The 57,671-nt window shown below is 51.1% G+C and carries 47 protein-coding genes, 2 pseudogenes and 1 CRISPR repeat array (2 of these 50 running past the window's edge); of the genes and pseudogenes, 17 read left to right on the top strand and 32 right to left on the bottom strand.

The genetic code is table 11. From position 1 onward, the window contains the following. Window positions 1-556 carry the 3' end of an ABC transporter permease gene (locus tag NHAL_RS05915; RefSeq protein WP_013032253.1) on the top strand. The gene continues 611 nt to the left of window position 1, outside the view, so 556 of the gene's 1,167 nt are visible here — the last part of the coding sequence; its start codon lies beyond the left edge, outside the window; it ends in the stop codon at window positions 554-556. Window positions 557-769: 213 nt separating this feature from the next. After that, window positions 770-2,661: direct repeats of the CRISPR family, unit length 28 nt; unit sequence TTTCTAAACCGCCTACGCGGCGGCGAAC. 133 nt (window positions 2,662-2,794) lie between these two features. Here the strand turns inward: NHAL_RS05915 and cas6f are convergent. Genes cas6f through NHAL_RS05895 form a run of 4 tightly spaced genes read right to left on the bottom strand, consistent with a single transcriptional unit; the run spans window position 2,795 to window position 6,774 of the window. Beyond that, window positions 2,795-3,394: a type I-F CRISPR-associated endoribonuclease Cas6/Csy4 gene (gene cas6f / locus NHAL_RS05910; RefSeq protein WP_013032252.1), complete on the bottom strand. Its 600-nt coding sequence runs from the start codon at window positions 3,392-3,394 to the stop codon at window positions 2,795-2,797. A 14-nt stretch (window positions 3,395-3,408) separates the two neighbouring features. Further along, a complete protein-coding gene (gene csy3 / locus NHAL_RS05905) occupies window positions 3,409-4,467 on the bottom strand; it encodes a type I-F CRISPR-associated protein Csy3 (protein WP_013032251.1) in 1,059 nt (352 codons plus the stop codon). A gap of 22 nt (window positions 4,468-4,489) precedes the next feature. Then, the gene (locus NHAL_RS05900) at window positions 4,490-5,419 is read right to left on the bottom strand and encodes a type I-F CRISPR-associated protein Csy2 (protein ID WP_013032250.1); all 930 of its coding nucleotides are present in this window, start codon (window positions 5,417-5,419) and stop codon (window positions 4,490-4,492) included. Further along, window positions 5,416-6,774: a type I-F CRISPR-associated protein Csy1 gene (locus NHAL_RS05895; protein WP_013032249.1), complete on the bottom strand. Its 1,359-nt coding sequence runs from the start codon at window positions 6,772-6,774 to the stop codon at window positions 5,416-5,418. The genes NHAL_RS05900 and NHAL_RS05895 overlap by 4 nt, the downstream gene beginning before the upstream one ends. Before the next feature lie 320 nt (window positions 6,775-7,094). Here NHAL_RS05895 and cas1f point away from each other — a divergent pair, with 320 nt between their 5' ends. Beyond that, a complete protein-coding gene (gene cas1f, locus NHAL_RS05890; RefSeq protein WP_013032248.1) occupies window positions 7,095-7,982 on the top strand; it encodes a type I-F CRISPR-associated endonuclease Cas1f in 888 nt (295 codons plus the stop codon). Next, window positions 7,979-11,461, top strand: a complete 3,483-nt coding sequence (locus NHAL_RS05885) for a P-loop NTPase family protein (RefSeq protein WP_013032247.1) — start codon at window positions 7,979-7,981, stop codon at window positions 11,459-11,461. Before cas1f ends, NHAL_RS05885 begins: the two co-directional genes overlap by 4 nt. Before the next feature lie 72 nt (window positions 11,462-11,533). On the opposite strand, the gene NHAL_RS05880 is transcribed toward NHAL_RS05885, so the two are convergent. After that, window positions 11,534-12,385 (bottom strand): DUF4743 domain-containing protein, encoded by an 852-nt coding sequence (locus tag NHAL_RS05880; RefSeq protein ID WP_013032246.1) that lies wholly within the window; start codon window positions 12,383-12,385, stop codon window positions 11,534-11,536. A 100-nt stretch (window positions 12,386-12,485) separates the two neighbouring features. Here NHAL_RS05880 and NHAL_RS05875 point away from each other — a divergent pair, with 100 nt between their 5' ends. The 3 genes from NHAL_RS05875 (at window position 12,486) to NHAL_RS21795 (ending at window position 17,014) form a co-directional block, all read left to right on the top strand. Continuing rightward, on the top strand, window positions 12,486-13,400 hold the full coding sequence (locus tag NHAL_RS05875) for a DmsE family decaheme c-type cytochrome (protein ID WP_238985501.1): 915 nt from the start codon (window positions 12,486-12,488) through the stop codon (window positions 13,398-13,400). Next, a complete protein-coding gene (locus tag NHAL_RS05870; protein ID WP_083761366.1) occupies window positions 13,348-15,888 on the top strand; it encodes an MtrB/PioB family decaheme-associated outer membrane protein in 2,541 nt (846 codons plus the stop codon). The genes NHAL_RS05875 and NHAL_RS05870 overlap by 53 nt, the downstream gene beginning before the upstream one ends. 238 nt (window positions 15,889-16,126) lie before the next feature. Continuing rightward, window positions 16,127-17,014, top strand: a complete 888-nt coding sequence (locus tag NHAL_RS21795; RefSeq protein WP_013032243.1) for a hypothetical protein — start codon at window positions 16,127-16,129, stop codon at window positions 17,012-17,014. A gap of 239 nt (window positions 17,015-17,253) precedes the next feature. Here the strand turns inward: NHAL_RS21795 and NHAL_RS05860 are convergent, their stop codons facing one another. The 3 genes from NHAL_RS05860 to NHAL_RS05850 all read right to left on the bottom strand — a co-directional run bounded on the left by NHAL_RS05860 (window position 17,254) and on the right by NHAL_RS05850 (window position 21,440). Further along, the gene (locus NHAL_RS05860) at window positions 17,254-20,433 is read right to left on the bottom strand and encodes a calcium-translocating P-type ATPase, PMCA-type (protein WP_041354679.1); all 3,180 of its coding nucleotides are present in this window, start codon (window positions 20,431-20,433) and stop codon (window positions 17,254-17,256) included. A 101-nt stretch (window positions 20,434-20,534) separates the two neighbouring features. Then, a complete protein-coding gene (locus NHAL_RS05855) occupies window positions 20,535-21,119 on the bottom strand; it encodes a VIT1/CCC1 transporter family protein (RefSeq protein WP_013032241.1) in 585 nt (194 codons plus the stop codon). A gap of 54 nt (window positions 21,120-21,173) precedes the next feature. Further along, window positions 21,174-21,440 (bottom strand): DUF211 domain-containing protein, encoded by a 267-nt coding sequence (locus NHAL_RS05850; protein ID WP_013032240.1) that lies wholly within the window; start codon window positions 21,438-21,440, stop codon window positions 21,174-21,176. A gap of 462 nt (window positions 21,441-21,902) precedes the next feature. On the opposite strand from NHAL_RS05850, the gene NHAL_RS05845 reads away from it, so the two are divergent. Next, window positions 21,903-22,775 (top strand): RibD family protein, encoded by an 873-nt coding sequence (locus NHAL_RS05845; RefSeq protein ID WP_013032238.1) that lies wholly within the window; start codon window positions 21,903-21,905, stop codon window positions 22,773-22,775. A 6-nt stretch (window positions 22,776-22,781) separates the two neighbouring features. Here NHAL_RS05845 and NHAL_RS05840 read toward each other — a convergent pair whose 3' ends face one another. Together NHAL_RS05840 and NHAL_RS05835 are read right to left on the bottom strand one after the other, a co-directional pair. Continuing rightward, the gene (locus NHAL_RS05840) at window positions 22,782-23,462 is read right to left on the bottom strand and encodes an endonuclease/exonuclease/phosphatase family protein (RefSeq protein WP_013032237.1); all 681 of its coding nucleotides are present in this window, start codon (window positions 23,460-23,462) and stop codon (window positions 22,782-22,784) included. A 9-nt stretch (window positions 23,463-23,471) separates the two neighbouring features. Further along, window positions 23,472-24,110, bottom strand: coding sequence for a TVP38/TMEM64 family protein (locus NHAL_RS05835; RefSeq protein WP_157862487.1), 639 nt, complete (start codon window positions 24,108-24,110; stop codon window positions 23,472-23,474). A gap of 221 nt (window positions 24,111-24,331) precedes the next feature. On the opposite strand from NHAL_RS05835, the gene NHAL_RS05830 reads away from it, so the two are divergent. After that, window positions 24,332-24,652 carry a hypothetical protein gene (locus tag NHAL_RS05830; RefSeq protein ID WP_013032235.1) on the top strand — a complete coding sequence of 107 codons (321 nt, stop codon included), beginning with the start codon at window positions 24,332-24,334 and terminating at the stop codon, window positions 24,650-24,652. A 42-nt stretch (window positions 24,653-24,694) separates the two neighbouring features. Here the strand turns inward: NHAL_RS05830 and NHAL_RS05825 are convergent, their stop codons facing one another. Further along, the gene (locus tag NHAL_RS05825; protein WP_013032234.1) at window positions 24,695-25,870 is read right to left on the bottom strand and encodes an RNA-guided endonuclease InsQ/TnpB family protein; all 1,176 of its coding nucleotides are present in this window, start codon (window positions 25,868-25,870) and stop codon (window positions 24,695-24,697) included. A 56-nt stretch (window positions 25,871-25,926) separates the two neighbouring features. Here NHAL_RS05825 and tnpA point away from each other — a divergent pair, with 56 nt between their 5' ends. Both tnpA and NHAL_RS05815 read left to right on the top strand, forming a co-directional pair. After that, window positions 25,927-26,340: an IS200/IS605 family transposase gene (gene tnpA / locus NHAL_RS05820; protein ID WP_013032233.1), complete on the top strand. Its 414-nt coding sequence runs from the start codon at window positions 25,927-25,929 to the stop codon at window positions 26,338-26,340. A gap of 254 nt (window positions 26,341-26,594) precedes the next feature. Further along, the gene (locus NHAL_RS05815) at window positions 26,595-27,131 is read left to right on the top strand and encodes a phosphatase PAP2 family protein (protein WP_013032232.1); all 537 of its coding nucleotides are present in this window, start codon (window positions 26,595-26,597) and stop codon (window positions 27,129-27,131) included. Window positions 27,132-27,211: 80 nt separating this feature from the next. Here NHAL_RS05815 and NHAL_RS05810 read toward each other — a convergent pair whose 3' ends face one another. From NHAL_RS05810 to NHAL_RS05800, 3 genes are read right to left on the bottom strand one after another with little or no spacing between them, the layout of a single operon-like run. Then, window positions 27,212-28,564 (bottom strand): Na+/H+ antiporter NhaC family protein, encoded by a 1,353-nt coding sequence (locus NHAL_RS05810; protein WP_013032231.1) that lies wholly within the window; start codon window positions 28,562-28,564, stop codon window positions 27,212-27,214. Between the two features lie 48 nt (window positions 28,565-28,612). After that, window positions 28,613-29,242, bottom strand: a complete 630-nt coding sequence (locus NHAL_RS05805) for a hypothetical protein (protein WP_013032230.1) — start codon at window positions 29,240-29,242, stop codon at window positions 28,613-28,615. Between the two features lie 34 nt (window positions 29,243-29,276). Beyond that, window positions 29,277-31,187, bottom strand: a complete 1,911-nt coding sequence (locus tag NHAL_RS05800) for a DCC1-like thiol-disulfide oxidoreductase family protein (RefSeq protein WP_013032229.1) — start codon at window positions 31,185-31,187, stop codon at window positions 29,277-29,279. Between the two features lie 230 nt (window positions 31,188-31,417). Here NHAL_RS05800 and NHAL_RS05795 point away from each other — a divergent pair, with 230 nt between their 5' ends. Then, window positions 31,418-32,506, top strand: coding sequence for a DUF2333 family protein (locus NHAL_RS05795; protein WP_041354674.1), 1,089 nt, complete (start codon window positions 31,418-31,420; stop codon window positions 32,504-32,506). 371 nt (window positions 32,507-32,877) lie between these two features. On the opposite strand, the gene sixA is transcribed toward NHAL_RS05795, so the two are convergent. From sixA to NHAL_RS05775, 4 genes are all read right to left on the bottom strand, one after another. Further along, a complete protein-coding gene (gene sixA / locus NHAL_RS05790; protein ID WP_013032227.1) occupies window positions 32,878-33,342 on the bottom strand; it encodes a phosphohistidine phosphatase SixA in 465 nt (154 codons plus the stop codon). Window positions 33,343-33,379: 37 nt separating this feature from the next. Next, the gene (locus NHAL_RS05785) at window positions 33,380-33,658 is read right to left on the bottom strand and encodes an MTH1187 family thiamine-binding protein (protein ID WP_013032226.1); all 279 of its coding nucleotides are present in this window, start codon (window positions 33,656-33,658) and stop codon (window positions 33,380-33,382) included. Further along, complete coding sequence (locus NHAL_RS05780; protein ID WP_013032225.1) at window positions 33,655-34,161, bottom strand: DJ-1/PfpI/YhbO family deglycase/protease; 507 nt, start codon at window positions 34,159-34,161, stop codon at window positions 33,655-33,657. Before NHAL_RS05780 ends, NHAL_RS05785 begins: the two co-directional genes overlap by 4 nt. A gap of 153 nt (window positions 34,162-34,314) precedes the next feature. After that, the gene (locus tag NHAL_RS05775; protein WP_013032224.1) at window positions 34,315-36,177 is read right to left on the bottom strand and encodes a DEAD/DEAH box helicase; all 1,863 of its coding nucleotides are present in this window, start codon (window positions 36,175-36,177) and stop codon (window positions 34,315-34,317) included. A gap of 691 nt (window positions 36,178-36,868) precedes the next feature. Between NHAL_RS05775 and NHAL_RS20945 the strand changes: the two genes are divergently transcribed. After that, window positions 36,869-37,027 (top strand): hypothetical protein, encoded by a 159-nt coding sequence (locus NHAL_RS20945; RefSeq protein ID WP_157862486.1) that lies wholly within the window; start codon window positions 36,869-36,871, stop codon window positions 37,025-37,027. A 362-nt stretch (window positions 37,028-37,389) separates the two neighbouring features. Here the strand turns inward: NHAL_RS20945 and NHAL_RS05770 are convergent, their stop codons facing one another. Further along, window positions 37,390-38,082: a hypothetical protein gene (locus tag NHAL_RS05770; RefSeq protein ID WP_013032222.1), complete on the bottom strand. Its 693-nt coding sequence runs from the start codon at window positions 38,080-38,082 to the stop codon at window positions 37,390-37,392. A gap of 76 nt (window positions 38,083-38,158) precedes the next feature. Between NHAL_RS05770 and NHAL_RS21790 the strand changes: the two are divergent. Continuing rightward, a pseudogene (locus NHAL_RS21790) lies at window positions 38,159-38,695 on the top strand (2'-5' RNA ligase family protein). Here the strand turns inward: NHAL_RS21790 and iscB are convergent. From iscB to NHAL_RS05700, 13 genes and pseudogenes are all read right to left on the bottom strand, one after another. Then, a complete protein-coding gene (gene iscB, locus NHAL_RS05760; protein ID WP_238985450.1) occupies window positions 38,617-39,264 on the bottom strand; it encodes an RNA-guided endonuclease IscB in 648 nt (215 codons plus the stop codon). The pseudogene NHAL_RS21790 and the gene iscB sit on opposite strands and share 79 nt — an antisense overlap. A 17-nt stretch (window positions 39,265-39,281) precedes the next feature. Beyond that, window positions 39,282-40,432, bottom strand: a pseudogene (locus NHAL_RS05755) (IS4 family transposase). Between the two features lie 182 nt (window positions 40,433-40,614). Next, window positions 40,615-40,884: an RRXRR domain-containing protein gene (locus tag NHAL_RS20175; protein ID WP_275261114.1), complete on the bottom strand. Its 270-nt coding sequence runs from the start codon at window positions 40,882-40,884 to the stop codon at window positions 40,615-40,617. A gap of 27 nt (window positions 40,885-40,911) precedes the next feature. Next, the gene (locus tag NHAL_RS05750; RefSeq protein WP_013032221.1) at window positions 40,912-41,718 is read right to left on the bottom strand and encodes a reverse transcriptase family protein; all 807 of its coding nucleotides are present in this window, start codon (window positions 41,716-41,718) and stop codon (window positions 40,912-40,914) included. A gap of 72 nt (window positions 41,719-41,790) precedes the next feature. Then, window positions 41,791-42,096: a helix-turn-helix transcriptional regulator gene (locus tag NHAL_RS05745; protein WP_013032220.1), complete on the bottom strand. Its 306-nt coding sequence runs from the start codon at window positions 42,094-42,096 to the stop codon at window positions 41,791-41,793. 848 nt (window positions 42,097-42,944) lie between these two features. Continuing rightward, window positions 42,945-44,393 (bottom strand): DegQ family serine endoprotease, encoded by a 1,449-nt coding sequence (locus NHAL_RS05735; protein ID WP_013032217.1) that lies wholly within the window; start codon window positions 44,391-44,393, stop codon window positions 42,945-42,947. Between the two features lie 702 nt (window positions 44,394-45,095). Then, window positions 45,096-46,727, bottom strand: coding sequence for a chaperonin GroEL (groL, locus tag NHAL_RS05730; protein ID WP_013032215.1), 1,632 nt, complete (start codon window positions 46,725-46,727; stop codon window positions 45,096-45,098). A gap of 185 nt (window positions 46,728-46,912) precedes the next feature. Further along, the gene (locus NHAL_RS05725) at window positions 46,913-47,458 is read right to left on the bottom strand and encodes an RNA-guided endonuclease InsQ/TnpB family protein (RefSeq protein WP_013032214.1); all 546 of its coding nucleotides are present in this window, start codon (window positions 47,456-47,458) and stop codon (window positions 46,913-46,915) included. 91 nt (window positions 47,459-47,549) lie between these two features. Then, window positions 47,550-48,548 (bottom strand): DUF4340 domain-containing protein, encoded by a 999-nt coding sequence (locus NHAL_RS05720; protein ID WP_013032213.1) that lies wholly within the window; start codon window positions 48,546-48,548, stop codon window positions 47,550-47,552. Window positions 48,549-48,560: 12 nt separating this feature from the next. Continuing rightward, on the bottom strand, window positions 48,561-51,485 hold the full coding sequence (locus tag NHAL_RS05715; protein WP_013032212.1) for a Gldg family protein: 2,925 nt from the start codon (window positions 51,483-51,485) through the stop codon (window positions 48,561-48,563). Window positions 51,486-51,490: 5 nt separating this feature from the next. Next, window positions 51,491-52,426, bottom strand: coding sequence for an ABC transporter ATP-binding protein (locus NHAL_RS05710; RefSeq protein ID WP_013032211.1), 936 nt, complete (start codon window positions 52,424-52,426; stop codon window positions 51,491-51,493). 313 nt (window positions 52,427-52,739) lie between these two features. Next, window positions 52,740-53,135: an Hsp20/alpha crystallin family protein gene (locus NHAL_RS05705; RefSeq protein ID WP_013032210.1), complete on the bottom strand. Its 396-nt coding sequence runs from the start codon at window positions 53,133-53,135 to the stop codon at window positions 52,740-52,742. 18 nt (window positions 53,136-53,153) lie between these two features. Beyond that, window positions 53,154-53,597, bottom strand: coding sequence for an Hsp20/alpha crystallin family protein (locus tag NHAL_RS05700; protein WP_013032209.1), 444 nt, complete (start codon window positions 53,595-53,597; stop codon window positions 53,154-53,156). A gap of 68 nt (window positions 53,598-53,665) precedes the next feature. Between NHAL_RS05700 and NHAL_RS05695 the strand changes: the two genes are divergently transcribed. From NHAL_RS05695 to NHAL_RS05680, 4 genes are all read left to right on the top strand, one after another. After that, window positions 53,666-54,040 (top strand): hypothetical protein, encoded by a 375-nt coding sequence (locus NHAL_RS05695; protein ID WP_013032208.1) that lies wholly within the window; start codon window positions 53,666-53,668, stop codon window positions 54,038-54,040. After that, entirely contained in the window at window positions 54,022-54,507 is a 486-nt protein-coding gene (locus NHAL_RS05690) for a septal ring lytic transglycosylase RlpA family protein (protein ID WP_203434364.1), read from the top strand. Before NHAL_RS05695 ends, NHAL_RS05690 begins: the two co-directional genes overlap by 19 nt. Before the next feature lie 238 nt (window positions 54,508-54,745). Further along, the gene (locus NHAL_RS05685; RefSeq protein ID WP_013032206.1) at window positions 54,746-57,256 is read left to right on the top strand and encodes an EAL domain-containing protein; all 2,511 of its coding nucleotides are present in this window, start codon (window positions 54,746-54,748) and stop codon (window positions 57,254-57,256) included. A 210-nt stretch (window positions 57,257-57,466) separates the two neighbouring features. Further along, window positions 57,467-57,671, top strand: partial view of an IS256 family transposase gene (locus tag NHAL_RS05680; RefSeq protein WP_013031487.1) — the 5' portion only. The gene runs 1,019 nt beyond the window's last position; 205 of the gene's 1,224 nt are visible here — the first part of the coding sequence; its start codon is at window positions 57,467-57,469; its stop codon lies beyond the right edge, outside the window.

Here is a 57,671-nt window from a genome sequence, read left to right as displayed (position 1 = left end):
TGCTTATTCCTCCATCCTCTTCAAGCTGGTAGATCCCACCAACTTTGAGCAAACCCAATTCCGGATAGAAAATGATCAGCGGCTGACGGTAGAGGCTAAACGGGAAAGTCAATTCTATGCTGAACAATCAGAAATGATGTCCCGGTTTCTTGAAATCTTAGGGCTATCCTTAAGCGCAATTTTTTCTATCGGGGCAGTAATTGGCGCCATGATTACCATGTATGCTTCAGTGGCAAACCGTACCGCCGAAATCGGCACATTACGCGCTATCGGTTTCCCCCAACAAAGCATTTTACAAGCTTTCCTTTTGGAATCCCTCGCCCTGAGTTTTATGGGGGGTATCGTCGGCCTCGCCATCGCCTCGTTGACGCAGTTACTAACCATTTCCACCATGAATTGGCAAACCTTCTCCGAGCTGGCTTTTACCTTCACTTTAACCAAGGAGATTGCATGGCAATCGGTATTGTTTTCCCTATTGATGGGCCTGGTGGGAGGCTTTTTACCAGCTATTCGCGCCGCCCGGATGAATATTGTCGACGCCCTACGGACGGCTTAGTCATGCTTATATCACAAAATAGCGTACCCTATACCAATTCGCAAAAAACCCACTGCAATCTTACTGACTGTTGCCACACTTTGGTTGGCACAAGAAATGAAAGGGGTTAAATGCAAATTGGTATTCTTTACTCTTTCCCACTGCATGGGGAAAGTGTTGTTAAGGAGAACTGGAGTAACGAAAGACCTTGCTATAAGTAACGCTTTCGTGTTTTTTCTAAACCGCCTACGCGGCGGCGAACCTGCATGGGATAAATGCGTCAATCCGCTGTCATTTCTAAACCGCCTACGCGGCGGCGAACGGAAATTCAAATAGATATCTTTTGATACCCCTTTTCTAAACCGCCTACGCGGCGGCGAACGATCTGAAAAATTAGAAATAATGAATTCAGGAGTTTCTAAACCGCCTACGCGGCGGCGAACCTAGAGATGGAATAGTTATTGGCAATCTTTTATTTCTAAACCGCCTACGCGGCGGCGAACATTAGACAGCTCTTGCTCCCAAATATACGCAATTTCTAAACCGCCTACGCGGCGGCGAACGCGGCACCGGAACACCTATTTTCATCGCTAAATTTCTAAACCGCCTACGCGGCGGCGAACTATATATTGATTCTTATAGGGTTAGACCCCTGTTTTCTAAACCGCCTACGCGGCGGCGAACTCCATCCGGCCTGAGATCGTCGTGTTCGGTATTTTCTAAACCGCCTACGCGGCGGCGAACACGGAGAAGCGGTTACTTAGAGATTTGTGGAATTTCTAAACCGCCTACGCGGCGGCGAACAAGCCAAGATGGGACTTATTGCCGTGGCAGGATTTCTAAACCGCCTACGCGGCGGCGAACTTAACGCTATCACGCTGACTTCCGCAATTTCGTTTCTAAACCGCCTACGCGGCGGCGAACGGAATTGAATCGCAGTGGTGTGTTATTCATAGTTTCTAAACCGCCTACGCGGCGGCGAACGACCGCATACGATGAAGCGGCGAGGGTCGGGTTTTCTAAACCGCCTACGCGGCGGCGAACCTTAAACTATCTCATCCCCATAAATATCTTCATTTCTAAACCGCCTACGCGGCGGCGAACTAGTTAGTAGGACTCCCGTGTCCTATCCGATATTTCTAAACCGCCTACGCGGCGGCGAACGGAATTGAATCGCAGTGGTGTGTTATTCATAGTTTCTAAACCGCCTACGCGGCGGCGAACGACCGCATACGATGAAGCGGCGAGGGTCGGGTTTTCTAAACCGCCTACGCGGCGGCGAACCCCACTACGAACTACGGGGTTATTAAACACGTTTTCTAAACCGCCTACGCGGCGGCGAACCCCTAGGCACTGCCCTCCTTCGGACCGCATCATTTCTAAACCGCCTACGCGGCGGCGAACGGAATTGAATCGCAGTGGTGTGTTATTCATAGTTTCTAAACCGCCTACGCGGCGGCGAACGACCGCATACGATGAAGCGGCGAGGGTCGGGTTTTCTAAACCGCCTACGCGGCGGCGAACAACTTATGATCTGTGTCTATGAATAGATCTTTTTTCTAAACCGCCTACGCGGCGGCGAACTCGCTTGGTCAGCCATAACGCCCGGTCTTTGTTTTCTAAACCGCCTACGCGGCGGCGAACGGAATTACCGGGAAGCACTTTTCCACCCGAGTTTTCTAAACCGCCTACGCGGCGGCGAACAGGAAAATGTCTGAGGGGATGCTTAAACTTTTTTTCTAAACCGCCTACGCGGCGGCGAACGTAAGCATGGCCGCTACGAAACCCAGGAGGATTTTCTAAACCGCCTACGCGGCGGCGAACAGCAAGACTCCACCTACCTATCATTTTTTGTATTTCTAAACCGCCTACGCGGCGGCGAACGGCATCAGTTTCTCCTCTACCGCAACGACGATTTTCTAAACCGCCTACGCGGCGGCGAACTTGCGGGGTACGTGGATCTTCCTTTTCCAGCATTTTCTAAACCGCCTACGCGGCGGCGAACATTAGGAGATGTACATTCAAAGTTTGTAAGTATTTTCTAAACCGCCTACGCGGCGGCGAACACGGCTGTTAAGAGATTTATGGAAAGCCTGGATTTCTAAACCGCCTACGCGGCGGCGAACAGTAACTTAAAGCTAAAAAAACACAATAACCACAGAGACTTACGTTGAGCATTAGCCTAAAACCTTCCATTTTCTTAAACTAAGCTAACTATTTGTTATTATTTATTTTTTTATCCTATGTAATAAAGCAAGGTCAGAACATGGGTACGGCTGAGTACTTACTCTCAACTTTTCTAGCCAACCCGTAGCTGCTAAATTGGCAAATATCAGTATCAATCTGAAGATTTACAGTGCTGATATGAATAGGTAACCGCCGACCATCACGTTCTAACAATAAATAAGGTGGCCGCTTCGTCTCCTCGTTATCCTGTAGCCTATCCTCCGACTTGAAATCCATTCCTAGCTGCTTTTGGGTGCAGTCGGCGCGCCGGATTCGGCGGCGCATTTGCCGTTGTCTAAACCCTGCTAGATGCTTCTCTGCATTACGATCACGCCGATAAGCGATTGCTGTTGCATTAGAAGGCACGGCCATTATGGGCCTGATTGAAATCATCCCGCGCCCTTCAAGATGGGTAATACCGCTGTTGCAACGCAACTGATCCAGCTCCTGGAGCGTTCCAAAACAACGCACAATACTCCCAGGGGAACGTGGGCTAAGCTCAGGAAATCCAAGGCCGATATTTAACGACTCGGATTTCAACACGCCATGTATGCGAGTGAAAAGCTTACTTAAAATAAAATGGGTGTCTTCAGGTAGCCCTATTGACTGGATTTCAAAATAATCTGAAAACATAGGTAATATTTCCCCTACTTAGTTTTCTTCTCTCCGCTAAACACCCCCCCGCGTATCAATACCGCCATAAAATAATGAGCATGCCCTGGTATGGCTTTGGCGTCCAGCGCACGCTCAACCCCCTCTTTCAGATCGAACAAATTTTTCAAAAGACTATAGAAGTCCGATTTTTCACGATCTGGCAACCGCACAGTACGAGCCTGGCGCTTATCGACGGTAAAGGGATCAACCGCGAGCGGACGATCAGCGCTGGCGTCCGGATACCAATTATCAATGGTACGAATGGCATTACCGATTTTTTGGCTATGCATAGCGGCCACCTGTTGATCAGCGACTTGCACAGAAAAGAGAGTCTTAGATTTCTTACCTTGTCCCCGCGACCCACTATCGACAAACTCCTGGCTGGGATACACTTCTTGCCCAAGGCCGATAGTTACTTTAGCGCTGACTTCTATAAGAAAAAACGGAACTTCACCGCTTAGCGCACCGGCAATATGATCAATCCAAGGCTTGAACTTATCCATCCGCTCTTGAGGCAGGGCGGGTTCCGGATGGTCAGTAACTTCGAAGGTTGCTTCGAGATTGTTATAGGGCGCGCGCAGGGTGATTTGACGCTGGGTGCCGTAGCGATTGCGCCATAAAAACCGTCCATTTAGGAGATTAGCCAGATAACGCTCGGCCAGTATGGTAAAACCGCCTTTTTCAGCATACGCTTGCGCTATGTCTTCTAAGTCTTCCCGAAACGCGGGATCGTCGCAGGCTTCAGGAGCCTTGGCATTATCTAAAAACTTAAGCGTAAAACGAAATTCAAAAGTATCCGCATCGGCAGGCAGATGGCAGCTATCGACTCGCTGAATATTGTTAGCTCCCGCCATCATTTCCTTATTAATGGCCTCTTCATCGCGCTGCTTATCTTTTTTGTAGACCGAGCTGTAATTGGCGATGGTACCTAATACGGTTTTATCCTGGATAAGCAATGGCCGGTTAGCCTCATTGGATACCCAGAAGGTGCCTTCGCTGGGAATGATGCTGCGGGTATAGTTGAGCAAGGGGGGAATCTGAACGGACGCCATTATGGAAACTCCTTAATAGTGTTTAAAGCGCTTTAGTTGAAAGATAAACCGTGCGGCTAGGAGCGTTGGTATCCCAGCGCCACAGTAACTTATTCTTCGTGAGCCAGTTGTCGACCGTGGAATCATTCTGGAGCCGTAGCACCCCTCGCGTCCAAAGCAGCTTGGCCAGGCTGTGAACAGGTTCGGCGTAAGCATGATTCGTGGAAGAATCGGCATCTGAAGAAGCATGGCTGCGGTTACGGCGCGGCTGGGGCGATTCCAAGAGCTGATAACCAACGCAGGTGGCATAGAGCCAATGACCAGGATGCTGGCGCCGCCTGAATGGGGAAGATTGAGCAGACATATTTTGTGATTCTTTATCCTCCGCCGGAAACCAAGCCACGGCATTGATTAGCGCAGCAAAGTGATCAGGCTCATGGGCAATAAGATCAGCGCCATTACTAATAAACCAGCCAGGCGGCAACCGCCCCATTTCTCTGGCTAGATCGGATCTTTTGATGTAAATTTTTGGCTGACCTATTCCAATAATATCCCCCCCTGCTAAACGGCGGGTCTGTAAAAATGCCGTTGAGCGGGTTTTCAGCCACTCATCCAAGGCGGATTTGTTTTCCAGCTCCAAGGCCACCACTAAGCTAAGGGACATGGAACCCTTGACCTCTGGAATGAGAGGCGGGTTAAGCAAATCGTCCTGGGTCTGACTGAGCCCATTGCCCTTGCACAAGGCAAGGGGATTTTTGCTCAAGCCTTCATGGATTTGCCCGTCATGGAGACAGACCACAAACCCTTCCAAACCGGCACCGGCATCCGCCGCGTTATCGGCAAGTTCAAAAGACACCAGGTAATCGGCAAAACCCGCTATGGCGGTTAAGGGCAATGAACGGGTGAGGTGGCTGCTTTCCCAGTTACAGCCGGTCACGTTTAAGGTGGGTAAGAGAAGATAATACAGACTCATGCCGTCACCTCCCCCGCTAAGTAGCGTTTAGCCAACAGGCTTTCCAAAGCGTCCTGAATCAGTTTATCGATTTCATCGCTCGGCGGTGATTTCAAATGAAAAATAAGCGCCTTATAGGCTGCTTTTTGCCGTGCTTCGTGAGCGCTGTGCTCCGTTTCCGGGTTTTTACTAATCCCCGCCAAGCTTAAAATCCAGTTGGGCAAATTCTTGGCTTCAAGTTTTTGACGCTCCTGAACGGCGTCTAGGGAATCGGATGATAGCCAAGCAAAAAGTTGCTCCTGTTCCTCAAGTTCCGGCAATAGCCATTCAGCGATCTGCTTTTCAAGACGCCGAAGATGGTCTTGCCGGTTACCGTAACGCTGGGTCCAATCCTGCTCCAGCCACCATGTAAAACGCTGCGCTTCCTTTTTCGGCAGGGGCTGAAACAGCCGTCCTCGCTGCAAATGCCAAAGCCGCCGCTGACGTTGGGTGAAATCAAGCCGGGGTATCGTCATGATTAACTGCCGCAAATTGCCGCTCAGTTCATTCATCAGACTGCCGGCATTTCGCGGTTTAGTCCCGCCAACACCTATCCGGTGAAAATTCAGAGTGGCGTTTTGTTCCCGCAATTCAGTCCGCTGCTGCTCAAACGCCCCGATGACCGCCGTGGCGGCAAGGGGCGTGATGACGACATAATCCCTATCCTGCTCTGGGTCTGGATTTGGAACAAAAACTTGCTTTAATTGTCGATCCAAGGGCGCAAGATTGGTGGTCTCTAAATGCGCCGCCGCCGCTTCCTGGAAAGCTTGCCACTGACTTTCTTTAATGCCTAGGGCCATCACCGTTTCGCGCAGACGCTCATCCCGGTTAGCGGCGCGCTCAATCACGCTGAATACTCCGGCCGAGTCTTCATAGGTGAACGCCAACCATTGATAGTGCGCAGTATTAACGGCGTTACCGGAGCCGGAAAATTGACGCGTTCTGAGGTTTGCCGAGGTCACTAAACCCGCTGGCGGCGGCGTTAAGGAACGGGCCACAATAGGTCCTGAACTGACTTTATCATTACGGGACTTAGGATGATGAGTGCCCATATGGGAAACCAAAGCGACCCAAATAAATGTTCCCCCAATATTTTTATTGATTACTTTGGCGACCAGTGCGGCCTTGGCGCCTTCCGCGTTTAGCATCTGTTCACAGGAAGTTGGGCTGCCGTAAGCGAAATTAACCGCGGCAATAAGCAGCGGGGGAACATCCTCGTCTGTGACCTTGATGGGGTCCCGGCAATGTCCTAGCAACCGGGTTTTGAGCTGTTTCAACTGCTCGGCAGGTGAGTCTTTATTAGAGCTAAGCGCTTGGTTTAAATCATCTATCAACACGGTTTATCGCCCCTTGCCATGGATATAGAGCGCAATATAATGCCATCTGCGGGTGATATCAATACCGTTTTAGTTTTATAATTAAATATATTTCGATAACCAGCAACTATCAATGCGGATCAAAGTCCTCTTTACGACTCTTTGTTCTAAAGCTATCGTCGCCTTCAGGCTAAAAATGATACTTCAGAAAATTGTTCACCGCCGTGGAAATGGTTTAGAAAAAACAGAGGTGGTTTAGAAAGTTTTAGTTTTTTAATTGAATAGCCTTTCACCGCCGCATAGGTGGATTTGATAACGCAACACAATTAGGGTTATACCCCATGCCGATACTGCCTTCGCACCGCCAGGGACTTTATTATCTGGAACATTGCCGAGTAATGGCTAAGGACGAGCGGGTGGTTTATGCCCGCCAGGAAGGTGCATTCACCAAATTTTTTGCCATCCCGCCCGCGAATACCAGTGCCATTCTGCTGGGTAGCGGCACTTCCCTGACCCAAGCGGCCGCCCGTCTGCTGGCAAGCGAACAAGTGATGCTGGCATTTGTGGGCGGCGGGGGAAGCCCCCTATTCCTGGCCTCCCAAAACGAATACCGGCCGACCGAGTACTGCCAGACGTGGATGCGCTTATGGCAGGATGATGGCCAGTGCCTTAGGGTGGCTAAAAGATTTCAAAGAAACCGGGCTGAATTTTTAATACAGCGATGGCCCAAACTTGCGGAGCCTAAACCTGATAAAGCAAGTCTGGAAAAATTGGCCGAGAGCTATTTGGCGAACATTGAATTGGCCGGGGACAACGAAACGATTCTGGCCCAGGAGGCCAAGTTCGCAAAAAAACTTTATGGGTTGTGGGCGAACTGCACCCAAACTAAAAATTTTACTCGCGATCCTGGCAAGCGGGACTTCAAAGACCCCTTCAATAGCTATCTCGATCATGGGAATTATCTAGCCTACGGAGTTGCGGCGACGGTTTTATGGGTTTTGGGGATTCCCCACTCATTGCCGGTGATTCACGGCACCACCCGGCGCGGGGCTTTAGTTTTCGATGTAGCCGACATCATTAAGGACACGTGCGTAATGCCCATTGCATTTCAACACGCGGCGGCTGGTCGTAGCGATCAAGAGATGCGCCAGGCGTGTATTGCTTGGCTTGATGAAAGCGACGCCATGACATTTCTCTTCCAGTCCATCAAGCACGTGACCCATCCATGATCGTCTTATTCGTCAGCGAATGCGAAAAAGCCGCTTGGAAGCGATCGCGCCGCATTCTATCCCGCTATGCGGTACAAATCGGGCGGCGCACTTGGCTGGCGCGGATCAGCGCGGAAGGTTTGCGAAACATACGCCGAGAACTTACCCAAGCGGCAAGTCGCCATACCTCGGTCGCCTGTCATCGCGTCAAGGGGCGCTACCAAACCGAGTTGGCATGGGTGGTGGGCAGCCGTCGGCATTTTAGCCGGAACGGTGAATTCGCCTTCAGCCATAGCGCCACCCCCTTGCCAAGCGTCAACGAAGAGACCGCGCCTGCCGTACGGCTACTTAATCATCTTTGCATATTGGCCGGGCTTTTTCATGATTTGGGTAAACATGCTTCTTGCTTTCAGCATAAACTACGGGATAAAAACAGCAACCAAAGCGATCCCGTGCGCCATGAAAGAATATCGCTCTTGCTGCTGTTACGGCTTATCACTTTAATTACACGACCCGCCGCCGAGAATAACCCGCCACCGGCTACATCCGCTCCAAAAAAACGCCGACGCCGGGTTGCGGGAGCCAATAATAGCCTCCCCAAACCGCCTCTCGGTTTGGCCAGCCTCAAAGACGAGCACTGGCTTGCCGCGCTTGCCGACACCAAAAAAATTTATGAAGCCCTGCATCGGATATGGAAGGAAACCCCCGATGATCATTGGCGGGAACTCATACCCATTGAAGGAAGTACTCTGCGCCCGGAATGGAGTTCGACAGAAGACAACCGAGGTCTGGCACCCTTGCTAAGTGTGCTCTGTTTTTTGGTCATATCTCATCACAAATTACCTGACGGCCATGAAGATGATTTTGCGCCGCTGGAAGAAACTTACCTCAATAGGTCACAGGATTTGCCAAATGGCTTACGGCTAGCCACTGATTATCGACCCGCTTGGTCACAGTCGCCGAAATGGGTCAACGAGATTGTCAAACATGCCCGGCGTGCCCATTACCTCTTGCAGGAACACCCCATTCCCACCCAGGATCGCACGCTCTGGTATAGCGCCGCCCGCTATATGGCCCGCGGTGCCCTCGTCTTAGCGGATCACAGCATTTCAAGTAAGGCAAAAATAGAGTTTCCCGTAAATACTCAATCAACCCAGGCACAAGTTTGTTTCGCCAACAGTTGGCAGGGTCAGCTACGGCAAACACTGGCCGCCCATTTGGAACAAGTCGGCAAGTTATCGGGAAAGGCGTTCAACCATCTGCATCAACTCCAGCATAATCGCAAAGCCAGTGCCATTGAAACCTCTCCCCCTTCCCTGACCGCTCCAATTACGGAAGAAGCCTTTATCTGGCAGGAAAAAGCCGAACGCAAGGTGCTAAAAGCCCAGCGGCAAGAGGACGACACCAATGAGGGATTTTTCGCCCTAGTGATGGCCGAAACTGGCTCTGGCAAAACACGCGGCAATGTCCGCATTCTGGCCGCTGCCAACCACCATCAAAATTACCGGTTGACGGTCGCCCTGGGGCTGCGCACCTTGACCCTGCAAACCGGCGATGAATACCGGGGCGACTTGGGGTTTGGAAAAACACCTGATGCTATGGGCGAACAATGCGCGGTCATGGTCGGCGGGGCTTTAACCATTGCCCTCCATGAAATGACGGATTCTGAAGAAGGAAACGAGCTAATCAGTTTACCGCCGCCGGAGGAACAGGCAGGTATCGAAAGCAGCAACCTGGATGATTCCTTGTATGAGGGCATCACTGGCGAATTTGATTACGATCCCGATGCTCCTTGGCCTGAAGATCTAATTGCGCCTAATAACTCCAAGCTTAATCGCCTGCTACAAGTCCCTGTTCTGGTCTGCACTATCGATCATCTAATGCCGTTTCTGCAAAGCCAGCGAGCCTCGGCTGCCGTCCTGGGTTTTCGCATAGCCGGATCGGATTTGATTATTGACGAAATTGACAGCTTTTCCACCGAGGATTTACCTGCGTTATTAAAACTCGCCTATGTGGTGGGTTTCAATGGGCGAAAACTGCTGCTATCTTCCGCGACCCTACCGCCTGCAACCGCGCGCGCTTTCTACCGCGCCTATCAAACTGGCTTTAACCGCTGGCGGCAACTTCAAGGCATGGAACCCGGCCCCATCCGCTGCGGCTGGTTCAGCCATCATGCTGCTCATATTAAGTTAACCTCCGTCGCCGACAATACCGCTTTTGCTAAGCAGCACGGTCGATTTATCCAGGCCCTGCTGGATACGCTACAGCAACAACCCGTGCGGCGCCGGCTTGGCGCCATTCCCGTACCCATTATTGAAGGCCCGGAAACGGTTTACCAAAATGTGATGGAAAGTTGCAGGGAACTGCATCAACAGTGGGCTAGCCGCGATCCGGAGACCGGCGTTTGCTATTCCATCGGCTGCGTCCGCTGGAGCAATGTCGCCCACACCCGTGAATTTGCTAAATACTGGCTTAATACGCCCGTCAATTTAAATGAAGTTCAGATAAAGCTAATTTGTTATCACGCCAAGCATTTACCGCTAATACGCCATCATATTGAACGGACATTAAATACTCTTTTGAAACGTAAAGGGGGCCGACAAGCGCATGATCATCCGACTCTGCGCGCTCATTTAAAAGATTGTCAGCAACAGGGAAAAACCCACCTATTGATTATCGTCAGCACCTCTCCCATATCTGAAGTGGGACGCGATCACGATTACGACTGGGGAATTGTCGAACCCAATTCTTACTGGTCCTTGATCCAAATGGCCGGACGCATTTGGCGGCACCGACGCCATTTAGAAGCCAGCCAGCCCAATATGCGGATAATGAGTCAAACCCTGCGGGATTTAAATGAGCAACCCATGCGCTTTACTAAACCAGGACCAGAGTCCGCGTATTTCGCAATCTCTGACAGCGCTGAGACATTAGCGCAGATATTCGATCTGAAGGGCTTGCAAGAGTGTATTGATGCCCGCTTCACGCTCCAAGAACCGCTGATTCAGGCTGAAAAGATCAAAAATCAATATGTGTATCCCGATATGCGCCAGCTTGAGCATGGTCAATTACAGAAACTTTTGGAGAGTACCGAGCAGTCAAAACAGGCCATGTATTTTATTGAGGGGTATAATTCACAAATGGTGTTGACGCAACAACATAGCCAATATTGCCCTTTCCGAAAAGACGTAAATCAGAATTTACTCTGGTTTGATTGGGAAGACGATACCTGGAAATATCTTGCTAACAGTGAAAAAAAGATTCAAAGAGTAAAGAACCAAGTTCACGAACAGCGCCATTACAAGTGCATCGCTCAATCTTATTTCACGCCTGATGAGCTTTCTCGATATTCTTTGTATGAACAATGGCAAAAACAATTGGCCCGAAGAGGATTAACAGGCTCTCATATTATCAACGCCCTGCCCCTCTCCGTCGGAGATAACTTTGAAAAGGAAAAACAATTGTTCTACAGCGATCTTATTGGCTGGATTTTTGCCTAAGAAAATCTAAACATTGTGCGAATATTGAGCCCAATACTCCAAAAACAGTGGTGCCTAAGATAACCTTTATACTTATAGCGGCACCCGAAGACCTGCCACTATCTCCAAATAATCGGGATGTTCCGGAGTAATAAAACCTCGCCGTATCAGAAAGTCAATGATGACCAGATTGCAATTTCTCTTGAATGAATCGGTTTCCTGGACCAGGGCCGCTACCTCCTCCACTGGCCAAAGGTAAAATTCCTCTACCTCTCCATCCTGGCATTGGGGCACGAAATCAGGCGGCAATTCTAAATCATAGCAGTACATCACATCGGGTTTGAAACCTTCTTGGGTTTCAAAGCGATAGGAAATATAGCCCACGGGAACCGCTTGGGAAGCCATTTCGACAGGGATCGCCGCTTCTTCCCAACACTCTTTGGCTAAATTTTCCTGCAACGGAACCCCGTGGGGCACCCCCCCGGCCACCAGATTATCAAGCTTGCCGGGAGCACTCCATTTATCTCGGGAGCGCCGGCCAATCCACATTTTTAACTGGCCCCCTTGATTGACAAAACCGTTCAGGTGCTGGCCGAAAGCCCGGACACCCAAATAAGGGGCTGAACCCCGATCAATTACAAAGAGGGCTCTTTCTCGGGAGGAAGCAGTCACCGCATATTCTTCCCCATGCCAACGGGGAATGATTCCTTCCTCTACCAAGGCCTCCAAAACGACCCTGACCTCCTGGGTTCGCTCCTCAAAAGACTGGAGGTTGGAAACAAGATGGACCGCTGTCGGCGACACCCGGAAAATCGCCGGCCAACATCGTAGCTTCTCGGCAAAGGCGGATTTGATATGACCTACCTGGACCCCCTCCACATAAAAAGGGCGGAAATCCTTCAAAGCATAGCGATTACAGTTCCTAATATGGTCAAGATAGCTCATCCTGCACCTTTATTTATCATGGCTATAATTATCTCTTATGAAAATTTCACCATTAAGAATAAAAATTCGGCGGGGGTTAGTCTTTTTATTAATGGTAGGGATGATCCCGGTGATTACCAATTGTAGACCCGTCCTCCCAGTCGACACCTCCCCTCTCGGTAATCCGGCTCAGGCTGATGCCACCTATGTGGGGGAAACCACCTGTATAGGCTGCCATCAAGTTGAGAATAGTCATTGGAGCCATACTCTCCACGCCAGGGTTTTCCGCCTGAATCCCCAAGATGAACTCCAGGCCAGGAGCTGTGAGGCCTGTCATGGACCCGGATCTAAACATATTACCGAGCCCACCAACAAATCTAAGATCATGGCCTTCACCCGCACTTCCGGGTCCTCTATTCTTCAGCAAAACGCCATGTGCCTACAATGCCACAGGGGCAGAGAGAGAATCTACTGGCCGGGTTCCACCCACCAAGTTCATGATCTCGGTTGCAGCGACTGCCACAATCCAATGGCGCAGTTTTCCCGAAATGGGCTGCTCAAAAAGGAAAGTATTAGCCTGACCTGTTTCACTTGCCATCAACAGCAACGGGTCCAATTTCGTAAACGCTCTCATATGCCCCTGCTAGAAGGCAAGATTTCTTGTGTCGATTGCCATAACCCCCATGGTTCAAACACAACGCCACTGCTCAAGGCCGACACGGTTAATCAGCTCTGTTATCAATGCCATCCTGAAAAACGGGGACCGTTTATTTGGGAACATGCCCCCGTCCGGGAAAACTGTTTAAATTGTCACTTACCCCATGGTTCCAATCATGAAAAATTGTTATCTGTCGCTAGGCCCTTTTTGTGTGAGCAATGCCATACCAACCGGGGACACCCTAATGATCTGCTGACAATGGCCAATATGCCCTCTGGTTTAAGGCCCGATGGACGGCTGATGAATCGAAGTTGCCAAAATTGCCATGCCCAAATCCATGGTTCTAATCACCCTTCAGGGGTTCGTTTCCATCGCTGATCCCATGTTTTCAAAAGCCCAATGCCCGCTCATTATTTTCTGGCTACTGTCAGCCCTCGCGGCCGATACCCAAGCCAATTCGGCGGCAGGAGTGGATACCCTCCTCGGCAATACCCTCAACCCCACCGGTACCGATACCACTCAAACATTGGATGAGCGTGGCCTTGCGACTTTCAAAAAAACCTTTTCCAGGTCCCCTACGGGTCTGCTTTATGAGCCTCCTTTCAGTCCGCCCAAGTTTGGAAAAATAGACGATTGGCACTATCGGGGCAGCATAGAAGGCGGTTTTCTCATTGACGATGATTCGGCAAAACCCGAGAACTTTATCGAGTATAGTGACTGGAGCGAGGGTCCCCTGCTTAATTATTTTAATTTTTCGTCTTGGCAAGAAAACAAAGGTTATTTCCTTAATTTGTCCGGGGGAGGCGTAGGTAGGGATGATCAATATTATCTGGCCCAAGGTGGGCGTTATGGTTTATTCAAGCTGACTGGTTTTTTCAATGAAATCCCCCATGTGTTCGAAACCCGGGGGCTTACCCTATTCCAGGGAGTAGGCAGTCAGCAACTGCTGCTACCAGCCGGGTTAGTACCCGGCAATAACACGGCTGAGGAGATCCATTCCGCCCTGGAAGCGGCTTCTCGAAGATCTTTGGATTTATCCCGAAAAAAAGGGGGACTCGGGTTTGAAATCACGCCCACTCCCCACTTTAGAATCCATGGCCGTTACACTCAAGAGGCCAATAAGGGTACCCGCCCCTTCGGCGGAACCTTTCTCGCCCCCTTCTACACCGGCGGCACAGCGGGTGGAGTTGTCGAAACCGTTGAGCCAATTGATTACCTCACCCATGATCTCCTCGCAGGTTTCAATTATGGGGCCAGGCGCTATCAGTTAAATTTTACCTATAGGGCTTCCTTTTTCCGCAACCAAAAAAAAACACTCAGTTGGGAAAACCCATTCAAAAATTTACCGGGAGATAGTTTTGTTGTCGAGCGAGGCCGTTTTGCACTTTATCCTGATAATGATTTTCATAATGTAAAACTAGATTTCAGCTACCGACTCCCCTGGAGGGGGCTTTTTACTTCTACTGCTGCTTGGTCTCGCATGCACCAAGACGATGGCTTGATTCCCCCCACCGTTAATTCAGGTCAAGCAGATTCGGGTATTGATCTGAATAACTGGAACACCACCGCAGCCCTCAGCCAAAAAACCGCACAGGCTGAAATCAATACCTGGCTATTCCAGGTAGGCCTCAGGTTAGTTCCCTTTGATCCCCTCACATTACGGGCGGATTTCCGCTATTACGATGAAGATAATGACACGGATTACACTGCCTTTAATCCCCTGACCGGAGATATCGGCTATATTGTTGAGGATGGGGCGGATCCTGGCCGTGGTTTTGTTTTTCAGCCGAATCAACCGGCTAGGCCCTTTCATTTTCGCAATATCCCTTTTGCCCAGCGTAAAAAAAATTGGTCCTTCAATGCCGATTATCGCCTGATTCCAAAAACAACTTTAGGGCTAGGCTACCAACGGGAAGTCATTGAGCGGGACTATCGGGAGCGGGAGGAAACAAGGGAGAATCGGCTAATCGCACGCGTCTCTAATCGTTCCATCCCCTGGGCCACCTTTCGCTTTTCCTATGAATTTTCAGACCGTACGGGTAGTCCCTACCGTTTTGATCCCTACACAGCGTTTTTTACGAATTCTCTGCCCGAATTTAACTCCCTGCTGCCCCAGGGAACGACACCTTTTACCCTTGCCGATCTACGCAAATTTGATTTGAGCGACCGGGAACAGCACCTTTTCCGTGGATTGGTCAATGTGCTGCTGGGGGAAACGATGGATTTTTCCCTCTCTTTTACCCGGGTAGATAATGATTTTGACGCTCGTTTCGGTCTTCTCCATGATGAAAATAATGCCATTAATCTAGAGTGGAATTATCAGCCTTCTCCTAAACTAAACACCTATGTCTTCGGCAGCTATCAAACCCGAACCAACGCCATCGCTAATATCAATGACGCCGGCTTTTCTACCGATCCTAATGCAGGTGGAACCACCTTTCCTCTAAGCGCCGCCTGGCGAGAAAATATGGATGAGACCAACACTGCTCTTGGGGTTGGTTTTTACTATCAATTTGATCGCTTTACCCTCGATGGCAACTACTCTTTTAATTGGTCACGCAGCGAAATCGATTATGAGGCAGCCTCAAATCTGTCGTTGGCAAACCCCGAGTTGTCCCTAGACGTGGTCGGCAATTCATTTCCCGACTTAAAATATACGCGACATATACTTGAGACCAATTTACGCTGGAAGATTAATAAAAATCTGGCATTGCGCTTACTACACCGCTATGAACGGGGAACAATCCGCGATTGGCATTTTGAAGGACTAAACTCATTGATTGATAACCACCTTTTCCTGGTGGCTACCCCCAATGATTTTGAAGTCAATCTGGTCGGCCTACTAATCCAATATAAAATCCCCTAGCTCCATAAAAATCTTCTACACTTTTTGGAATAAAGAAATATCACTCAAGCAACCACTGCAGTCAGCATGACCGCATTAAGAAGAATGGTGCCTGAGTCACCTTTGGCTTTGTAGAAAGCCTACGAAGTAACAATCGTGTACAAAAAAATTTTAAATTCAGCAGATTGCTATTTTAAAAAGAGTTTTTACGTGATTGTCAAAATATTTTACTGTGATATGAATACGGAGGGTGGCGATTATGACGCAGAAGAAAATATGGATTGGGGCGCTAGGGATTCTCATTGCTTCAGGGACCCCGCTAGCTCAAGAAACAACGACTATTGATTTTGAGGATAAAGCAGGTCAAACAGAATTCTCTGAAGGAGGAGCAAATTTTAGTGGTGGTATCGCAGAAACCGAAGGGATAACTGCGCTTTATTCTTCAGGCGCTTTTGCCTACTCCATAGAGACCGATGAGGACGTGGGAGAAGTCGTCTTTGACCAGCCTGTTGACAGTGTCAGTTTCTTTTTCGTCCATGAAGCAGGGATGTCTCCAGGAGAGGCAACGGCCTTTAACGCCACGAATAATGCCATTGCCATGGTTAGCAGCAATGATCCCACCACCTTCAACGATCCTGCCAATTTTGTCGACATGGATCCCCCTCAGCCTATTGCCCGGATAGAGTTTAGGGGTGCCGGGCTTATGATTGATGACTTTAGCTTTACCAGACAAGGTGGACCTCCAGGCATTAATTTTGGACACAACGGAACCTGGTTTAATCCTGACACCAGTGGCCAAGGCTTTTTTATTGACGTCGTTCCTTCAAGACAAGAAATTGTCGCCTCCTGGTTTACATTTAATATAGAAGGCACGGGGCAGCGCTGGTTCACTGCCCAGGGAACCTTTGAAGACAATCGGGCAGAACTCACATTGTTCGAAACCACGGGAGGTGTACTTAATGATCCCACACCGGTAGTTACAACCGAGGTGGGAACCTTGACTTTTGAATTCCAAAATTGCACCAATGGAACCGCGAACTTTGACATTCCTGGGGAAGGATTATCAGGGGCCATGTCAATTATTAAATTAGTGCCGGATGTAGTTTGCAATAATTTCGCCAATGGCCCACTCATCGTTAGAGACTGACAATAGCAGTGGAAACCTGCGGCTTAATGCCGCAGGTTTATTCTCCATTGTTCAGCTAGGATGAGATACTCCTGCATATATCACCGACTATTTCATGTTGGGCGGCGCTCCGCGTGAAATTCGGAGGTGTCTGTGCCATTATTATTGTAACGGTAAAGGAGATTCAGTTATGGACTACAGCAAGCATTTGGTTCTCTATTCTGGGGGTGCTGACTCAACTTATTTCATACACCAAGCCTTTAATTTGTAGGCGAGGGCAAAGTCAGTTTCATGCCTACGGTGATCACATCCGGATCCTTAATCTTATCCTGATTGGCTTCATAGATAAGGCGCCATTGAGTGGGATCACCGTAGGCACGCTCAGCAATTAGAGATAAAGTATCGCCGGGCTGGACAAGGACAGTTTTTGGCGCTACGGGAGTTATTTCGGCCGGTTTTGGTTCCTCTCTTGCTGGTTTTTCAGGAAGCTTAGCAACTTCAGGGGGCTTCTCGGGTGCAGCTGCTTGCTCGTCCCTCGGGGGAGGGGTTGCCGTTGGCGCCTCAGGACTTGGTGAGGTAACCGCAGGGGGCGCAGGCTCCTTTTCTGCCTCCGCCACTACAAGCGCTTCCTCCACCTTCTCGCCCCCTTGGAGCCACAGAATACTCCCTACGCCAACCAGCAACAGGATAATTACCGTTGACCAAATACCCTTATACTTGAACCCACCAGAACCAGCCGCGGCAGGCTCGGCTGCTGTAACAGGAACCTCTTCTTTCTTTTCCTTTTTGATCCGCTCCACATAAATCCAACCTTTCCGAACCAGCCACTTCTCAATCTCTACGGCAACAAAGACCACCACGGGCACAGCAAAACAAAGCGCCAGTTCCCCGAGCGGCAAGGGAGAGGTCCTAAATATGGGGTTCAGAAACGGTAGGTAAATCACGGCCAACTGTAGAGCCACCGTTATCGCCACCGCCCCTAGCAGCCATTTGTTACTCCAAAGGCCCTGGCTAAACAGGGATTCCTTCTCCGAGCGGATGACCAAAACATGGACCAATTGGCAGAAGGTCAAGACAGTAAACACAATGGTTTGCCAGTGCGCTGAACCACCATGATAAGCCCAGGCCTGGGACAAGAGAGACAATCCCCCAATCAGCAGACCCACCCAGAGCATATGTTGCCACATTCCATGGGCGAAAATGCTTTCATTGGGAGGACGGGGGGAACGCTGCATAATACCCCGCTCCTGGGGCTCTGCGGAAAGGGCCAAGCCGGGTAGGCCATCGGTCACCAGATTAATCCAAAGAATTTGGATGGGTACCAAGGGTAAGGGAAGACCCAAGAAAGGGGCCAGAAATAGGGTCCAGATCTCCCCTGAATTGCTGGTCATCGTATACTTGACGAATTTACGGATATTATCAAAGATACGACGCCCTTCCCGCACGGCACTCACGATGGTGGCGAAATTATCATCGAGCAGCACCATATCGGCAGCTTCTCGAGCCACATCGGTCCCCTTTTGCCCCATGGCCACCCCAATCCCGGCTCTTTTTAGGGCGGGCGCATCATTGACGCCATCCCCAGTCATGGCCACAAACTCTCCCCTGTCCTGTAATGCCTTCACAATCCGGATTTTTTGCTCCGGGGTTACCCGTGCATAGGTCCTGATCTGCCTCACCCGTCGGGCAAAATCTTCTTCCGAGATTTGGGCCAGCTCTTGACCCGTGATCACCGAGCCATCCTCTTTATCGATACCCAACCGAACCGCAATGGCCTGGGCGGTTCCAGGATGATCCCCCGTAATCATCACGGGAGTGATACCGGCGGACATACAATCGGCCACCGCATCGGGCACTTCCTTACGCGGGGGGTCGATCAACGCCACGAGGCCTAGAAAGCTGAGCTCCTTTTCAATGTCTTCGGAATCCCATTCCGTCGGGTCGGTCTCGAAGGGCCGAAAGGCAACGGCGAGAACCCGATATCCTTGCTCTGCAAGATCCTCTGCCTCCTCAAGCAAAGCCTCAGTATCCACCTCAGCGGCCCCTTCGGCAGTCTGCATCTGTGAACAACGAGACAAAATTTGCTCCGGTGCCCCTTTAACAAAGGCAACGACCTCCCCCTCCGACTTCCGATGCAGCGTCGTCATCCGCTTACGTTCAGAATCGAAAGGAATATCGCCAATGCGGGGCAACGCCTCTTCCAGGGATTGCCGCTCATAGCCGGCCCCATGGGCGGCTTGATAGAGGGCGACCTCAGTAGGATCGCCCCGTGCGCCACCGTCTTGGTCCGGCACCACTTCATTACAAAGAGCTAAGGCTTGCCCCAGTAGATTCCAAGGGAGGCGATCTGAATCCGGCGGCGGGATTTGGTCCTTGTTCTCGCCCGCCGCCCAAAAACCCTCAGCCGTCATCCGGTTTTCAGTCAGCGTACCGGTCTTGTCCGTGCAGATATAAGTCACTGATCCGAGGGTTTCCACGGCAGGCAAACGGCGGATCAATGCATTGCGCCGGCTCATCTTGCGGGCCCCAATGGCAAGAGAGACGGTGACAACCGCGGGTAAGGCTTCAGGGATAGCCGCCACGGCCAAACTCACCGCCGTTAAAAACATCAAGACGACAGTCTCACCGCGCAGCAGCCCGCTGACAAAAATAATCCCGCAGATAATGAGAACGACGATGGCCAGGCGTTGACCAAAGTGAGCCAAACGCTGCTGGAGGGGGGTTTTAACGGCTTCTTCTTGATGTAATAAGGAGGCGATTCGGCCCAGCTCTGTCTCCATGCCAGTGGCCACCACCACGCCCATGGCCCGACCATGGCTGACCAGGGTCCCTTTATAGCCCATGTTAAACCGATCACCCAGGGGAGTATCCTCCTCCCTCAAAGTCTCGGTGTTCTTCTGAACCGCTTGGGATTCCCCCGTGAGCGCCGCTTCATCCACCCTTAGCTCTGAGGTTTTCAGAAAGCGAAGATCCGCTGGAACCACATTACCGGCTTCTAGCAGCACAAGATCACCCGGTACCAATTCAACGGCAGGTATGGTCTGGGTTTCTCCATTTCGGAACACTTGGGCTTCAGGGGCCGCCATCATCCTGAGTGCGGCAATCGCCCGTTCTGCTCGATACTCCTGAATGGCACCAATGATGGCATTTAGAACCACGATCACCACGATCGCAATGGCATCCTGGGGTTCACCGACAATGCCTGAAACGACTGCCGCCACGATTAAAACGATGACCATAAAGTCCGTAAACTGGCCGATAATCATGCGCCACACGGGACGCCGGGCTGCTTCCTGGATGGTATTTTTGCCCTGGGCAGCCAGCCGCTCCTTTGCTATTTCCGACGTTAGCCCCTGCTCTGGGTCAACGTCTAGTCGTTGCAAGACCTTCTCCGGTTCCTGGGTATACCAGTGCTGCCCTTTCAAGGTGTCGTTATTCATGTTATTCATGATGAATGGATGAAGTTCAGATAGGGTCTATGGATAAATGCTGGGCCCCCCAATAAGAGAACTTACCCCGGCTCCTGCCTCCTGGAGATCCTTCATCCAGCCTGCAACAACAGGATCAACAAGCCTGTGATCACGGCAATGGCCAAGGTACGAAGTCCCGTCCATAACCAGAACGTACCGCTAATTTTTCCAAGAAAGACCCCTAGCAAGAAGATAATTCCAAATGCCACGGCAATGGAAGTTTCCAGGGGACCCAAAGGCAATACAACCCCATATTGGTTAAGCCATAGGGGTGAGATAATGAGCAGGGCAATAAAAAATGGCGAACCCCCATTGACCAAAGCAATCAGTAAGGGGATCAATCGGGCCGCTTTGCCATGGGCGGAATGGGCTAAATTGGTGACCATGGCCTGTTCAAGTTCGTGCAATTCCTTTTGCCTTTCCGCGGCCTCGCTGATATAGGCACTCAATAGACCACTCATCATCAAGGCAATCGCGGTCCCCATACAGGCGTTGAGTACAGTAGAGACGGCCACAGCGTCGGTAATGTAAAACCCCATCGTTAAGCCTAACATCGCCAACGCGCCATCAAAGCCATTGGTCACAAAATAACGGCGGGCAATGCGATGGGACCGGGAAATATCTAATAAGAAACGGAGTTCCTGGAACAGATTCAAATAAACCTTGTCTTGCGAATGGGATGGTTAAAGTAGCATTGCCATGCTACCGAGCTAACTTTGACTTTCTCCTACAACGGTGACCTCATCAATGCTATGGATAGACCCGCTCATGTGGGCTATCGCCTCACCTATTTGTTCAAACTGAATATCTGTACCTTCAAGGGTCACAGTAATTGTCTCTGTTTTTTCATCCACTGCCTCAACAGTGATATTGACCCGATATCCTGAGTCCTGCTCGGCAATAGTTCTAGCAAACTCCAATACATTAGGATGATGTGGTTTTAGCACATCAAGCACAATACGCTTTACCCTACTCATCAGGCTTCCTTGTTCTTAGGCAGGACCGCGCAGTAAAAAACTGCTTCTATACCCCATCTCACCCTTCGATTAAATTTTTTTTCAGTATAATTCAGAAGGTAACCCCTACTTTGTTCTTCTCCTATAAACTGATTATTTTACGAGTCTTGTTTTTTAATGGTTCGAGTTCCGTCTGGAGTATAATCAAGGTGTTGCCTTCTTCGACTTTCTGTTATGCTTCTGCCACAATTTTCTTCTGATACCGTCTTCACCTTCTCTAATTCTGTGCATAACTGCTGCAGCTCGGTACACAGTTCATCTATAAATTCTTCATTTGTAAACATCTTTTCCTCCTTGCTCTTTATGCTGTTCCCACCCTGTGGGCCGCTTCTGCCTTGCGGGTAGGTTCCAGCCAAAATTTAAAAAGCCAGTTCAAGAAGGCTATGTTTTTTTATATTCAATTGCAAATAGAGCGATAACTCAATGGATAGCATAAATCATAGTAGAAATAAACTTCTAAGATTATTTCCTGCCCCCTTAGAACCGGTAGCGCTAGAGGGACTGTATCTCAATCAAGAGCTACATAGATTGGGAACCCGCTCCCAGCCCTTTGTCTACACCAATTTTATCGCTAGCTTAGATGGTCGCATTTCGTTAGAACATCCACGGAAGAGAACCCGTATTGTTCCGGATACCATCGCCAACCCCCGTGACTGGCGCCTGTTTCAAGAATTAGCTGCCCAAGCTGATGCACTGCTTACCAGTGGCCGCTATATTCGTCAGCTCGCCCAAAATGTGGCGCAAGATATTCTTCCGGTCAGCGAAAAACCAGAATACGCCGATCTTATCCAGTGGCGACAATCCCAAGGTCTGGCCCCGCAACCTGCAATCGTCGTCATTAGCGCCAGCTTGAATATTCCTATCCCAGAGATATTGTTAAACGCTAATCGGCCAATCTATGTGGCAACGGGTTCCGAGGCAGACCCCCTTCGAGTGCAGGAGCTCAAGGCGAAAGGCATTCAAGTCATTGTGGCAGGCAAGGGGTTGCGCGTACAGGGAAAAACGCTGATTGCAGCATTGGGCCAAGAAGGGTTCACTACCCTTTATGCCATCGCGGGCCCCGAGGTTTTAAAAACTTTGCTAGCTGATCAGAGCCTCAATCGACTCTACTTAACTCATGCCCTTCGAATTCTAGGCGGGGAGTCCTTCGACACTCTTTTGGAAGGAGAACGGCTTAATCCGGTTGCCGATTTCAACCTGCATTCGCTTTACTACGATACCGCAGCCGAGGGAGAGCCTAGTCAGGTTTTTGCTATTTATGAACCGGCGGCTAACGCCGCTAAAATATCTTCTTAGTGGCGCTTACCATTCCACTACGGCTTTCAATGGCAGGTGATCGGAAGCTACTCGCGCCAGCGAGGAAGCCTCTACCCCCAGTGTCAGCAAGCGTCGGTGTCCATGTAGCCAAATCCGGTCCAGGGCGAAAATGGGATAACAAGCAGGAAAGGAGAAGGGGCTCAAACAGCGACCAAATTCGCGCCGCAGCCAGCGCAAAGTTTGGCTCCAAGGCCACCACTCATTAAAGTCTCCCATAAGGACGGTACGTCCCCCGTCTGGGGTCAGCCCCAGGTTGAGTAGCTGCTGGATCTGAAACCTACGCTCTCGAGACCTCAATCCCAGATGGGTCACCACCACGCGGATTTTCTGTCCTCGCCATTTGAGATCCACATCAATAGCGCCACGGGGCTCACGCCGTAGGACACTCAGGTCATGGCGCCGGATTTGAAGCACTTTCGCCCGCGTCAATAGGGCATTACCATAATGCAGTGACCTCCTAAGGAATATGGGGCCGGGGATGGCCACTAACCCGGTTTGATAGGCAAGATAATCCAGCAAATCCTGGCCATTTACCGAACGGTGTTCAACTTCTTGTAAAGCCAGCACATCAGCCTTAAGTGAACGGAGTACGGAAGCCGTTCGGGCTGGATTGAAACAGCGATCGGTACCCCTGCAACTGCTGATATTATAGGTCACAAGCCGCATTCAGAGCTTCTATTCACTCTCGGCCTTTTCTCGCCGAAGCCAATACCCCCCAACAGCGGCAATCACCAATAACAGCAGACCCAATAGAATCACAAATACAAAGCGGGTTATTCCAGGCTCACGTAATGCAGCCATCAAACCATCGACAAAAAAAACCATGGCAAATATTCCAGGTATCATCCCTAGCAGCGATCCAATAAAATAGTCCCGGACCTTAAGGGGGGAAGCGCCGGCCACAAAATTTATTATAGTAAACGGCGCCAAAGGCACCACCCGGAAAAAGATTACCGTCAAAATACCACGCTTGGATAACCGTTCACTGAGCTGGTGAACGCGCCAGCCTGCCCAGCGGCATGCAGCCTCCCCTCCTAAGGCATGGCCAATGGCATAGGTCACTAGCGCCGCACTCAAAGCCCCAGTCACAGCATAGATAAAACCCATGACCGGCCCAAATATCAAAGCGGTAGCCACAATCATCACGGATAGCGGCAAGACTATCAGGCTCCCCAGCACAAACCCCAGGACTGTTGCCACGCCTCCCAAAGGGTTAGCGGCCAGGCCTTGTGCCCAGGCAGCCAATTTTTCAGGTTCCAACCACTCTGACAGGGAAGTCCAGTGCCAAGCCATCGCCAGGCCAAGTAAGGACATCAAAGGCGCCCCCCTCAAGACTAGCTTGCGTCCCCTGGTAGGGAAGCCGGTTTCGCCGGCCAAAATATTATCTAATCGCTTGGAATCAATAGGAATTTTAGAATTCAAATAGAGCACCCTCCAGTACCGCCGGCCACCAGCCAAGTTGGCTCATTCCAGCACTCAGTCACGCTGAGACTAAGTTAAAGTGATTAAGTTCAAGGAGGCTGCTAATCTTTAAAATGATGAAATCCTCTGATAAGCAATTAATCTGGAATGGCATGGAGACGATTTACACCGCGAAGCAGCTGCTTAGGGAACAGCGCAATATCGCATTAAAACTCCCTCCAGATTTTCACCATACTCTATTTTCTCATTTTCATCCCGATGCCAACCCCAGACAAGTGGATACAGTTGACACCTCCGGTGGACCCGAACTGTTGGAAAAAATTGCGGAGATACGTGGTCTGGAAGAAATCACTCATTTAATCCCGCTGGTCACAGAAACAGGAGCTAAAATCCATGTGGTCAGCCCCAGCCCCTCCATTAATATTTATTTTTAATTGTGACTGCTCTGCGCCCTATCGGACGGAGCTTCCCACTTCTTAGGCAGCAACCGGTGACATGCCGGATTTACGCGAGCCTCGATGGGCAGAGACGGACAGCCCTTCCGCCTTCAACTTCAAAATGCCTTGATGCTTGATGTTCAGCGCCGCATTGATGTCGCGGTCGTGGTGCGTGCCGCAGCTCGGGCACGTCCAGTCGCGCTCATTCAGCGCCATGCTGTCCATCTTGTGCTGGCAGAGAGGGCACGTCTTGGAGCTGGGGAACCACGGCTCGATCTTGACCAAAGGTTTGCCCTGCTCCTTGGCCTTATACTCCAGCTTTTCGGTCAAGGCATGCCAGGATGCGTCGCCGATGTGCTTGGCGAGCTTGGCATTTTTCATCATGTTTTTGACTTTCAGCGTCTCGACGACCACCGCTTGGTTATCGTCAACGATCTGCCGAGAGAGCTTGTGCTGGAAGTCATTGCGGGCATGGGCAACCCGCTCGTGAGCCTTGGCGAGCCGTAGGCGTGCCTTGGCCCCTTTGGCACTGCCTTTGCTCTTGCGAGACAGCCCCTGTTGTTTGCGCTTGAGATTCTTCTGCGCCTTCTTGAGAAAGCGCGGGTTGGCGATCTTGCGCCCGGCGGAGTCAATCGCCAGGTGCGAGAGGCCCATATCGAGGCCGACGACCTTGGCCACATCTACATCCATCAGCGGCGGCGGGGCTACTTGCTCCGTCTCATACAGTAGCGAGGCGTAGTGCTTGCCGGTAACGGTGCGAGATAGCGTGATGCTTTTCAGCTTGCCGTCGATAGGCCGGTGGACTTTGGCCTTGATCGGTCCGAGTTTAGCCACCTTGATCCAGTCCTCGCCCACCTTCACACTCATGCAATGGTAGCTCGACTGCTTGCCGCGCTTGCTTTTGAAGCGCGGGTAGCCAGCCTTCTGCTTGGGATCAAAGAACCGCTGAAACGCCTGGTCGAGGTGGAGGCATGCTTGAGCCAAGGCGACAGAATCAGCCTCTTTCAGCCAGCCATACTGGCGTGACTTCTTGGCGACCGGCAACAGCTTCTTGATGTCGCCCTTGGCACTCAGGGATTGCCCATGGCGCTTGTAGCGGTGAGATATGATGCGAAGACCCGTGTTATACGCAAAACGAACCGCGCCGAACTGGCGATTCAGGAACGCCGCCTGCTCGGCCCTTGGATAGAGGCGTATCTTGGTGGCTTTCAGCATGTCAGTGCTCGCTGCTACAATGACTATAATTTAAGCCATGGCGTGAGTAAAATCAAGTGAGTGTGAATGACGATTATAGGCGCGGACGGCACAGCGTCACGCGACTGCTGGCGCATCTGGTATTCACGACAAAATACCGTAGAAAGGTATTTGACGGTGTCATGATCGGCCAGCTTCGTGAAGCGTTCGATTCGGCCTGCGAGAAGCTCGACTGCCGCATCCTAGAGTTCGATGGCGAGGAAGATCATGTCCACCTGCTGGTGGAATACCCTCCGAAGCTGTCAATCAGCGTATTGGTCAACAATTTGAAGTCCACCTCTTCGCGTCGCATACGATTCTTGAACACCCACATCCCACGTTTAAGCAAAAGCGCCGCGCTGTGGTCAAGATCGTATTTCGCGTGCAGCGCCGGCGGAGCTACCATTAAAACGCTCAAGGCATACGTGAATGGACAGAAAACACCGCACTAGAACTGCTTTGCAGTTCCCGCTTGTATCTCCGCCCGAGTGGGCGGAGGTTTACGCGGATTTTTGCTAAAATATCGACCTTCAAAAACAAAACCTTTACCTCTTAAAAACACACTATTTATCAGCTACTCAAGGCTCTCTATTTAGAGATAAAATTACGGTAATTAAAAGTTTATTAAAAGATCATCGTTTTTTCATATTGAGCACCTAATGTCCTACTTAGGCATGGATAGGAATAGACAAGGTGAAATTAAACGATGAGCACAATCAAAGCCTCCAATATCTTTCAACGCATGGATCAATACGAACTCACATATTGCTTGCGCTTTAACCGTATCTGTCGCTTACCACAAATCAAACGCTTATTTGCAGCAATCAGTCGCCTTGGGGATGGAGTCTTCTGGTATACCCTCATGCTGGTGCTCCCCATGATGCGGGGCGAACAGGGTTTGATCGCCTCCCTCCACATGTTAGTCGTGGGGTTGATTGCTCTGCTAATTTATAAATGGTTGAAAGGGCATATGGAAAGGCCCCGCCCCTTCACTACCCATGAAGGTATCCATATTTACACCGCCCCCCTAGATCACTATAGCTTTCCCTCCGGTCACACTTTGCACGCCATCGGATTTACCATTATTGCGGTAGGATATTTCCCAGAATTGGCCTGGTTATTGGTCCCCTTTACCGCTTTAGTCGCCTTATCTCGCATCGTTCTAGGGCTCCATTATCCTACGGATGTTCTCGCCGGGGCGGCCATAGGCACTGCTATTGCTATGGTGAGCTGGAATATTTAGCCTAAACCTTACTGACCCAGAGGGGAAAAGGCCGCACAGATCCCCCTGCTCTCTATCTAGAAATCGCTAGCCCCGGTTCATCAAAGCAGCCAGGCAGTGACGAGATAGAGCAATACGGTCACGGCCCCTGCCGTTAAGGCATAGGGAAGTTGAGTCTGAACATGCTCAAGGTGGTCACAGCCTGCCGCCAAGGAAGAAATAATCGTAGTATCAGAAATAGGAGAACAGTGATCGCCAAAAATTCCCCCACCTAAGAGGGCAGACAACACCAAGGCGGGAGGTAGCTCAACGGCCTGGGCCAGGGGTAAAGCAATGGGAATCATGATCCCAAAAGTCCCCCATGAGGTGCCTGTGGTAAAAGAAATGATGCCTGCTGTGATAAAAACTAATACCGGGATAAAGGGGGACGGTAGTGACGGCCCAACTATTTGGGCAACGAATTCCCCCGTTCCCAGAAGGCCCATGCTAGCGCTCAGCGCGAGGGCTAGCAGCACCGTTGTCACCACAGGCAGCAGTTTTCCCATTCCTTCGAAACCTAACTCAATCAGTTGCCGGTGGGAATACACCCTATCCTTGAGTAGTAAGGCATAGGCCACTAGCGTCGCTAGGGCCGTAGCCCAAAAGACCGCACTCGATCCTGAACCGGCCAACAAATCCCCATTCCCGGTATATCCCAAAAAAAACAAGACGGCGCCCACCATGACGAATAGAGGCAGCAACATATATCTTGCCCTCGTTGGAGCAATATTTTCTTCCCCAATATTCACATCCTGTCGTGTTTCGGAATGTTTTAGTGGCCCATAAACGCGGTGAGCAACGGCAGTATAAAAAACCAAAACTAACGTAATAATGGCATAGAAATTAAAGGGTATACTCATGACTAAAATGGTGATGGGATTATCGAACCCCTGGTCAATGAGCAATCCGAGCAGATAAGCACCCCACCCATTAAGCAAGATCAATATGGATACGGGCGCACAAGTCGAATCCACAAAGTAAGCAAGGCGGGCACGGCTCATCCGAAATTTATCGAACAAGGCCCGTGAAAGTATCCCCGCAGTCAGAATGCTCATATTGGTTTCAATGAAAATAGCGAGCCCCACAAAGGAAGTCAGGAGACTGACTCGGCGTGGTGTCCGGGTAAATCCTGCTCGGGTCAACAAGTACACACAGGCAGCCACCCCGCCTGACTGCTGGATATAAATCAACAATGCACCCACCAACATGCTAAACAATAAAACCTGGGTATTGCTCTCGCTTTGGAATACGGCGGTGATACGTTCCAAAAGTCCGATGAATCCCTGGGCGGGGTCATTGCCCGCAAGCAAGGTTTCGGAGAAAAAAAGGGCGACAAATAAGGCAAGGATAACCTCTCTTTTCCAGACTCCAATCAAAATCGCAGCGAATGCAGGTAATAAGGTTATCCAACCCACAATATCTCCTCGAGGCAATAGATCCCGTAAAAAAGTTTAAATTGACATCTATATAGCTTTTTCTTGCTCAGATGGAGGTGGCTGCTGCAAAGACCTGAACAAATCCTCAAACTCTTTAGAAAGCCCTTCCAATTGCTTTTGGATTTCAGGAAGCTCTGCCTTTAGCTTCTTCTCAATTTCCTTTAACTCACGCTGAACTTTAGGCAATGACCGCTGCAATTCAGTTAGAGACTGATCAAATTTCTGCGAGAACTGTTCGGCAAGGGTTTCAAGACCCTTTAGCGCCTGCGCCAACTCACTGGCATTTGTGAGCATGGCCACCGTCTCTTCATAATGCACCTTCCATTGACCCTTTTCCTTGATAAGCGTTGTCTCAAGGGGGATGGTTACTGGCCTCTCACCGTCAACAACCACCGTGGTTTCAACCCAGGCCTGTTCCCCATCAATAATGATTTTACCTAATTCAAAATCAGCTATAGGTAGCAAATCAGGGGTAAGCTCCTTTTTTTCTGAATACTCCGATGAAATGTATTGGCGAATACCCTGGGTATCGTTATCCTTTACCGCTGTCCAGAATTTCTCGGTGACTTCAAATGGGGACAACTTCTCAACACAGGCTCCGAGGGTAGCCCCCAAACAGAAAATTAATAGCAATGAAAAAGTGATTAATCTTTTCATTTTAAAGCCTCACAAGCAATTAATTGCTACAGTTTTACAATGTTTCAAGGTTAATATCAGGTATTTCTATATTCATCGAGCCCTCTTTCCAAATTACCTTTCCAATATTCACCCAGGGCTGATTTAGATTGTGATTACGCAGATCTTTTTGCCAATGTACAGGAACCTCTACCTCTTTTAATTTTATAATAAACTCTGTCTCTTGCAGATTAAGTCCTATTTTTATTCCCCAAAAGGCAGTTACTTTTTCAATAAATTTATAAAGGTGCTTCTGCTCTATGTTAGGCGTTACGGCGATATTAGCCCACATAGATTGAACTCTGCCCCAATTTGGAGCAATTAGTCGCCCTTCCCCATTGACAAACGGAAGCCATCGCTCCTGACCGCGACTATCTTTATAGGTAAGCGCCAAAATATGGTCGTAGCCATGGAGATGATCATGCAAATAAAGCGCATGGGGGGTTATCCCCAAAAAAACATGGGAAAGGGACAATATTCCGTTGCTTATCTGTTTTAGAACTTGGCCAACCTCGCTCTCTTTCCCAGGACTATCAAAACGATAAAGTATTCCATAGTGAATCGTACTATTTAACTGTAGCACCAGAACCACGACTAAAAACTTAGCAACACGCCTAGACCGTTGCTCCATTGTCCCGGCATAGTGCTCATAAATATTTCTAAGGTTACACTCTTCTTGTGGATTTTTTTCCGTTGAAATAAGACAGCTTTCATCACAAGTCAAACGGGTACGTTGATCTGCAATTCTCCGGTATATTTGTTTCCCAGCATGATAGATTCCAGGAATCCTTATCATCACACCCAAGAGAGCAGTATATTTCATTTTTAAAAGAATCTGGATGTAGGTATCGATACCCAAATACAGCCGATTCTTCTGATCAAGAGCATAGAGATCTTCCAGCAACTGATCATCAGAAAGATTATTAAGCTCAGGATATTTCCTAGCGTGATCTTGCAACCCCTTAAATTCAATTGCTTTAAAAATATCGAAATGTTCGACGATGATTCTTGTACGATTACAAAGAGGGCATTGTTGATCATAAAAAACGGTCAGTGCTGGCACTTCACACTGTAATGTTTCCTTTAGCTTTCGCCACCAGGAGAAAGGAACCATCAAAAAATAATAAACCAGCATTCCAAAGCCAAAAGGATAAATATTGAGGGACAAAACAATGCCACTGTGAAAAGCAGCCCCCATCATCATCAAAGGAACGCGAAAAGGGCGAAAATAAAAAGTAAAAATAAAAATGAACTGGAAAACTATAATCGAGTAGCCGATAATTTTTTGCAAAGCCTCATTATTTAAAATCGGCGTCATATCGATCGCAGAAATATAATAGGGCATCGTTGAGGGCAACCATCCTCCTAACCCATTGCGCCAGTGTTCCGCAAATAACTTGTGAGTAGCTGAGTCAAAATAAAGCAATCCTAAGGCGATAGCGAGGGGAAGATAGTAACTAAGGACAGAAACAGTAGGGGGAGGATAATAGGGCAATCCTGGCCTTGAAAACTTGAGTTTCAGCTTGAGATTGTCTAGAGATAATGCTCTTTCTGTAGGTAAAAAGATGAGGAGAAGACTTGATCCAATCATAAATTGATCAAAACCACCATCAAAATCCTGCCACATGGGGGTAAATGTGGTAAAGATCACCCAGAAAAAATAATTGACCACAGCAGCGAAGCGGGTATGGTAGCCTACAGTTATAAAAAGAGCATTAAGGCCCCATAGAATCAGAAAAAAATGAATCGAGGGTGAGGCAACATCAAGAAAAGGAATGGGATCAAAAATCAGATGACGGAAATAATAGAGAAAAACAACTTCTTGAAAAATAACCAATCCCAAAAAGAGACGAAAAACACCAAGTCCCAACGCCGGAACCTGTTTGTTGAGCCCCATTTTGACGCGACCCAAGATTTTCTGGTACATAAACTGGCACTAACCTCACTTATCCTTAAATTAATGCGAAAATCCCATAATTACTTCGCCTTAAGGAGGGCTTGCAACCTACACCTCTCCCCTCAATTAAATATAAGAATTCCTCTATACTTGAAAAACTCCAGTAAATACCCATTGTCTTTATCAAGGTAAATGTCTTGCTCCTGGGAGCCAACCTAGGTTTAGGATAAAATATGAACAAACAACTAAAGGATAGTGGTATGAGCATTACTTCTTCTGTTGCGCGCACTTCAAAGGAGGGCGTTCGTCGTCTGGCTTGGCTGTACCACCCTCGAACCTGGAAGGAAAAGGGGATCCGCTGGTCTCTTGGTCTTGCCTTCGTCACCTATATAGTTGCCGTGGTAGTTCTAGGTATCCTGTGGTCGATTGAACCCGCTACCTTTGATGTTCGTACCAACGCCCAGGAAATTGCCGAAGAGATTGATCTGCCCCAGAGCGAGCAGAAAGAGCTGCCTGCCGGCTTTATTTCCACCGCCACGGCCATTAACGTCGCCAGAGCTTTGCTGGAAAGACCAGGAGGGTATATTAGCAACGATGTCTTTCCTCCTGGCATCTACCTGGATAATATCCCCAACTGGGAATTCGGGGCGCTGGTACAACTGCGGGACTTTGTCCGCGCCATGCGCAATGATTTCGCCCGCGCCCAGACCCAGTCCATCGAGGACAAAGACTTACAGATTGCCGATCCCCAGTTTAACTTTAACTCGGATTCTTGGATTCTCCCTTCCACTGAAAGCCAATACCGAAAAGGTAACGAGGCATTACTCAGTTATCTAAAACGTCTCTCGGACAAAAACGATAATGATGGCCAATTCTTCGTTCGGGCGGATAATCTGCGCTCCTACCTGGAAGTGGTAGAAAAGCGCCTGGGCAGCATGGTTCAGCGTTTAGCAGCCGCCGTAGGCCAAGTCCAGTATAACATTAACCTGGCAGGGGAACCGCAAGGCCGATCAGCCAAGCCCGAGCCCCGCCAACTCCGAGTTAAGACCTCCTGGTGGGAAATCGATGATGTCTTTTACGAAACCCGTGGCGCCGCTTGGGCTCTCCTCCATCTTCTCAAGGCCTTGCAAACTGAGTTCGAAGATGTCCTACAAGATAAGAACGCCGAGGTGAGCTTGGCTCAGGTCATCCGTGGGCTAGAAAGTTCCCAGGAAATGATCTGGAGCCCGCTGATACTCAACGGCGACGGCTTTGGCATGTTAGCCAACCACTCCCTGGTCATGGCTTCCTACTTAGCCAAAGCTAACGCGGCCCTTATCGACTTGCGGAATCTACTCCAGCAAGGCTAAGGGAAGCCATCCTGGAACGAGATTTTCCTCTCATACCAATTTAATCAAAGAATGCAATTTATTAAGGCTTCAAGCGCTTGTTTAAACTGTATCTATACAATGCAAAATCACATGAAATTGGTATCAGAAATAGCCCAAGTAGGGGCACGGCGCGCCGTGCCCCTACTTGGGCACGTCCAACGGCCGTTTCTATAGGATCATCAGCCGCTGCAGCAGTCTGATCTTATCGCCTTGTTTTTCTGTAATTTTTCTCCAGTGCACGCAAGCGCTGATAGAGTTCACGCTCTTCCGCTGTAAGATGATCTGGAATCCGAACTTCAATGCGCAGGTTGAGGTTGCCACGGCCAAACCCTCCATATAGCGGCAGACCTTTACCTGAGCAACTCGGGCCTAATCATCCAGTTAATCTGCCAGTGGGCATCGTTATTGAGTTCCAGGCAGACCACAGTCCCCGGCTGATAGGCAGTGATGAGCCGCGTTTCGTCTTGGATAACCAAATGGGAAACCAGTTTGGCCATAAACGGCAGATGGCCGACGATGAGCGTATCCCTGTCCCAGCTTTCGCTCTGCCAGTCAAACACTTTGGGGTTGTCGTTTGGATTGATGAGACCGCTAGTTTCCAGCTCGACCCCCGGTGCAATCGCCCTTGCCAAACGCTCTGCAGTCTGGAAGGCACGGAGCTTGCCACTGTGAATCACCCTATCGACTTGAATATCCGCCTGTTTGAGAAATGCGGCCAGCCAATCAATATCCTCTTTGCCTTGATCGGTTAAGGGCCGATCAGGGTTGGCTTCTTTTGGATAGGCCTCGCCATGCTGCACCAGATAAAGTTTCATGTTTGCTACTCTTTAAGTCACAATTCGAAGATGTCCTCTAAAGCCGCTTACCGGCAAGCGTCGGGATCTTATCGGTGCGAGTTTCCAGTTTCAGATAACTCACTAACCGAACGGTCCCTTCTTTGTGCAGCATCTCATGTAATTGCTTAACGAGGCGGAGGATGTCCTCCAACTCCCCTTCGATGTTGGTCCCCGACGCATGGGTCTCAAAAAAGAAGCCATGATCCTGGAGCATTTCAACGACCCGGGAAATCTCCTGCCTGACTGAGACACCACTCCCAACGGGAATGATTTGTAATTCTGCTGTTGCTTTCATCGTGAGTGGAGGCTTTTTATGATTTTCTCCATAAATGCGGGAAGATCGGAAGGTTGGCGGGAAGTAATAAGATTGCCGTCGACCACGACTTCCTCATCCACATAGTAGGCACCTGCCTGCTTCATTTCTGTGGCGACCGACCGGTAACAGGTGGCCTTTCTGCCCTCCATAAGCTGGGCAGAGATGAGTATCTGGGGGCCGTGACATATGGCAGCGACCAACTTGTCAGCCTCCACGAAGCGACGGACCAGATCTAGCACGGCCTTCTCCTTCCGTAGCTGCGCCGGAGCTCGCCCACCCGGTAGAATCAGCAGATCATAAGCACCAGGGTCCACCTCCTCGACAGTCAGGCTTGCTTCCACTACGGCCCCATGCTTGCCCTGAAACATGCCCCGTTGCAAAGAAGCCACATCGGTTGCAATATCCTCCTGGGTAAGCTGCTGGTAAGGCACCTGTAGCTCGCTATCCTCAAAGCCATCGGCACTGACAATCAGAGCTTTCATTCCGATTCTCCTTCCCATCTCGATCCCAACTGAAGTAGGTCTCTTCTAGGAAGGATAGTGCACCGGGCAAGGCATTCAAGCAGTGAGCTTAATGGAACAACCCCCTCTGCAAAACGCCTTCCACAGCAATTAGGCATCAGGTTAATTTCCTCCCTAATAACTTATACCTTCCAGGGGCGAGCCTGCATCCTGAAGTTGGGCGAGAAAGGCTGTCTCCCGGTGGCTGGTGATCAGGAGCTTCTCCGTTGAGCGAGTCATAGCCACATAAAGCAGTTTGGCCTCTGGGACCAGATCTTCCCCCTCTGCCGCCATATAGCCAACACCGGAAACGGCTACCACCGGAAACTCCAGGCCTTTGCTGCTATGCATCGTCATCAGCTTGACGCTGTCATGGGAAGCCTTGAACTGCTTCTTTGCCTTTGCATTTCCCAGCCAGTGACAAGGCACCCCCTCGGCCAAAAAGAATCTGCGCAGTTTCTCTCCCATCCAATTGCTGCGATAAGTGACGCACATCTCTGACCAAGGAATATCCTGCTCCTCGTGCAGCCGATGAAAGATTCGGGCAATATAGCGAGCTTCCTGCTCGTAACTCTCAAAAGTCCTGACGGCAGGAGGCGGCCCATGTCGCTCCGCCGATTGGGGCTCCACCAAGGGGACATGATCCTCACCCTTGTCACTAGGGCTGAGATAACGGCTAGCAAAGCGATAGGCGAAACCGAGAATCTCGTCGGTATTTCGATAGTTCAGTTTTAGGACGGTGGTTCGGCCCTGGGCCCGAATACCCACACTGGACAGACTGAAACCGAGTTGCCTCTTCTTGCTGTAGATGGATTGGGCATCGTCATAGAGCAGCAATAAAGAATCGGTTTCTGGATCAACCATGCTAACCACTAGGGTCAACCATTCCGGTTCGAAGTCATGACCTTCATCAATCATGACCGCGCCGTACTGAGCCTTCGGTATTGTCCCCTTCTCAACCGCAGCAATGACTTTCTCCACCAGCCGCTCACAATAGCCTTCTCCGGGCTTGGGGCAGTCAACGTGATAGGTGCGCAACTGTTCACCACACCAGTCATGAAAATGGTAGACATTGACCTTGTCGCCGATACCCCGCTCCGCCATCAGTTCCCGCAACCTGGCGGCTAGGGTGATGTTATAGCAGAGCACTAAAATCGGCTGGTGCAACAGCTTAGCCAGGTAGAGGCAACGATAGCCCAGGATTAAGGTCTTACCCGACCCGGCCACCCCATGGATCACCCGATGCCCCTCCCCCATGCTGCGAGCCAACAGCTCTTGCTGCATATCCATTACTTTGACAATGTCGGGCAAGAGGGCTTCCACCTTCTCCTCTTCTGATTCGGCAGGAAAGAGACTTCCCTGGTCGCCAGCATTGATACGCACCTCGGGAAATAGATGCCAGCGAATCCGGTCGATCTGGGGTAAGGTCAGCGGCTGGGAGAACTGCACCTTGAACATGTTCCAGAGGCGTTCCTGAAAGTCTTCAGGATCAACGCTCCCCACCATCTCATCCTTGCAGAGGGTCTGATATTCCGGCAGCACTTCACCCAAATCGGTGGCATCAAATTGCTTGCGGGTAATATTGCTCAGGACCACCCCATAGCCATAGGGAAACACCAGATGGCCCTTATATCGGCCCGACTGATTGATCAACTGGGGATCTTTTTCCAAATGCTCGATCAGCTGATAGGTACACTGGCGGACTTGTTCCAATGGATTGCTAACTATCTTGAGACCACTAGGCGTAATGATTGTGGCTGTGGCCTTGTCGATCTTCTGAATGGTATCGCGCTTCCAATCCTTCACCTCCAACAATAACAAGCCACGCAGGGGATGAAGAATGATGAAATCCGAGTAACGTTGGCGCCGCCCCACCGGCATCTCGTACCAACAAAGATAGTCGTCCTCCAGGTGACTCTCCAATCGGTATGCAAAACGCTTTTCGCCAGCCTGCATACGACCGAGACAACTATTGAGTGAAGGAATCAAAGTCGCCATTTTAATGTTTATTTATCCCTGTTAAAGGAGGAAGGCCAATTTTCCACTAAGAGTCCTGACAGGCACCTAGCGAAATCTCTCCATAGGGGCGGCTTCAGCCGCGACACCTTACTAGATATCGGCTATAGGCGTGCTGCAGTTAAAAAGCTGCTGGAAAACCTTGCTTTCGGTGAAAGGTGGATCAAGGCCAAAAAATGGTCCCACCATTAAACGCTTAAACTTTGGTAGGTACGGCGCTAACACACCTTCACCTACCCTACCTAAAAAGGGGGATTCCAACAGTTTCTAAAAATAGCCAACTTATCACGGTATTTGGCAGAAATTCCACACAGGGAAATGCTGGCGGGCAGCGCCATAAAAAAAGGCCGGCATTTGCCGGCCTGGTCGATAAAATCGCCGCGCTTATAATCGGCGTAATCGAAACGAGACGTTGACTTGGTAAATCATTGTGGTGCCGCTCATTTCATTGCCGACCACCCGCGGAAGAGAGCAATTGGCGCTGGCATATCACAGGATAAAGTACAGACCCTTAGGACCTAGGCCGCCCCCTGCCGAGTCACAGGTTCCAAGTCTTGGGCTAGGCTGGCGTCGGGGCCGGAGATGCGAATACCGGCAACAGTCAAAACCGCCGAAACCGACGGACGAGCAACGCCCGCAGTCGCTCAGTTTAGGTAAGAAGTTTTGCAAGCGTATGACAGTTGTACAAGTGGAGACGATAACGACGGCTATAGCATTTTCCCTTCGCGGCTATGACGACCTCGGGATTTTTGAGATGGCGCGCAATTTCCAGCTATGGGTAGCCCCAGCCAAGCGTAGGGCATTGCATAGCACAATTGAAGTTTCGCCATGACTGATAGCAATTTTGTTCCTACAAAACCTCATCAGCCTGAAGAATTCGCGTTTCTCAGCAGTCCTCGGCGAAGGGGTGACCTTGGCCTCAGGGTCTTTACCGCTCCACGCGCTTTGACTTCGGGTGCTCCCCACCCTAGGCTCCGAGAGCGAGAAAATCATAGCGCCGATTCATGGCAAAACGCAAGTAATGTGACCCTTGCACTTCGTGCGCCACTCCGTTTCGCATCATCGCTAGGGGGATGTCGTGCGTCCCTGCACTCCTTCAAAGTACTAAAACTTGCCGAGAAAACTTGTGGCAGGATTAGCTGCTCCAGGTGCTCGGCGCGATTGAGGGTAATATTGACTTCGCGAGACTGACCACTACCCCATCGGCACAAAATGTCGCGTCATATAGTTAAGCCCTTGTTTATAATATTCAAACCTCATGGCTAGGCGCAGAAAGACATCTTCCAGGCTGAATTCCCTAGCCAGACGGTGTCTCGCCGCCTGACCGAAATTGGATTGACCGGAGGCCACATAGTACTGGGTATCTATGGGACGTCGATGATAGCGGTGGCGGTATTCCAACCAGTCGAGTTGCAGGCCGGTCAACCAGAGCGCGTAGTTGCCGATGTGGGCATAGGTAATGAACTGGCGGTGGGGATCGGCCTCTTGTACGTCCTGGAGTAGGTCAACCACATATTCGCGAGGCTCGGAATCCCCCAACTCTACCCGATAGACTCGATCGGTTCGAATAAATAAGGTAAGCAGGTTAGCCAGGTAATTGATAACCTGCCGATCAAGCGATGATTTGGGGCGGGCCAGGCTGCGGCGCAGCAATACGCTAAACAGCAAAAAAGGAGAGATATTGAGGATCTGCCGTTGCTGATCGCGGATCATTTGGAACACATACTCGCTGGTCAGCATAGACTCCAGGGTTGTTGGCAGGTCGTTGATAAGCTTGGCGATCTCCTGGTAACTGCCCCCCGGTTGGGGCATGTTTTCGATCAAGAATTCCAAGTCGCGATCTGCTAATCCGCTTAAATTGGTCCGGGCAAAGTCTGGTCTTCTCATACAGCCTCCCAACGATTAGCGTAATATGCCAGTAATATAGAGGGTCTGCGAAGTAAATATCCAAGCATGGGCATTCATGAGCTACGATACTATAGAGAGTATGACCTCCTCCAAGACCCATAAATCCGCCCTGGTCCTCATTCCGCAGGAAACGATCTGGGAATCAATTCAGGCAATTCGGCGCAAACATGACCGCCAGATACGTCGATGGATGCCCCATATCACCCTAATCTATCCTTTTAGACCCCGGGAAGAGTTCGCTAGATTAATACCGGAGATTGCGCCAGTCTGTGAAGGCATCGAACCCTTTACAGTGGAGCTGGCAGAGGTTAATTATTTCCACCACGGTCGCAACCACTTTACCCTATAGTTAATCCCCGAACCCAAGGAAACTTTAGTCCAATTACAAGAAGCGATCTGGCGCCTGGTCCCAGATTGCGACGAGGTGCGGCGCTTTACCAGCGGCTTCACACCCCATCTTAGTGTTGGGCAAGTCAACGGAAGGAATCAATTGCAAGCTTTGCGGGAGATGCTTCAAGCAGAGTGGCAACCGCTACAATTCGTAGCAGATCGGGTAAGCTTAATACCGACACAGGACGCGTCAATCCAGTAGTCTTTTGAGTACCCCTGAGAGAGTCGGTTTCTCTTAGTTCTCCCCCCACTCCAGAAAGAGGTGGGCAACCCCACCGACTGGATGGCGTGCCCAATGGCGTAGCGGGTGGCATTGACTGCGGCGGCATCTTTTAAAGGCTGATTGGCTTTGGACTGGATCTGAGGATATCCAAACTCGGCAGCCGTTTTGTTGTTTTTCTTTTGGTTGCAGGGTGTGCAGGCCAGGGTCAGGTTAGAGACTCGATCACTACCGCCGCTAAATCTAGGAACACTATGTTCAACTTCAAGCGGAATATCTTTTTTGCCGCAATAGGCGCACTTTCTGCCCCATTTTTCCAGCAAGTATTCGCGCACTTCATAACCTTGCAACTCGCCTTGCTGATATTCAACGCCGCTAATTTCAGGGTTTTGAATCTTCTGCAAGTCAAAACGCACGGTCTCAATATGGCACTCTGTGATAGGTGCTCTATCGAGCAGACAGCTAAACCAAGTCGAAACATTCTCAACCCGCGATCTTAGTGGTGGCGGCAGCCAGCCCTTCGGCCTCGTTCTATTTATACCAATTTTCACTACTGTCCCATAAACTTTCACGAAAACTGCAATGAAGCCTGAAGAGGTAGAAGTTCTGGTTCTGGCGGATCGCCTCGTAGCAATGCTTGAAGGTCGCGCCGCTCAAACAGATTGAGCTGGAGCAATCGAATAATCTGCTGAAGAGAGCAGTCTATTTTGCTGACGAACTTGAGATAAGCGAGCAATAAATAGGCACAAAGGGCGATCCAGAGTTGGGTCATGACGGCGTTTTTTGAGGTTCCCAAGAAACGCTTGATCTTTAAATTCTGCTTTATCCATTTGAAAAACAGTTCGATCTGCCATCGGGACTTATAGATTGCCGCGATAGTGCTGGCAGCAAGATGAAAATTGTTGGTCAGGAAGCAATACCGGATACCGGTGTCAAAATCCTTAAAGCCGATGCGGCGCAGAGCGATCGGGCAGTTTCGGGCCTTGGCGCCGGTCAGTTCGAGGGTCTGATCGCTCGTTAGGCCCTTGGATTTATCGACTTTACGGCGTTCAACCACGCGATAGCGGGCCTTTTTACGTTGGCGCGTGACAAAAAAGATGCCCTGGGTATTGAGTTGATGATACCCATCATAATCGGTATAGCCCCGATCGAAGACCACGATACTGCCTTTGGGTAATGCCAAAGTACGGGCCACGGTAATATCGTGGACTTTGCCGTTAGTGACGGTCATCAATGCGGGAGCAGCCCGTCATGATCCAGACCGACATGGAGCTTGACGGCCCCCTTGGTGGTTCGAAACTTCGCCCAGGGAAAGACGCTCAGGCACAGATCGAGAGTAGAAGCATCAAGTGAGTAGAGCTTGTTCTTGAACCGGAAACCATGACGGGGCGCGAGCCCTTGACAGCGGGAAAACAGTTTGGCGAATAACGCTTCGTACAGTGCATAGGGTTGTTTCTCATTAACCCGGGCTAGAGAGGAGCGGCTCACCGGCACGGCACCTAAAAGGTAGAGTTTTCTGGCCTGAGCCGATAGATTACTGACCACATCACGCAAACTAGTGCGCCCTGACAGCTGTGCCAGTGCCATGGAAACAAATTGTGACCAACGGGTCATCTTGCGTAGTTTCCGGCCCTCGTGGTGCTGATTTGCCAGCACCTCGAATTCATGTCTCGGGACTAGTTTCAGTAACTGAGAAAATACAGTATTATGATGTGCCAAGGCCTGAACTCCTTCTTGTTCTTCAATGATTTGTCGTGATTTCATTGTATCAAAACAAGTTGGTTTTCAGGCCTTTTTCGTTAATTCTTAGTGGGACAGTAGTGACCAATTTTATGTGATTTTGCATTGTATAGATTCAATTTAAACAACCACTTGAGGCCTTAATAAATTGCATTCTTTGATTAAATTGGTATTAGAAACCGTGGCGCGCGGTAGCGAGTCTTTCTGCCTCCTCGGCCTCGGCGCAAACTGCAACGACTGGTTAGCCGCTCACGGATGGCGTGCCCGCGATGGGTAAGATTGGCGGCCCATAACACCACGCGGCCTTGCGTTGGGAAATGACTGACTAAGGCTAGGCCGGTGGTTTTGCTGCCTGGGTCAACTTTAAATTCAACCGGCTGAGGATTGGGTTCTACGCGATACTTTAATATGAGGGAAAAGTCATTACGTATGAGGTGTTTTTGGAAGATAGCGTGTTACTATCTTATTTTTTCATTGGCCGAGGAAATTTGTCGGGCTTGTGAGAGGCGTCCCTGAAGCTGTTGTTTTAGTCTTTCTCGTTGTTGAAGAGTGGTTTCTCGCTGAAGCCGCTGCCGCATTTCATGGATTTTTTGATGTTGGCGGTTAGGCATTTTTAATAGGCCGTCCCTGATGACAATACCAGTGACCTCAGCACTTTCTTTACCGGAGTAAAATTTCTCTTTGTGATACCGCAAACCGCGGCGGTGAATTTGCCTTTTAATCCTCCACATGACCTTGTTAGACACATTTGTGCCCGATATCGTCAAATCATCCATATAAAGGGTCAGGGTACAACCTGCCTCATGTACGATAGCTTCAACTGCCTCCCACATATCGACGTGTGCATAGTATGCCAAGATTGGACTGAGGGGACTGCCGGTCGGTAGTCTCCCCTTAAAGGTCGAAAGGGCTGTCAAAATCCATGCTATATCCGGCGCGCATCTCATTCTTTTGTGAAAAAACCAATATACGCGCTGAGATGAAGTGGCTTGAAAATACTCTTTGATATCAAGACTCCGTACCACATTGCCATTTACATGTTGTCGGGCGTTACTGATATAAGAGCGTCCCTTGACCGGGCAAAACAAGAAAGGAGGAGGTGCGATTCGACTAAGGAGTTTAGCGATACGACCCTGTACTCGTTTTAATGGGAGATGCGGATTCTCGATGTGCCGCTTCTTTCCTTTGGCGTTAACTTCATCCCACTCTTTATATAGACCTTTGGAACAGATCAGCTTTTTTAACTCCGATAGAGTAATACCCAAAATCTCCGAGAGTTTTTTTTGGAAGATAATCGATAGAACGGCGATTGATCGAGCGCATAACTTTTCCGGTTTCTACTCTGCATGGGTATGCCCCGACCGTTCTGCAATGAATTTCATTAGAGCCAAAATTTTGGAGGATACAAAAGTTCTGGCTTTCTCAATTTTTACACCACTGTTCAGATTCTCAGAGAAGAACATAATCGAAGAAACAGGTATTCCAAATACCTCCGAATATCGATTTAAAAGCGCCAGTGTCGGCACTTTTTTTCCCGATTCAATTTCCGAGAGATGTGATTTGGATATTCCGAGTTTCTCTGCAAGTTCTTTCTGCTTCATGTCATGGAATACCCTCATCAACCTCAGAGCTTCATTTAGCATATTGTCACCTCTCTAAAGTTTGAGGGCCTAGTTACAAAACGAGTTAGCGGTCTAGCTCCGAAACATTTGCATCAACTCGATCAGCATCTTTATAAATGAGAAAATCATCTGACCAAACAAAATCAATAGCCGAAGCGAACGGGGATTACACAGCCATTTAAGCCATGGTCTCCGTTTCTTCGACCGCTCCTGCCGTTGATCGATAACCTTCAATTTCTTCATTAAATCTCCTTCAGTTGCAGTCACCTGCCCCATTGCAAATGACCGTCGCCTCAACCGAAGGCGGAGAACGGCAGTGTTAACCCGGATTGTAATATGGGCGCGGCTCATTCGCCTCGGGCCGCGCCCCGCCCGCCGGACACCCGTATGACGGGCATGCAGGACGCTACATGACCGACGTGCAGGATAGAAGACGCTTTACGGTCTTCCCCGAACCGCTATCTTGTGGCGGTTCAATGAATGGCGATCATCTCCTTTTGTTTGCCCGGTGGGATCGTAAATGGGCGCGAATGCGGACACTCACCACAGGCGCTTCTCCAAACACCGCCCTTATGGGATGGCAAGCATCTCGCCCTATTCGTGTTATTCAAACCCGGCTTTGCGCCCAGCCCACGATATCCCCCGCTCCCACGGCCTCCACCTGGCGGGACCCATTACAGCAGAGACACCCCTCTTAAGATTCTTGTAGGAGCGGCTTCAACCGCGAATAACCGGTGTCATCCTCTCGGGTATGTGTAAGGCCCATTGCGCCCACGCGCTGAAATGGGGGAGCGAGCACCCGCCACCAATGGTGAACCAATGATTCGCTTACCCTCCAAATCAACGCAGACGGGCGCGGAACATAGAGTTTACCAGCGCAAAACGACGTAGCGTTGCATATCGCCTGAGCGAACTAATAGCAAGACACGCCTATCGTCACGGCTTTCCTTCACTGCGCGATCGAACTCCTCTGCGCTGTTGACCGGTTTGCGGTTCACCTGAAGGATTACATTGCCGGGTCTGATGCCTGCCATGGCGGCGATGGAGCCAGCCTTAACCCCGGTGACCACCACGCCTTCACCGGCTTTGGCATCAAATTGCCTAGCCAGCTCCGGAGTCAGGGTCTGCACCGCCAGGCCCAGTTCTTCTGCGGTCTGGGCAGGACCTTGGGCGAGCGTCTGAGTCTTGCTAAGTTCGCCAATGGTCACTTTGACCTCCCGTTGCTTGCCATCACGAAGGAGGGTGAGAGCCTCGCGGCTGCCAGGTGGGGTGAGTGCGACGCGATTGCGGAAATCACCGATGTCTTTGACCGACTTTCCCTGGTAGCTGATGATGACGTCACCTTGCTTGAGTCCCGCCTTCGCCGCGGGCGAGTCCTCGGATACCTGGGCGACCAGGATGCCTTGGGACTGTTTCAAGCCAAAGGATTCCGCTAGCTCCGCTGTTAGCGGCTGAATCACGATCCCCAGATAACCCCGGATCACTTCGCCAGTTTCAATCAGTTGGTCGGCAATAATTTTGGCCAAACTGCTGGGAATGGCGAATCCTACGCCCATATAGCCGCCACTGCGGCTGAAGATGGCCGTGTTGACGCCTATCACTTTACCGTCCAGATTCACCAGGGGACCGCCGGAATTACCCGGATTGATGGCGGCATCCGTTTGAATAAAATCTTCATAGTCGCTGATGCCTAAACTGGTGCGACCTTTAGCGCTGACCACACCGACCGTCAGGGTATGGCTCAACCCAAAGGGATTGCCCAGGGCCACCACCCATTCGCCTACCTCGAGCTTAGAAGAATCACCCCACTGCAAGGCGGGCAGTCCGCCGACCTCGATCTCAATCACCGCAATCTCGGATTTGGGATCGGTCCCTACAATTTCAGCATCGAATTCGCGACCATCCTGGAACTGGACTCGAATCTTATCGGCGCCTTCTACCACATGGTTGTTAGTGAGAATGTAGGTCTTGTCCGACAACAAACCCTTTTTCGATGAAAACACAAAACCTGAACCCTGGCTGATAGCGCGGCGCTGCCCCCTCGGCTCTTCCTGCGGGGGTGAAAATGGCTCGCCAAAAAAGCGCCTGAAGAACTCATCCCCAAAGGGCCACTCATCGCCGAAGGGTGTCGGGGCACGGCCCTCGTGGGTGGTTTCCACCTGGATAAAGACCACCGACGGTGATACTTGGCGGGCTACCGCAGCAAATGCCTTGCCCGTCTGACGCAGGCTCTCAACACCACCGTCGCCCTCGAGTGCGTGCACTGGCAGCGCAAGGAACGCCACCCATAGGAAGAGATTTATTCGATATTTATGCATTTTTAATCCCCCAAATCATGTTATTGTGGTTTATGTAGGGATATCTTGTAATCATTCAACCCCCTCCACCATCTCATATTGCCCTATTTTCAAATCTCCTAGTGGCGGCCGACTGTTTTGGACCCCCATGGTAATCTTCAGTTCACCTTCCCGGCGTTCCATACGCAAAACCACACCGGAGCGGCATCAAACAATAACCACAATTTCGATGTTCTCTTCCTTACAGCAGCACATTGACGCCCCGTCCCGTGGGCAGCAGCGGAAGGCCAAATCGACAACGCCGTCGGCAAATCGCAGATCAGTGATTTTCAGCAGGTACAAATAATCAAGCAGCCTTGCAAAAGATGGAATATGGTGCCGCAGGTCCAGGCCGATGCTATACCATTTTCCGTTTAAATGAGACCTAAAGGAGTTCGGGGTAAGTGTGAAGAGACCGTCGGCAACACCGATTCGCCGGGAGCGAATCGGGACCTCCGCAAGAGGCCCTGAGGGGGCGCCTCAAGGATGAGCCGGGACCGTGGGTCCGGTAGACCCACGTAGACCCGTGAAAGTTTTGCCGCCCACGGACCTGAACATGATCCTCCGAAACCTGGACCTGCTCATTCCTTATACCAATTTAATCAAAGAATGCAATTTATTAAGGCTTCAAGTGCTTGTTTAGACTGCATCTATACAATGCAAAATTACATGAAATTGGTATTATCAGTAGCCCCCCATCTCTCCCACGCCCGGCCGTACTTCCATTTCCTTCTTAGGCGCCTCGGCGATCATGGCCTCTGTCGTGATCATCAATCCCGCAATGGAAGCGGCGTTCTGTAGTGCCACCCGTACAACCTTGCTCGGGTCCAGAATCCCCATCTCGATCATGTCGCCGTACTCGCTGGTCTGGGCGTTAAACCCATAGTTTCCCTGGCGCTCCTTCACCTTATTCAGAACTATCGACGGCTCCAGCCCTGCATTCACCACGATCTCCCGCAATGGTTGCTCCATGGCGCGCAGGACGATCTTGATACCGATGTTTTGGTCGGTATTTGCGCCCTTTAGGCCCTGGGCCTGAAGGGCTTGCATCATGCGCACCAACGCCACGCCTCCGCCCGGCACTACTCCTTCCTCGACAGCCGCCCGCGTCGCATGCATGGCATCCTCGACCCGGTCCTTCTTCTCCTTCATCGCCGTTTCCGTCGCCCCGCCCACCTTGAGTTCCGCCACACCACCGGACAATTTAGCCAGGCGCTCTTGCAATTTCTCCTTGTCATAGTCGGATGTAGCGTCATCCATCTCCCGGCGAATCTGCTTGATGCGCGCCTGGATTGCCTCAGGTTCACCGTTGCCGCCGACTAATGTGGTCGTCTCCTTGGCGATGATAACCTTCCGAGCTGAACCCAATTCATCCAGGCTAGCCTTTTCCAGAGTCAGGCCGGTCTCTTCGGAAATCACCTTGCCACCGGTTAGAATGGCAATATCTTGCAGCATGGCCTTGCGTCGGTCCCCGAACCCGGGCGCCTTAACGGCCGCCGCTTTGATAATACCGCGCGCCGCATTGACTACCAGGGTGGCTAGCGCCTCGCCCTCCACGTCCTCGGCAATCACCAGCAAGGGTTTCCCCGACTTGGCGACAGCTTCCAATAAGGGCAACAAATCCCGGATATTGGAGAGCTTCTTGTCGTAGAGCAGAACAAATGCCTCTTCCAGCTCCGCATTCATCTCTTCAGGCTTGTTGATGAAATAAGGCGACAGATAGCCCCGATCAAACTGCATGCCCTCGACAATCTCCAGTTCATTTGCCAGCCCGGTGCCTTCCTCCACGGTGATGACCCCTTCCTTACCCACCTTTTCCATGGCAGAGGCAATCAAGCCACCGATCTCCTCGTCACCATTGGCCGATACCGTCCCTACCTGGGCAATGGCCTTGCTGTCTTCACAGGAGATGGATAGATGTTTCAGTTCCTCAACTGCCGCCTCGACAGCCTTGTCAATGCCGCGCTTGATATCCATTGGATTCATGCCCGCCGCTACCGATTTCAAACCTTCCTGAAAGAGGGATTGAGCCAGTACAGTAGCGGTGGTTGTTCCGTCACCGGCGATTTCCGAGGTTTTGGCGGCCACTTCCTTTACCATCTGGGCGCCCATATTCTCAAACTGATCCTCAAGCTCAACCTCTTTCGCCACAGCCACACCATCCTTGGTAATGGCGGGGCCGCCAAATGGCTTTTGGATCACGACATTACGCCCTCTCGGCCCTAGTGTCGCCTTGACCGCCTGGGCAAGAATGCTGGCACCGCACGCCATACGCTGGAGTGCGTCATGTCCAAATCTCAGTTCCTTGGCTGGCATCAGCGCCCAACTCCTCGTTTGCCCATTTTGTCAACGCGGCCATAGGAGCGAAAGTTCATAACGCGTGTCCTGTCTTGGTCGACGTTATCCCCCAAACCGATATAAAAAATTTAGTCTCACCGCTGTTACATGGCAAGCTACAGATATACAAGGGCCCTGGATTGCACATTGACATCCTTCCCGCCCTAAAGGAGGGGAATTCCTTCCGCAAGACGGCGATGCCCCGCCGCGAGAATGTTCATGGCTGCGTTCACGTCTCTATCGTGATGCGCCCCACACTCAGGGCATGACCATTCTCTTATTCCAAGACCCGCCCTACCTCTCGGACTACCGTTGCTGATACAGCCACAGCACGAACAGGCTTGGGTAGTGTACGCTTCGTTGATCTCTACAAACTCGGCTTGCATCGCCTTCGATTTATAATCAAGCTGAGTTTTCAGCATAAACCCGCCCGCATCTAAAACAGATTTAGCCATTTTAGTTTTAGCAAGGCTGGAACTGCTGACATTGCCCACGACGATGAATGCATTCTCACGAACCACTTGTGTCGTGAATTTATGGAGGGCGTCTAAACGCCTATTTTTGATCTTGGCATGATAGGAATAATCCGCCGTGATTTCGTTAGCCGCATTCCAGACCTGATTGACTTCAAAGGCCATGCGCTCAAGGACTGGCTTATGCTTATCCTTGACTCTGACTTTCAGGGTTTTTATGTTGGCCTTAAGTTTCATCACTTAATATTAGCAGAACCGCCCTACATCCCCTCCCTAAAGGAAGGGGCTTTGGGCGGAATTTCGGTAAATACCCAACAGGAGACTTTCATTATTCTTGCACCTCTGCCGCTTCTACCTCCGCCTCAGCAGAGATATCGCCGCCAGAGGTTTCGCTCGGCGCTTCCTCCGTCTTGGTTTGCACCAGCTTTTCCCGCCCAGTCGTTTGAATCGGCTCTACAGCGAATGGAGCAACCTTGAAGTAGTGATCCAAATCAGAGCGTTTCAACACGTAATAATCCTCGTCCTCGGGCTTGGAAAAACGATAGCTCAGGAGATCGCCTCCCTTTCGGGCTAATTTAACCTCAAATTCAGGCGCCTCTTGCCGGAACGAAGGCTTCGCCTCGGTGCCTAGCAGGGACTCAATGGGCAAGCCGGTCAGCTTATCCACCAAGGCGCGGGCCTCTTCTCCATTGGTCTCCTCCTGCGCTTTAAGACTAACCAGCTGCCACTGTTCGTCATTCCGTTGCAAAGTGAATTCAGGCATCTCCACCCGGGTGACCTGGTCCCCCTCCAGCCTGAGAATGTCCTTGTCAATCCAATCGTCAGCCTTGGCATTGGCCTCCCAGGTATTGAAGGCCACGGCGTAGACTGCGTCCTCCCCCTCAGGCCGGACATGAACCTTACGAAATCCTGGCGAGGTACCCACATAGAGCACCGCCTGGGTCTCCTCCTTTATCAACAGAGCCAGCCTGCGTTCGAAGGCTTCATCGTCCACCTTGAAACGCTTGGCCGCCCCCGCGGTGGTGGCCACCGGCCAGCCCTTTTCCAGTGTGGCCAGCTTGTCCAGCAGCCGCTCCACGGCCTCCTGATCGGCTGGAAAGTCCCCGCTATCCGGCAACAGCCATTTGCCGTCACGTTTTTTCAACACCAGACTGTTCTCGCCATCTTCAATGCGCAGCCCGTCTACCCCCTTCTCATCAAAGGCAAGCAGCTTTTCTTGGGGCTCAAAGGCCCCGTAGTCCTCGCCCATCAAGTTGACAGCTATCGCTAGAACCAGTTGCACCAGCAGCAGGCCACCCAGAATGGAAATCCACTTCTTCATCTTCATTCACCCCTCCTCTTATTTGGCCGTACCCAACACTGCAGCATAGCGCCGCCGCGCCTGTTGGTTGACCTGCCTGCGGAGCAACCAGACCAGCAGCAAACCGAACAGCGCCAGACCATAATTGAGGTACTCCCAAAACATTTGGGCGTCCCGACCTAAGGGTGCAAGGGTGCGTGAAAACTGGGCTCGGCCACGGATGGCAAGCAGACCCTCCTCTTCCAGGGACCAGTCGATGGCATTTTCCACCAATTCCACCGGCTTGAGATAGCGGGTACCCAATCCGGCGGCAGCCAAATCCAGCATCTCGTCAGTGAGGAAGCTGTTGGAAGCAAACAGAAGGATACGCGATGACTCGGGTGAGCGCTCAATCACCCGCGTAATCACCGGTTCCGGCGTCTCCTCGTTCTCGGGATTCTTGGACTCACTTTCCTCGGCGCCTGCTGCTGTCTCCTCATTGTCGGGGTCAGCCTCTTCCTCTACCGTGGCCAGAGGCGAGGGTTTATCCTTGAAGAAGGAGTCGAAGCGACCCTCCACCATCACTCCCAACAGTTGCCTGCCCTGTTCCCCGCCGATGGGGAAACCGAGCTGAGGATGGGCGCGGAAGTCAGGTTGGATGTTGAGGCTATCGGAGGTCCAGGATTGATCCGAACTTTCCAGCAGGCGGGTGACCTGACGCCCCTGGTTCTTCTGCTCATCCATAGTGATGGGGGAAGCCCAAGTCATGGTGACTTGATTGAGGCCGGCAGTGATATCCCCCTCCTGGGACATACCGTCATTGCGGATATCGATAAAATAGGGGTAATCCACCAGCTGGGTCTCCTGCACCACGAATCCCCCAACCTGGCGATCCACCGGAATCGGGAAGGCCGCATTTTGGGGATCGAGCACCATCTGCTCCCCAAGCTGGAGACCATGATGGGCCAACCAATCCTTCAGCCCCGAATCGTGTTTGCTGGCGGCAAGGGTCTCCTGGGTGTCGATATCGAAGGGCGCAGTGGCCAATACTAGGGTGCCGCCACGCATCAGGAACTGGTCCACGGCAAATAGCTGCTTCTCGTCCAGGGTATCGGGGGCAACCAACAGCAACAGGTCGGTATCGGAAGGCACCTGTCCGTTTTTCAGATCCGCAGCGGTGACATTGTGCTCTTCCGCCAGGGTATCCCGCAGCCAGTTAAAGCGCTTACCCCCGCCCGCCATACCGAACTGGGGCAAGGAAGGCGTCGAGGGCGGGGTGTGCAGGGCCACAGTCTTGAGGAAACCCCGGGAAAAGCGCTTGAGGGCGGCGTCAATACTGCGTTCAAGCCCGGCCTTTTCGTAGTTCTCCGGCAAGGGTACTTGGATGGTGCGTCCTTCCCCTTCGAGAGTCATGTAGAACCAGAAGGTATTGGCATCGAGCAGACTGGCGGCCATGGGGCGAAAACCGAATTCGCTTCTGATTTGCTCGGCTAATGCGCCCCCTTCGGCATCCGGGTCGCGGATATCCACGGTCATCTTGCCGCCCGACTCCTCACGCAGCTCATCGAGTAAAACTTCCAAATCCTGACGGAGCGACTGGAGCACTTCTGGCAACTTCTCATCCGCCGAGATATACCCCTTGAAACTCACCGGATGGGGGATATTCTCGAACAGTTCGCTGGCCCCTTGATAGGCGTAAAGCACCTTCTTGATGGCCTGGGTGATATCGTACTCGGGATTACGCAGCTCCACATCCAAATCGGTCTCGCTCTGGACCTTGATTTCAATAAGATCCTGGAAACCTAAGACCTCGTACTGATCCCCATATTGAATCAGAATATTGAAGTAGGAATTGACCACCGAAGCCTGATACTTACTGGCGAACTGGAAGGGCACTGGTTGAATACCATACTTTTCGTTGGCCTCCTGTTCCAGCTCCGGATGGGCCTGGGGGTCAATGAATTCAACCCGCACCTGGCCCTCGCCGGCTACCCCATACTCTTCCAGCAAATCACGCAGGCGGGGCACCAACGGCGCCAACAACGGATGAGTCTGGGCGCTGAAGTAGCCGCGAATTAGCATGGGCTCCCGCAGCTGCGCCAGGTAGCTTCGGGTCGCCTCGGAGATGGAGTAGATGTTGCCCTGGGTGACATCGGCGCGGACCCAGCCCAGGGGCGCCAACCACAGATTGGCCGCCAGGAAGTTGGCAACTAATAATCCAGTCACCCACCCCCAGCGCCGATGGTGGGTATTGCTCGGGTTACCGGCCCAACGCAGCCATTCCAATGCGAAAACATTCAGGGAGAGAAAAACCCCGACCAGACTCAAATAATAGTAGAGATCCCGTAGATCAATCACGCCACGGGTGATGGAGTCAAAGCGTGAGCCAGAACCCAATAGTTTAAGAAACTCCGAAACCCGGTTGCCGAATAGCCCAGTCAGGGCATCGGAACCCAGCAAATAAAAAAAACCGCAGACTACCGCCGTCAGAATCAGGCTAATGATCTGATTGGGCGAACGGGCGCTCACGAATAACCCGATGGCGGCATAAGCGGCTGCTAGAAACAACGTGGCCAGGTACCCTCCAAACACCGGCCCCCAGTCCAAGGGGCCCACGAGGCTCACGGTCAGTGACAGGGGCAGAGTCAACAGCAGCGCCACGGCCACCAATGCCAGACAGGCGAAAAACTTGCCAAGCACGAACTGATAGCTTTTGACCGGTGTGGTGAGCAAAAACTCCAGAGTGCCGGCGCGCCGCTCCTCCGACCACATGCGCATGGTGATGGCCGCCACCAGAAAAATCAGCAATAGCGGCATCCATTCGAACAGGGGCCGCACATCGGCGATATTACGGGCGAAAAAGGTTTCCACCCAAAAGAAGATGAACAGAGTGACCGCCAGAAAGGCGCCGAGAAAGATAAAAGCGGTAGGCGAGGAGAAAAAGCCGGCAAACTCTTTGCGCGCAATTCTCAGTGCATTCCCCATCTTGCTTACCTCCCCTCCTGTGCTGAGATTTCACCGAAAATAGTTTCCAGATCCCGGCGCTCCGGTTGCAAGGCGTAGAGCTTCCACCCCGCCGTTGCAATTCGCTTGGCAACATTAGGCGCGGTGTCAGCGAGCTGGCCCTGACTGTCCAGGGCGAGGGCATAACGGTGCCCCGGCCCCCATGCACTCAATGATTCCACGGACTGAATACCGTCGACCGACTTGAACAGGTCCAGCGCCTGCTCCGGCCCGGCATCAACGGCAACCAAGAGCCGCCTGCCGGCCTGCAACTCGTCCATGGTGGCGTCCAGCGCCTTGTGACCGTTGCGGATAATGATGACCCGATCGCAGATAGCTTGAACCTCTTGCAGAATGTGGGTGGAGAGGATGACGGTGGCCCGCTTTGACAAAGCCCGAATGAGATCCCGCATATGCTGCACCTGGGTGGGATCCAGACCATTGGTGGGCTCATCAAGAATGAGTAGGCGAGGATTATGGAGAATCGCCTGAGCCACGCCTACCCGTTGGCAATACCCCCTGGAAAGAGTCCCAATGGTATCCGTCGCCTTGACTGACAGTTCCGTGCTATCAATGGCCTCCCGGATTCTCTCCGCCCGTTCACCTTTGGGAACACCATGCAACGAAGCGGCATAATCAAGATAATCGATTACCGTCATCTCAGGATAAAGGGGATCGTTCTCCGGCAGATACCCGATATAACTCTGGACAACTTCACGGTGGGTTGCGATATCCAGGCCATCGATTTCAATGGAACCGCTGGTCGGTTCCAAATAGCCGGTTAGCATTTTCATAATAGTGGTCTTGCCCGCACCATTGTGGCCAAGCAATCCCACAATCTCGCCCTGACCGATTTCGAAGGAGACCTGATCGACTGCCGTCAGATCACCGTAAGTTCTGGTCAACGCTTCTACTTGAATCATCAAAGCGCTCCTGTCTTTATTCTTTATGAGTTATACCAATTTCATGTAATTTTGCATTGTATAGATGCAGTCTAAACAAGCACTTAAAGCCTTAATAAATTGCATTCTTTGATTAAATTGGTATTAAATTGCCTTTCCAGAGGGTTAAATGCATGATCTAGCTTTTCTCCACCCTCTCGGGCGAGGATTTTTAAGAATTGCGCTAAGAACCTTCCCCTTCAAGCGGCTATCTTCGTTCTAGTTGCTCCGGCCCCATGGGACCGGAGCGATTTTTTTATCTCTATTAATAATGAGGGGAAGCCAAATAGTTTGGCTACTCAGTGCGCACCTGGATCTTACGAGGCTTATGCTCCTCTCGCTTCGGGATACGCAGGGTCAAAACCCCTTCTTTCAGAGTGGCCTGGGCGTTGTCCCCATCCAATTCTCTGCTGAGGGAAAAACTGCGTTGATAGCGGGTAGAGCGAACATCGGCATAGAGGGCCTGCATGCCTTCCGGCACCGAGATATCCGCCCTACCCTCAATGGACAGGGTATCCCTGTCGATATGCACCTGGAGCCGATCCCGCGATACGCCCGGCATATCCGCCTGTAACGTAATGCCCGCAGCATCCTCAAAGATATCTATCGCAGGCCGGAGCGCACGCTCCATCTCCTGTGCTTCCTGAGCCGCCTTAGCTTCCTCTCTTGCCACTTCTTTTGTCTCGGCCATTTTGTCCCCTCCTGCTGATCATTTTACTTCGATCTGCCGCGGCTTAGCCGACTCGCGCCGCTGGATAGTGACATGCAGGACCCCGTCCCGATAGCGGGCATTCACCTGATCCGGGTTCACATCTTCGGGTAGGGTCACGACACGGCGAAAGGCGCCATCGAAACGCTCTTTGCGGTAATAATTGACTCCCTCCTCGGTGCTTAGCTTGCGCTCACCGGCCACGGTCAGCAGATTCTGCTGAATGGAAATATCCAGACTCTTAGGATCCAAACCCGCCGCAAATAGGTAGACATCGACCCGATCCGGAGTGCTTCCCACATTGAGAGGCGGGTAGGTTCCCCTCTCCACCGCTCGAATACCGCTTGGCCAGGGTGTCGCCCCAAACAGTTGATCCATATCCCGTTCCAGACGCCTGAACTCATCGAACAAGCTAGCCTCAAAATTGACCAGATTACCGAACATGTCTGCACCTCCTTATTGATGCTGATTGTTCTGATCAGCTCTTCCTGTTGAAAAATTGGGACTCAGTTATGTTTTTCAAGAGTGTTGGAACAACTGTTTTTCCAGGGTCGCAGATCGGCGATGGGCGCGGACGGATCATCGCCATTATTGGGGGTACGTTGGCCGGCTTCTTTCTCGGCGGCGAAATCGGACGCACCATGGATAAGGCCGACCATCTCTGCATCGATCAAGCACTGGAATACGCGCCTGACGGTAAGACCATCGAGTGGCGCACCCCAGGGGAAAACCAACGTCATCAGGTAACCCCACACGAGACCTTCCAAACGAACAACGGGCGCTATTGCCGGGAATATACGGCAAAATCCATAGTCGGCGGCGAGACCGTCCAGACCTACGGCACCGCCTGCCGCCAGCCGGACGGCTCTTGGCGGCTCGCAAGCTAGCGCCGACGATAGAGGCCCCCATGCTGCGGCAAAAAGCCTCTCCGATCAAGGACGTTCTAGCTTCCTCCGTCGTGATCCTAATAACCCTTGTTCCGTTGGGGTGCGGGCAAATTGGCTCCACAGTCTACCGCTTTACGGCATCGCCGCTGAGCTGTGAGGAGGCACGGGATTATGACGAAGAGGGCACCACATCCTGGTATGGCCGCGCTCATCATGGTCGACGCACGGCAAACGGACAGGTATTCGACATGAACGGCTTGACGGCAGCGCATCGCAGTCTCCCATTCGGCACCAAAATACGGGTGACAAACCAAAAGAACGGCCGCTCGGTGGTGCTTACGGTCAATGATCGGGGTCCCTTTGTCATGGGTCGCTTTCTGGACGTTTCCTACCGCGCCGCGCGGGAACTGGGTTTTGTACGGGAGGGGTTGGTTTCCGTTCGCGTCAAGACTGTCGAGACCTGCTGAGTCTGTCTAAGCCGAAAAACAGCAAAAAATATCTCATTAATTAGAGGTTTTTTGGCAAAAAAACACGAGTTGAATGAGAAGCCGAGTTCAAATTACCTCTCCCGCCTCTCACCATAATTTGAAAAAACCTACTAAAGAACTCAAATATTAGGCCGTTATCCTTTAACAGCTAAAAAATACCCTCCAGTAAGGGTACCCGCTAAGTTGAATCCTTGAAGTCACTCAGGAACCATCAACTATGCAAAATTATCGCAGAAAAACCAACAAGAAGGCGCAAGCATCTAAAGTAGCACAGGCGCGACTGCAGCATCTACTGACCGTCGGCCCCGCCATCATTTATAGCCGTATGCTCCGGGCTCCCTATGCAACGACCTTTATCAGCGACAATATCCAAGCACAGATGGGGTATAGACCCAAGGATTTCATTGATACCCCTGATTTTTGGCTTAACCGGGTGCATCCAGAGGACCGGGACCGAGTCCTCACCAAACTAAAAAGCCTCTTCCGGCACAATAAGCTCTACTATGAATACCGCCTCCAGCACCGGGATGGACATTACCGCTGGATACATAATGGCCAGCACCTGGTCCGTGCTGCAGATGGACAACCCTTAGAAATTGTGGGTTATTGGATCGATATTACCGAGCGCAAACAAGCTGAGGCCGCCCTTAAGCAACATCAAGAGTTCCTGCAAACCATTCTCGACCGTATTCCTGTCATGATTGCTCACTTTGATCCCCAAGGCCAACTGCAATGGCTGAACCGGGAAGCTGAGCACCTGTTGGGCTGGTCTTTGGAAGAAGCCAAACAGATAGATATTTTGGCAGCCTGCTCTCCCGATCCCGATGACTATCAGAAAACCCTGGCGTTCATGCAAGATGCCCACCCCCGATGGGGAGATCTCCGCATCCACTCACGCAATGGGCGAGTGTTGGAGACCCGCTGGGCCAATATCAGGTTCTCTGATGGCAGCCGGATTGGGATTGGAAAAGATGTAACGGAATATAAGGCTTATGAGGCACAACTAGAACGCCAAACCAATTACGATACCCTGACTGGACTGCCGAACCGAAACCTCCTCCAAGATCGACTGTCTCATGCCCTCGCTCGTGCCCGCCGGACTCGCCAGTGGGTCGCTGTCCTGGGGTTGGGTCTGGATCATTTCAAGTTGATCAACGACAGCCTGGGCCATTCTGCTGGGGACGCCCTCCTTCAAGCCGTCGCCTCCCGCCTGGAGGCTTGCCTCCGGGAGGGGGATACGGCCGCCCGCCTCGGCGGGGATGAGTTTGTCCTGGTACTGGAAGATCTGCCGGAGAAAACAGGGGTAGAGCCTACCATCCAGCGGATACTCAACACCCTGGAAGCGCCTTTTCAGTTAGAAACCCAAGAGTTTTTTATCAGCGCCAGTATCGGCGTGAGCTTCTTTCCCCAGGATGGGCGAAAGGCTCGCACACTGTTGAAGCAGGCCGACATCGCCCTCCATCGGGCCAAAAACCAAGGCAGGCGCGGTCTGCAATACTATACCCCGGCGATGAGCATGGAAACCATCCGGCGTTTATCCCTCGAAAATAGCTTGCGCTCTGCCTTAGATCGGGGGGAGCTAAAGCTCCACTACCAACCCCAAGTCAGCCTGGAAAATGGCCGGGTCATGGGGGTGGAGGCCTTACTGCGCTGGCAGCACCCGCACCGGGGGTGGATTTCCCCTGCCCAGTTCATTCCCTTAGCCGAAGAGAATGGCTTGATTGTGCCCATTGGCGAGTGGGTGCTCAACACCGCTTGTGCCCAGGCGAAAACTTGGCAGGTCACGGGGGAACCGCCCCTCACCATCGCTGTCAACCTCTCGGCCCGGCAATTTCTACAGACCAAATTCATTGCCCAAATCGACCAAATCTTAGGCCAATGCGGTCTGGCGGCCAAAGTCCTAAAACTGGAAATCACCGAAAGCCTCTTGATGCAGGATCTCAAAGGGGCGATTACTACTTTGCATGCTCTCAAGGAGCGGGGGATCCAATTGGCCATTGATGATTTTGGTACCGGCTATTCCTCGCTCAACTACCTCAAACGCTTTCCTCTGGACCAGTTAAAAATTGACCGCGCTTTCATCCGGGATATCACCCGGGAACCGGATGATGCGGCCATCGCCCAGGCTATTATTGCCCTGGCCCATAGCCTGAAGCTGGAAGTGATGGCCGAAGGCGTGGAGAGGGAGGCCCAAGTGGCCTTCCTGCAGGCAAAACGCTGCCATGCCATTCAGGGCTATTATGTTAGCCGCCCCCTACCGCCAGAGCAGCTCGCCCCATGGGTACGGGAAAATAAGCGCTTGATACAAGCCTCTGAAATAGGCTCCGGCCACCCCCCCACCCTCCTGCTGGTGGACGACGACCCCCTGGCAGCAGCCACGCTGCAGCAGCTGTTACGCGAGAAGCCTTACCGCCTGCTGACCTGCCGAGATGCCTTGGAAGGCCTGGATTTACTTGCTGTCCACCCAGTTGACGTCGTGATGGCAGGCCAGCGCATACCTAAGATGGAGGGCGTCGAGTTTCTCCGCCGGGCGCGGGATATTTACCCTAAAACCGTACGCATTTTGCTTACTGACCAAAGCAATAAAAGCACCGAGGTAGACGCGATCAATGAAGGGGCTATCTTTAAATTTCTTGAGAAGCCGATCTCAGAAAAAAACTTAAAAGCAGCCCTTCAGGTAGCTTTCTTATTCCACAATGTCCTACAGCAACGGGCAAAAAACGGGTGATGTATATACGGATTCTAACCATAGTTCAGTCAAATATGGGTTGGACTGCTTATTCATTCTTCAATGGCTTGGGTTCAATTGACGACCGCTTACCTACAACCAGCGTGGGAGTATAGCGCCAACCCCCTTTTCCGCTGATGCTCTAAAGAGGGGGTGTACAAATAACTGTGTAACTGGTGATCTGTAATTAACAACAAGGAGAAAGCACTGATGACCAGTATTGAAAAAAAGACCGATGAGTTGCTGGATGAACTTCTGAAGGAGTGCAATAGCCCGAAAGAGGTTCTGGGCGAGCATGGGTTATTGAAGCAGCTGAGCAAGCGCTTGGTGGAGCGGGTTTTGGAGGCTGAGCTGACTGAGCACCTAGGGTACGCGCCCCATGCTCAGGAAGGTCGGGGCAGTGGCAACAGCCGCA

The organism is Nitrosococcus halophilus Nc 4 (genome assembly GCF_000024725.1).
Lineage (GTDB): Bacteria > Pseudomonadota > Gammaproteobacteria > Nitrosococcales > Nitrosococcaceae > Nitrosococcus > Nitrosococcus halophilus.
The sequence above is the reverse complement of the archived record's forward strand: the minus strand, read 5'-3'. Positions and strand labels throughout refer to the sequence as shown.

Coding starts and splice junctions, on each gene's coding strand:
- NHAL_RS05805 (WP_013032230.1), bottom strand. CDS start 29,242: ATGAAAAGATTAATCACTTTTTCATTGCTATTAATTTTCTGTTTGGGG.
- NHAL_RS05770 (WP_013032222.1), bottom strand. CDS start 38,082: ATGAGAAGACCAGACTTTGCCCGGACCAATTTAAGCGGATTAGCAGAT.
- cas6f (WP_013032252.1), bottom strand. CDS start 3,394: ATGTTTTCAGATTATTTTGAAATCCAGTCAATAGGGCTACCTGAAGAC.
- NHAL_RS05800 (WP_013032229.1), bottom strand. CDS start 31,187: ATGTACCAGAAAATCTTGGGTCGCGTCAAAATGGGGCTCAACAAACAG.
- NHAL_RS05795 (WP_041354674.1), top strand. CDS start 31,418: ATGAGCATTACTTCTTCTGTTGCGCGCACTTCAAAGGAGGGCGTTCGT.
- NHAL_RS05735 (WP_013032217.1), bottom strand. CDS start 44,393: ATGCATAAATATCGAATAAATCTCTTCCTATGGGTGGCGTTCCTTGCG.
- NHAL_RS05775 (WP_013032224.1), bottom strand. CDS start 36,177: ATGGCGACTTTGATTCCTTCACTCAATAGTTGTCTCGGTCGTATGCAG.
- NHAL_RS05720 (WP_013032213.1), bottom strand. CDS start 48,548: ATGAAGATGAAGAAGTGGATTTCCATTCTGGGTGGCCTGCTGCTGGTG.
- NHAL_RS05830 (WP_013032235.1), top strand. CDS start 24,332: ATGATGAAATCCTCTGATAAGCAATTAATCTGGAATGGCATGGAGACG.
- NHAL_RS05825 (WP_013032234.1), bottom strand. CDS start 25,870: ATGCTGAAAGCCACCAAGATACGCCTCTATCCAAGGGCCGAGCAGGCG.
- NHAL_RS05785 (WP_013032226.1), bottom strand. CDS start 33,658: ATGAAAGCAACAGCAGAATTACAAATCATTCCCGTTGGGAGTGGTGTC.
- NHAL_RS05880 (WP_013032246.1), bottom strand. CDS start 12,385: ATGAGCTATCTTGACCATATTAGGAACTGTAATCGCTATGCTTTGAAG.
- NHAL_RS05815 (WP_013032232.1), top strand. CDS start 26,595: ATGAGCACAATCAAAGCCTCCAATATCTTTCAACGCATGGATCAATAC.
- NHAL_RS05715 (WP_013032212.1), bottom strand. CDS start 51,485: ATGGGGAATGCACTGAGAATTGCGCGCAAAGAGTTTGCCGGCTTTTTC.
- groL (WP_013032215.1), bottom strand. CDS start 46,727: ATGCCAGCCAAGGAACTGAGATTTGGACATGACGCACTCCAGCGTATG.
- NHAL_RS05685 (WP_013032206.1), top strand. CDS start 54,746: ATGCAAAATTATCGCAGAAAAACCAACAAGAAGGCGCAAGCATCTAAA.
- NHAL_RS21795 (WP_013032243.1), top strand. CDS start 16,127: ATGACGCAGAAGAAAATATGGATTGGGGCGCTAGGGATTCTCATTGCT.
- csy3 (WP_013032251.1), bottom strand. CDS start 4,467: ATGGCGTCCGTTCAGATTCCCCCCTTGCTCAACTATACCCGCAGCATC.
- NHAL_RS05780 (WP_013032225.1), bottom strand. CDS start 34,161: ATGAAAGCTCTGATTGTCAGTGCCGATGGCTTTGAGGATAGCGAGCTA.
- NHAL_RS05885 (WP_013032247.1), top strand. CDS start 7,979: ATGATCGTCTTATTCGTCAGCGAATGCGAAAAAGCCGCTTGGAAGCGA.
- NHAL_RS05705 (WP_013032210.1), bottom strand. CDS start 53,135: ATGGCCGAGACAAAAGAAGTGGCAAGAGAGGAAGCTAAGGCGGCTCAG.
- NHAL_RS05695 (WP_013032208.1), top strand. CDS start 53,666: ATGTTTTTCAAGAGTGTTGGAACAACTGTTTTTCCAGGGTCGCAGATC.
- NHAL_RS05840 (WP_013032237.1), bottom strand. CDS start 23,462: ATGCGGCTTGTGACCTATAATATCAGCAGTTGCAGGGGTACCGATCGC.
- cas1f (WP_013032248.1), top strand. CDS start 7,095: ATGCCGATACTGCCTTCGCACCGCCAGGGACTTTATTATCTGGAACAT.
- NHAL_RS20945 (WP_157862486.1), top strand. CDS start 36,869: ATGACAGTTGTACAAGTGGAGACGATAACGACGGCTATAGCATTTTCC.
- NHAL_RS05845 (WP_013032238.1), top strand. CDS start 21,903: ATGGATAGCATAAATCATAGTAGAAATAAACTTCTAAGATTATTTCCT.
- NHAL_RS05900 (WP_013032250.1), bottom strand. CDS start 5,419: ATGAGTCTGTATTATCTTCTCTTACCCACCTTAAACGTGACCGGCTGT.
- NHAL_RS05860 (WP_041354679.1), bottom strand. CDS start 20,433: ATGAATAACGACACCTTGAAAGGGCAGCACTGGTATACCCAGGAACCG.
- NHAL_RS05850 (WP_013032240.1), bottom strand. CDS start 21,440: ATGAGTAGGGTAAAGCGTATTGTGCTTGATGTGCTAAAACCACATCAT.
- NHAL_RS05835 (WP_157862487.1), bottom strand. CDS start 24,110: ATGTCCTTACTTGGCCTGGCGATGGCTTGGCACTGGACTTCCCTGTCA.
- NHAL_RS05700 (WP_013032209.1), bottom strand. CDS start 53,597: ATGTTCGGTAATCTGGTCAATTTTGAGGCTAGCTTGTTCGATGAGTTC.
- sixA (WP_013032227.1), bottom strand. CDS start 33,342: ATGAAACTTTATCTGGTGCAGCATGGCGAGGCCTATCCAAAAGAAGCC.
- NHAL_RS05745 (WP_013032220.1), bottom strand. CDS start 42,096: ATGCTAAATGAAGCTCTGAGGTTGATGAGGGTATTCCATGACATGAAG.
- NHAL_RS05710 (WP_013032211.1), bottom strand. CDS start 52,426: ATGATTCAAGTAGAAGCGTTGACCAGAACTTACGGTGATCTGACGGCA.
- NHAL_RS05725 (WP_013032214.1), bottom strand. CDS start 47,458: ATGAAACTTAAGGCCAACATAAAAACCCTGAAAGTCAGAGTCAAGGAT.
- NHAL_RS05875 (WP_238985501.1), top strand. CDS start 12,486: ATGATCCCGGTGATTACCAATTGTAGACCCGTCCTCCCAGTCGACACC.
- NHAL_RS05870 (WP_083761366.1), top strand. CDS start 13,348: ATGCCCAAATCCATGGTTCTAATCACCCTTCAGGGGTTCGTTTCCATC.